At 56.1% G+C, this 57009-nt stretch carries 51 protein-coding genes (2 of these 51 only partly in view); 21 read left to right on the top strand and 30 right to left on the bottom strand.

Going from position 1 to position 57009, the window contains the following annotated elements:
- Window positions 1–1692 carry the 3' portion of an FG-GAP repeat domain-containing protein gene (locus tag B5D61_RS06390; protein WP_078812485.1) on the top strand. It extends 591 nt beyond the left edge of the window, so the window shows 1692 of its 2283 coding nt (coding positions 592–2283); the start codon falls outside the window, past its left edge; the stop codon is at window positions 1690–1692.
- A 22-nt stretch (window positions 1693–1714) separates the two neighbouring features.
- Here the strand turns inward: B5D61_RS06390 and B5D61_RS06395 are convergent, their stop codons facing one another.
- Both B5D61_RS06395 and B5D61_RS06400 read right to left on the bottom strand, forming a co-directional pair.
- Window positions 1715–2461: an HAD family hydrolase gene (locus B5D61_RS06395; RefSeq protein ID WP_078812486.1), complete on the bottom strand. Its 747-nt coding sequence runs from the start codon at window positions 2459–2461 to the stop codon at window positions 1715–1717.
- Window positions 2462–2514: 53 nt separating this feature from the next.
- A complete protein-coding gene (locus B5D61_RS06400; protein WP_078812487.1) occupies window positions 2515–3594 on the bottom strand; it encodes a mannose-1-phosphate guanylyltransferase in 1080 nt (359 codons plus the stop codon).
- An 82-nt stretch (window positions 3595–3676) separates the two neighbouring features.
- Between B5D61_RS06400 and B5D61_RS06405 the strand changes: the two genes are divergently transcribed.
- Window positions 3677–3997 (top strand): hypothetical protein, encoded by a 321-nt coding sequence (locus B5D61_RS06405; protein WP_078812488.1) that lies wholly within the window; start codon window positions 3677–3679, stop codon window positions 3995–3997.
- An 89-nt stretch (window positions 3998–4086) separates the two neighbouring features.
- Here B5D61_RS06405 and B5D61_RS06410 read toward each other — a convergent pair whose 3' ends face one another.
- From B5D61_RS06410 to B5D61_RS06430, 5 genes are all read right to left on the bottom strand, one after another.
- A complete protein-coding gene (locus B5D61_RS06410) occupies window positions 4087–5793 on the bottom strand; it encodes a GspE/PulE family protein (RefSeq protein ID WP_078812489.1) in 1707 nt (568 codons plus the stop codon).
- On the bottom strand, window positions 5793–6464 hold the full coding sequence (locus tag B5D61_RS06415) for a hypothetical protein (RefSeq protein WP_078812490.1): 672 nt from the start codon (window positions 6462–6464) through the stop codon (window positions 5793–5795). The genes B5D61_RS06410 and B5D61_RS06415 overlap by 1 nt, the downstream gene beginning before the upstream one ends.
- Before the next feature lie 102 nt (window positions 6465–6566).
- A complete protein-coding gene (locus tag B5D61_RS06420) occupies window positions 6567–7223 on the bottom strand; it encodes a class I SAM-dependent methyltransferase (protein ID WP_078812491.1) in 657 nt (218 codons plus the stop codon).
- On the bottom strand, window positions 7220–7990 hold the full coding sequence (locus B5D61_RS06425) for a glycosyltransferase family 2 protein (protein ID WP_078812492.1): 771 nt from the start codon (window positions 7988–7990) through the stop codon (window positions 7220–7222). Before B5D61_RS06425 ends, B5D61_RS06420 begins: the two co-directional genes overlap by 4 nt.
- Window positions 7987–8742, bottom strand: coding sequence for a lysophospholipid acyltransferase family protein (locus tag B5D61_RS06430; protein WP_078812493.1), 756 nt, complete (start codon window positions 8740–8742; stop codon window positions 7987–7989). The genes B5D61_RS06425 and B5D61_RS06430 overlap by 4 nt, the downstream gene beginning before the upstream one ends.
- A 110-nt stretch (window positions 8743–8852) precedes the next feature.
- Between B5D61_RS06430 and B5D61_RS06435 the strand changes: the two genes are divergently transcribed.
- Together B5D61_RS06435 and B5D61_RS06440 are read left to right on the top strand one after the other, a co-directional pair.
- Window positions 8853–9293, top strand: coding sequence for a 3-hydroxyacyl-ACP dehydratase FabZ family protein (locus tag B5D61_RS06435; protein ID WP_078812494.1), 441 nt, complete (start codon window positions 8853–8855; stop codon window positions 9291–9293).
- A gap of 72 nt (window positions 9294–9365) precedes the next feature.
- Window positions 9366–12332, top strand: a complete 2967-nt coding sequence (locus B5D61_RS06440) for a PSD1 and planctomycete cytochrome C domain-containing protein (protein WP_078812495.1) — start codon at window positions 9366–9368, stop codon at window positions 12330–12332.
- Between the two features lie 8 nt (window positions 12333–12340).
- Here the strand turns inward: B5D61_RS06440 and B5D61_RS06445 are convergent, their stop codons facing one another.
- Window positions 12341–12631: a type II toxin-antitoxin system RelE/ParE family toxin gene (locus tag B5D61_RS06445; protein WP_078812496.1), complete on the bottom strand. Its 291-nt coding sequence runs from the start codon at window positions 12629–12631 to the stop codon at window positions 12341–12343.
- Entirely contained in the window at window positions 12628–12858 is a 231-nt protein-coding gene (locus tag B5D61_RS06450; protein ID WP_078812497.1) for an addiction module protein, read from the bottom strand. The genes B5D61_RS06445 and B5D61_RS06450 overlap by 4 nt, the downstream gene beginning before the upstream one ends.
- Window positions 12859–12925: 67 nt before the next feature.
- Between B5D61_RS06450 and B5D61_RS06455 the strand changes: the two genes are divergently transcribed.
- From B5D61_RS06455 to B5D61_RS06475, 5 genes are all read left to right on the top strand, one after another.
- The gene (locus B5D61_RS06455; RefSeq protein WP_078812498.1) at window positions 12926–14350 is read left to right on the top strand and encodes a DUF1501 domain-containing protein; all 1425 of its coding nucleotides are present in this window, start codon (window positions 12926–12928) and stop codon (window positions 14348–14350) included.
- A gap of 186 nt (window positions 14351–14536) precedes the next feature.
- On the top strand, window positions 14537–15274 hold the full coding sequence (locus B5D61_RS06460; protein WP_078812575.1) for a TerC family protein: 738 nt from the start codon (window positions 14537–14539) through the stop codon (window positions 15272–15274).
- A 123-nt stretch (window positions 15275–15397) separates the two neighbouring features.
- The gene (locus B5D61_RS06465; RefSeq protein WP_139373101.1) at window positions 15398–16063 is read left to right on the top strand and encodes an SHD1 domain-containing protein; all 666 of its coding nucleotides are present in this window, start codon (window positions 15398–15400) and stop codon (window positions 16061–16063) included.
- Between the two features lie 304 nt (window positions 16064–16367).
- Window positions 16368–16796 carry an Hsp20/alpha crystallin family protein gene (locus tag B5D61_RS06470; protein WP_078812500.1) on the top strand — a complete coding sequence of 143 codons (429 nt, stop codon included), beginning with the start codon at window positions 16368–16370 and terminating at the stop codon, window positions 16794–16796.
- 80 nt (window positions 16797–16876) lie between these two features.
- The gene (locus B5D61_RS06475) at window positions 16877–17266 is read left to right on the top strand and encodes an Hsp20/alpha crystallin family protein (protein WP_078812501.1); all 390 of its coding nucleotides are present in this window, start codon (window positions 16877–16879) and stop codon (window positions 17264–17266) included.
- A gap of 78 nt (window positions 17267–17344) precedes the next feature.
- On the opposite strand, the gene B5D61_RS06480 is transcribed toward B5D61_RS06475, so the two are convergent.
- The 3 genes from B5D61_RS06480 to B5D61_RS06490 all read right to left on the bottom strand — a co-directional run bounded on the left by B5D61_RS06480 (window position 17345) and on the right by B5D61_RS06490 (window position 20800).
- The gene (locus B5D61_RS06480; RefSeq protein ID WP_078812502.1) at window positions 17345–18859 is read right to left on the bottom strand and encodes a PLP-dependent transferase; all 1515 of its coding nucleotides are present in this window, start codon (window positions 18857–18859) and stop codon (window positions 17345–17347) included.
- 79 nt (window positions 18860–18938) lie between these two features.
- Window positions 18939–19769, bottom strand: coding sequence for an alpha/beta hydrolase family protein (locus tag B5D61_RS06485; RefSeq protein WP_078812503.1), 831 nt, complete (start codon window positions 19767–19769; stop codon window positions 18939–18941).
- A 71-nt stretch (window positions 19770–19840) separates the two neighbouring features.
- A complete protein-coding gene (locus B5D61_RS06490; RefSeq protein ID WP_078812504.1) occupies window positions 19841–20800 on the bottom strand; it encodes an LpxL/LpxP family acyltransferase in 960 nt (319 codons plus the stop codon).
- A gap of 98 nt (window positions 20801–20898) precedes the next feature.
- Here B5D61_RS06490 and B5D61_RS06495 point away from each other — a divergent pair, with 98 nt between their 5' ends.
- Window positions 20899–22485: an NAD(P)/FAD-dependent oxidoreductase gene (locus B5D61_RS06495; RefSeq protein ID WP_078812505.1), complete on the top strand. Its 1587-nt coding sequence runs from the start codon at window positions 20899–20901 to the stop codon at window positions 22483–22485.
- Here the strand turns inward: B5D61_RS06495 and B5D61_RS06500 are convergent.
- From B5D61_RS06500 to B5D61_RS06525, 6 genes are all read right to left on the bottom strand, one after another.
- Window positions 22482–23129, bottom strand: a complete 648-nt coding sequence (locus B5D61_RS06500) for a hypothetical protein (RefSeq protein WP_078812506.1) — start codon at window positions 23127–23129, stop codon at window positions 22482–22484. The two genes, B5D61_RS06495 and B5D61_RS06500, sit on opposite strands and share 4 nt — an antisense overlap.
- Window positions 23130–23276: 147 nt before the next feature.
- Entirely contained in the window at window positions 23277–23645 is a 369-nt protein-coding gene (locus tag B5D61_RS06505; protein ID WP_078812507.1) for a hypothetical protein, read from the bottom strand.
- A 2-nt stretch (window positions 23646–23647) separates the two neighbouring features.
- Window positions 23648–23941: a hypothetical protein gene (locus B5D61_RS06510; protein WP_078812508.1), complete on the bottom strand. Its 294-nt coding sequence runs from the start codon at window positions 23939–23941 to the stop codon at window positions 23648–23650.
- Window positions 23938–24537 carry an RNA polymerase sigma factor gene (locus B5D61_RS06515; RefSeq protein ID WP_245846491.1) on the bottom strand — a complete coding sequence of 200 codons (600 nt, stop codon included), beginning with the start codon at window positions 24535–24537 and terminating at the stop codon, window positions 23938–23940. Before B5D61_RS06515 ends, B5D61_RS06510 begins: the two co-directional genes overlap by 4 nt.
- A gap of 80 nt (window positions 24538–24617) precedes the next feature.
- A complete protein-coding gene (locus B5D61_RS06520) occupies window positions 24618–25679 on the bottom strand; it encodes an HD domain-containing protein (protein WP_078812510.1) in 1062 nt (353 codons plus the stop codon).
- A gap of 54 nt (window positions 25680–25733) precedes the next feature.
- A complete protein-coding gene (locus B5D61_RS06525) occupies window positions 25734–27068 on the bottom strand; it encodes a dipeptidase (RefSeq protein WP_078812511.1) in 1335 nt (444 codons plus the stop codon).
- 121 nt (window positions 27069–27189) lie between these two features.
- Here B5D61_RS06525 and B5D61_RS06530 point away from each other — a divergent pair, with 121 nt between their 5' ends.
- On the top strand, window positions 27190–28248 hold the full coding sequence (locus B5D61_RS06530; protein ID WP_078812512.1) for a DUF5077 domain-containing protein: 1059 nt from the start codon (window positions 27190–27192) through the stop codon (window positions 28246–28248).
- A gap of 15 nt (window positions 28249–28263) precedes the next feature.
- Here B5D61_RS06530 and B5D61_RS06535 read toward each other — a convergent pair whose 3' ends face one another.
- Window positions 28264–29052, bottom strand: a complete 789-nt coding sequence (locus B5D61_RS06535; RefSeq protein ID WP_078812576.1) for a tRNA threonylcarbamoyladenosine dehydratase — start codon at window positions 29050–29052, stop codon at window positions 28264–28266.
- A gap of 115 nt (window positions 29053–29167) precedes the next feature.
- Between B5D61_RS06535 and B5D61_RS06540 the strand changes: the two genes are divergently transcribed.
- Both B5D61_RS06540 and B5D61_RS06545 read left to right on the top strand, forming a co-directional pair.
- Window positions 29168–29950 carry an MBL fold metallo-hydrolase gene (locus B5D61_RS06540; protein ID WP_078812513.1) on the top strand — a complete coding sequence of 261 codons (783 nt, stop codon included), beginning with the start codon at window positions 29168–29170 and terminating at the stop codon, window positions 29948–29950.
- 39 nt (window positions 29951–29989) lie between these two features.
- Complete coding sequence (locus tag B5D61_RS06545; protein ID WP_176159260.1) at window positions 29990–31582, top strand: TIGR03790 family protein; 1593 nt, start codon at window positions 29990–29992, stop codon at window positions 31580–31582.
- Here B5D61_RS06545 and B5D61_RS06550 read toward each other — a convergent pair.
- Genes B5D61_RS06550 through B5D61_RS06560 form a run of 3 tightly spaced genes read right to left on the bottom strand, consistent with a single transcriptional unit; the run spans window position 31564 to window position 35337 of the window.
- Window positions 31564–32334 carry a nucleotidyltransferase domain-containing protein gene (locus B5D61_RS06550; protein ID WP_078812577.1) on the bottom strand — a complete coding sequence of 257 codons (771 nt, stop codon included), beginning with the start codon at window positions 32332–32334 and terminating at the stop codon, window positions 31564–31566. The two genes, B5D61_RS06545 and B5D61_RS06550, sit on opposite strands and share 19 nt — an antisense overlap.
- Window positions 32335–32392: 58 nt before the next feature.
- The gene (locus B5D61_RS06555) at window positions 32393–33316 is read right to left on the bottom strand and encodes a nucleotidyltransferase domain-containing protein (protein WP_078812515.1); all 924 of its coding nucleotides are present in this window, start codon (window positions 33314–33316) and stop codon (window positions 32393–32395) included.
- A 50-nt stretch (window positions 33317–33366) separates the two neighbouring features.
- Window positions 33367–35337 carry a vWA domain-containing protein gene (locus tag B5D61_RS06560; RefSeq protein WP_078812516.1) on the bottom strand — a complete coding sequence of 657 codons (1971 nt, stop codon included), beginning with the start codon at window positions 35335–35337 and terminating at the stop codon, window positions 33367–33369.
- 153 nt (window positions 35338–35490) lie between these two features.
- Between B5D61_RS06560 and B5D61_RS06565 the strand changes: the two genes are divergently transcribed.
- The 4 genes from B5D61_RS06565 to B5D61_RS06580 all read left to right on the top strand — a co-directional run bounded on the left by B5D61_RS06565 (window position 35491) and on the right by B5D61_RS06580 (window position 40753).
- Window positions 35491–37563 (top strand): autotransporter domain-containing protein, encoded by a 2073-nt coding sequence (locus tag B5D61_RS06565; RefSeq protein ID WP_078812517.1) that lies wholly within the window; start codon window positions 35491–35493, stop codon window positions 37561–37563.
- A gap of 171 nt (window positions 37564–37734) precedes the next feature.
- On the top strand, window positions 37735–38472 hold the full coding sequence (locus tag B5D61_RS06570) for an RNA polymerase sigma factor (RefSeq protein WP_139373102.1): 738 nt from the start codon (window positions 37735–37737) through the stop codon (window positions 38470–38472).
- A gap of 47 nt (window positions 38473–38519) precedes the next feature.
- Window positions 38520–39752: a zinc metallochaperone GTPase ZigA gene (gene zigA / locus B5D61_RS06575; RefSeq protein ID WP_078812519.1), complete on the top strand. Its 1233-nt coding sequence runs from the start codon at window positions 38520–38522 to the stop codon at window positions 39750–39752.
- Window positions 39753–39754: 2 nt separating this feature from the next.
- Window positions 39755–40753, top strand: a complete 999-nt coding sequence (locus B5D61_RS06580) for a CobW family GTP-binding protein (RefSeq protein WP_078812520.1) — start codon at window positions 39755–39757, stop codon at window positions 40751–40753.
- 27 nt (window positions 40754–40780) lie between these two features.
- Here B5D61_RS06580 and B5D61_RS06585 read toward each other — a convergent pair whose 3' ends face one another.
- Complete coding sequence (locus B5D61_RS06585; RefSeq protein ID WP_245846486.1) at window positions 40781–42889, bottom strand: alpha/beta hydrolase family protein; 2109 nt, start codon at window positions 42887–42889, stop codon at window positions 40781–40783.
- Window positions 42890–42999: 110 nt separating this feature from the next.
- Entirely contained in the window at window positions 43000–44415 is a 1416-nt protein-coding gene (gene leuC / locus B5D61_RS06590; protein ID WP_078812521.1) for a 3-isopropylmalate dehydratase large subunit, read from the bottom strand.
- A 206-nt stretch (window positions 44416–44621) separates the two neighbouring features.
- Between leuC and B5D61_RS06595 the strand changes: the two genes are divergently transcribed.
- Entirely contained in the window at window positions 44622–45086 is a 465-nt protein-coding gene (locus B5D61_RS06595; RefSeq protein ID WP_078812522.1) for a PepSY-like domain-containing protein, read from the top strand.
- A gap of 64 nt (window positions 45087–45150) precedes the next feature.
- Here the strand turns inward: B5D61_RS06595 and nusG are convergent, their stop codons facing one another.
- The 3 genes from nusG to B5D61_RS06610 form a co-directional block, all read right to left on the bottom strand.
- Window positions 45151–45690 carry a transcription termination/antitermination protein NusG gene (gene nusG / locus B5D61_RS06600; RefSeq protein ID WP_078812523.1) on the bottom strand — a complete coding sequence of 180 codons (540 nt, stop codon included), beginning with the start codon at window positions 45688–45690 and terminating at the stop codon, window positions 45151–45153.
- Between the two features lie 45 nt (window positions 45691–45735).
- Window positions 45736–46284 (bottom strand): ankyrin repeat domain-containing protein, encoded by a 549-nt coding sequence (locus tag B5D61_RS06605; RefSeq protein WP_078812579.1) that lies wholly within the window; start codon window positions 46282–46284, stop codon window positions 45736–45738.
- Between the two features lie 101 nt (window positions 46285–46385).
- Window positions 46386–47831: a catalase gene (locus B5D61_RS06610; RefSeq protein ID WP_078812524.1), complete on the bottom strand. Its 1446-nt coding sequence runs from the start codon at window positions 47829–47831 to the stop codon at window positions 46386–46388.
- A 92-nt stretch (window positions 47832–47923) separates the two neighbouring features.
- Between B5D61_RS06610 and B5D61_RS06615 the strand changes: the two genes are divergently transcribed.
- Complete coding sequence (locus tag B5D61_RS06615) at window positions 47924–48841, top strand: LysR family transcriptional regulator (RefSeq protein ID WP_078812525.1); 918 nt, start codon at window positions 47924–47926, stop codon at window positions 48839–48841.
- Here B5D61_RS06615 and rnr read toward each other — a convergent pair.
- Window positions 48836–51283 carry a ribonuclease R gene (gene rnr, locus B5D61_RS06620; protein ID WP_078812526.1) on the bottom strand — a complete coding sequence of 816 codons (2448 nt, stop codon included), beginning with the start codon at window positions 51281–51283 and terminating at the stop codon, window positions 48836–48838. The genes B5D61_RS06615 and rnr overlap by 6 nt on opposite strands.
- Window positions 51284–51474: 191 nt before the next feature.
- On the opposite strand from rnr, the gene B5D61_RS06625 reads away from it, so the two are divergent.
- Together B5D61_RS06625 and B5D61_RS06630 are read left to right on the top strand one after the other, a co-directional pair.
- Window positions 51475–51711, top strand: a complete 237-nt coding sequence (locus B5D61_RS06625; protein ID WP_176159261.1) for a hypothetical protein — start codon at window positions 51475–51477, stop codon at window positions 51709–51711.
- A gap of 218 nt (window positions 51712–51929) precedes the next feature.
- Window positions 51930–54206 (top strand): bifunctional SulP family inorganic anion transporter/carbonic anhydrase, encoded by a 2277-nt coding sequence (locus tag B5D61_RS06630; RefSeq protein ID WP_078812528.1) that lies wholly within the window; start codon window positions 51930–51932, stop codon window positions 54204–54206.
- Between the two features lie 10 nt (window positions 54207–54216).
- On the opposite strand, the gene B5D61_RS06635 is transcribed toward B5D61_RS06630, so the two are convergent.
- Both B5D61_RS06635 and B5D61_RS06640 read right to left on the bottom strand, forming a co-directional pair.
- A complete protein-coding gene (locus B5D61_RS06635; protein WP_245846487.1) occupies window positions 54217–55662 on the bottom strand; it encodes a DUF1501 domain-containing protein in 1446 nt (481 codons plus the stop codon).
- Window positions 55663–55667: 5 nt separating this feature from the next.
- On the bottom strand, window positions 55668–57009 hold the 3' portion of the coding sequence (locus tag B5D61_RS06640; RefSeq protein WP_176159262.1) for a DUF1800 family protein. 3671 nt of this gene lie beyond the right edge of the window; the window shows 1342 of its 5013 coding nt (coding positions 3672–5013); the start codon falls outside the window, past its right edge — the gene reads right to left on this strand; its stop codon occupies window positions 55668–55670.

Below are 57009 nucleotides of genomic sequence, written 5' to 3' on the forward strand. Positions count from 1 at the left end.
AAAACCTATGTGCTGGGTCAAAGCGGCTGCGGAGGCCTGAGAGCGGCCGATCTGGATGGCGATGGCAAAAAGGATCTTTTTTACACCGCAGCAGACGCTGACGCCCTTCTTGTTAGGCTTCAGAAAGGTGGAGTTGGTTTTGGTGAAGAATGGCGGCTGGAAATGCCCGCCAGCCGCTGCTGGGTGCATCCCATCAAACTCGGTGATCAGACGGGACTCGCTTGGCTGCGACAAGACACCAACATGGCCGAAGTCGCTAAGTTAGCTCAAGGCATCGCCGAACCGGATTCAGATCGTGCGGCCACCATTCGGCATGCCATGCCTTCTGCGGACAGCAAGGGCGGGGCCACGGTGTATGGGGATCTCAATGGAGATAAGCTCTCCGATGTGGTCTTAGCCGAACCCAAAAACGCCCGGCTCTGGTTCTTCGCAGGGCTTCCAGGGGGCAGTTTCGCCGAAGGGCGTGAGTTCCCCGCTTTAAGTGGCATTGAGGGATTAACCCTCGCCGATGTCGATGCGGATGGTCAAGCTGAACTGATCATCCTTAGCCCGGCTGAAAAAAGCATCGGCCTGGCTCGCTGGCAAAAAGATCGTCTCACCTATCCAGAAGTCATTCATCAGGCTACCGACACCCTACTGGCTCTACAAGCAGGCAAGATTGGCGAGAGCTCCGAAACCGCAGTGCTGGCTCTGACCGAATCAAAGAGTAAGATCTCGCTGCTCAGCCTTCGGTGGTCTGACAAGGACAAAAAATTCCAAAACTCCACACAAGAACTCCCCAGCAGCCCAACCCGTCCAAACGCCCTCCGGGTCATCGATGCCAATCAAGATGGAAAGGGAGATCTGGCCATCTTCTCAGGCATTGCCTCCATGCAGATCCTGCTCAGCCAAAAGGATGCAAAAGCCCCTTTCAAGCGCGCAGAAGGACTGCCAGACAACCTCTTGAACAAGCTGTCCCCCCTAGCCATGACGACCGCCGACGTAGACGGAGATGGCAAAGCGGAGATCATTGTGGCCAAGGATCAATTGGCGCGTGCCCTACGGATTGGCTCTGATGGCAAAGCTGTCGCCGTCGAGCAATTCAACGCCCCAGAGGCCGGAGCCCAGATCACCAAGGTAATTCTGAAGCCTGAGAAAAGCGGTAAAGCCAAGGTGCTCCTCGTGGATGCCACCAACGGGCACCTCTACGAAATGACGCCTGGCGACGATGGAGTGTATCGCTCAGGCCACACCCACGCTCTCTCCAGCCTCACTCCCGAGGAATGCCACCTCATCTCGACTCAGGACGGCGAAGCAATTTTGATGATCGGTAAGACGAGTTTTGAAATCAACCCGCTCACGGGCCACACTCTGAAGCTGGAAACACTGACCACTTTCGATAGTGAATTGAAAGACACGACAGCCACAGACCTCCTCGTAGCGTCGTTCACCCAAGGCCCTACAGATGATTTGATCCTCGTGGATTCAGGCAAAAGCCGTGTGCTCGAATTGTTTCGTGCTGAAAGTGCCTCCCCTCCTGAATGGGTGAGCAGCTTGTATTTCCGCGTGTTCGAAACCGATCCTCAATACCGCGGCAAGACGGGCCTCACCAATGAACCCCACGACTACACGGCCGTAGATCTCAATGGGGACGGTCGCTTGGACATCGCCCTCCTCGTGCATGACCGATTACTTCTCTATGTGAGGAAGTAAGAAAAGTAGCTTACTCAGCCGCTTAACCGGGACCACGCTCCCGATGCAATCCGAAAATCTGACGAAAGGCTGAGAACATATCTCCCAGTTTGCCCCAGTAGGGGCGGCGGGGAGTTAGAATCGTGACATCGTGCTCTGGGAAATGTTTCTGCAAAGCACCACTGGGATGGACCAGAAGACGATTCCCACAAAATTCCAGCAAAGGAATATCCGCCGCACTGTCACTGTAGGCCCAGCAGTGGAAGCGCTGCTCATCACTCAGGGCCGCGACGCCCGGAATGGACGCCTTCATTGCCACAATTTTAGCTTCACGCTTATTGTTAGGCCCGATCAATTCTGGACGCAGAGGCACGTCGCTCCCGATATGAAACTTCGTGGAGACACAGTGATCGAATCCCAACACATCGGCGATTTCTTCCGCATAAAAATCAGGGCTGGCCGTATTGAGGACCAACTTCCGCCCCTGATGCTTATGGCGCAAGATTTCCGCCCGCAGTTCTGGATAGATCCAGGTGTCCACACAGTCATGGGCGAAATCCCGCGCCAGCCTGCGGAGATGCGCCCGCTTCATTCCCCACAGGTAGGATAGGAAAGCGCGTTTCGCCGTACCGGTGCTGACAACGCCCATGGCACGTCCCAATGCGTAAGGCACAAACCATGCGTGCAGAAGAATCCGCCAGGGATGACGATGCAGCACGAAGTTGCAAAACAAAGTCTGCGTGTCGAAGGGCAGCAAGGTGTGGTCGAGATCGAAAAAAGCGTAACGCATGGCTGGAAAAGACCTCACCGCAGCTTGCGGCAGGACGAGATCACTGGAGGTACTTAGCGCAGTTCTTTGGGCAGCTGATCCGCCAGCTTCTTGATGTTCTCCGCATGCGATCGACTGGCGACCAGCAAGGCGTCTCCTGCGGAAACCACGATCAAATCCTGCACACCCAGAAGAGCTACATGCTGGCCGGTTTGCGAAAAGACCAGGTTACCCGAGGCATCGAGCTGTGAGAGGGCGCAGTTGAAGTGGTTGTCATCGGCATCCCCCTTCAGATAGCGGCCGACCGAGGTCCAGTTCCCCACGTCATCCCAGTCAAAGGTCGCCTCCACATTCAGCACGCGTGAGGCACGCTCCATCAGGGCGTAGTCAATCGACAGCTTAGGCAGCTTGGCAAACTGACGTGCGACCGTCGCATTGAAATCCTTCGATCCGCGCAATTCAGAAACAAAGTCGGCCAATGCCGGACAATGACGGCTGAGTTCGCTGAAAATCGCCGGGATGGTCCAGATAAACATCCCTGCGTTCCAGGTGAAGTTACCTTGAGAAATGAAGTGCTCCGCCAAATCGGGGTTTGGCTTCTCCCGGAAACGAGCCACCTCGAAAACCGCCACATCACTGACTCCGAGAATGGATGCGCGCTTACCGCGCTCCACATAGCCGTAGCTTGGGCAGGGCCAGGTGGGCTTGATCCCGACCGTCACTAGGCTGCTGGCAGACTCGGCGGCCTTGGCTGAATTCAAAAGCACCTTCTGAAATTCCGGCACATTTTGGATGAGGTGATCAGCAGGGAGAACCATCATCGTAGCGCTTGGATCACGCGCCACGACCCAGCCGACCCCCAAGGCAATCGCCGGGGCAGTATCTCGCTTTTCCGGTTCTGCGATGATATTTTCAGAAGGCAGCTCCGGCAGGAGGGCACGCACCGCCGCTTCCTGCTGCTTGTTGGTCAAAATGAGGATGTTTTCCTTGGGGACGACGCCATTCAGGCGCTCCACCGTCATTTCGAGGAGGGTTTTGTCACCGAAAAGCTTCAGTAGCTGCTTGGGTAATGCATCCCGGCTGATGGGCCAAAAGCGCTGACCGCTTCCTCCAGCAAGAATAAGGGCATATCGAGAGGGTGTATGCTGACTCATGTGGTCCCAACATGAAGCAATCGCGCGAGTGAGCAAATTCCACTTTGGAGAATCTGATAGGCAGTGCTATGTTTACCTTGCTATGCCTGCTGAAACTGTTGCCGAAAGCCGCTACGAAAATTACGCCACTCTCATTGCGCCTGCCGCAGCGGGTTGCGCCCTCGGCATCCTTTTTGGCCGAGGCATGGGACGTAGCACTGCCAATATCGTCTCTCTGAGCCTTCTCGCCGCGAGCGCGGTCGTTGCCGCCCCTGTGATCAGTGATATCGTCCAGCGCACAGCCAATCGCCCAGGTTCAAGCCGTGGCAGCCGCCGCCGACTGGAAGGCATCCGCAATGGCGCTGTGCCTGATGAGGAACTGAAGGAATTCTTTGTGGATTCCCCAGGATCTCTCCTGCAGTAATCTCAAACTGAGAGACCAAGCCTCATTCAAGTCGATCAACCGGGTCCTTCTGACCCGGTTGTTTTTTGTCCTGAATCTAGTTCTGCGGCTTACTGCTCAGACTCCGCCACGGTCACGCTGATCACTTCCTCAATAGTGGTGTTACCCGCCAAAACCTTACGCACCCCATACTCGCGCATCGGGCGATACCCATCTTTGTAAGCCTGCTGCATCAACTGCGCACTGCTGGCCTTATGCGTCACCAATTCGCCCATGGCAGGCGTCAGACGCACGAGTTCATAGATGGACATACGTCCTCTGTAGCCCGTGTGGCGGCAGGCTTCACAGCCGCCCTCTCGGGCGCGATACACTTGGGTGCGGATCGGACCGGTGTATTTCAGTTCCCGCAGCTTAATCTCTGCATCCGGTTCGGGCTCCTTGCATTCGTTGCAAAGAAGACGCACCAAGCGTTGGGCAATAAACGCCCGCACTGAACTGGCCACCAAGAACGGCTCCACGCCCATGTCCACCAGACGCATGATCCCACCGATGGCATCGTTGGTGTGAAGCGTACTGAACACCAAGTGACCTGTCAGAGCGGCACGGATGGCGATCTCCGCCGTCTCAAGGTCACGCATTTCCCCCACCATCACCACGTTCGGGTCACCGCGGAGAATGCTGCGTAGCCCAGTGGCAAACGTCAGTTCAATCTCAGGCCTCACCGCAATCTGCACCACCCCAGGAAGCTTGTTTTCGACGGGATCCTCGATGGTGACAATACGCCGATGCTCCGTATTGAGCTGGCTTAGGAAGGTGTAGAGCGTCGTGGACTTACCGGAACCCGTGGGGCCGGTCACCAAGATGATGCCGTTGGGTTTTTTCAGCAAAACTTCGATCTCACCACGCAGGTCAGTCTCCATGCGCAAGCGATCGAGATTGAATTTCTCCTGGCCTAACAAACGCAGAGAAACGCTCTCCCCTTCCACACTTGGGATCGTCGCAACACGCACGTCAATGGATTGGCCACCGACTTGGAGGTTGATACGTCCGTCCTGAGGCAGCCGGCGCTCCGCGATGTCCAGCTTGGCCATGACTTTCAAACGAGCGATCACGGACTGCTGAAGCTGCTTGATGTTTTCCGGCACAGGTACCTCACGCAAGCGACCATCGATGCGGTAGCGCATGCGCAGTTTATCCTCCATCGGCTCCACGTGAATATCCGTGGCATGCTGCTCCAGAGCCTCGCGAATCACGGTGTTCACAAACTTCACGACCGAGGCTTCTTCGTCATCCGCATCGATGATGTTGGCCTCATCCCGCTGCTCGAGATCTGCACCATCCACATCACGGCCTTTGAGGATCTCCTCAAAGGTATCCGCGCCGACGCCGTAAAAGTCGCGCATGGCATTGAGCAGACGTTTACGAGAAGAGATCTGCCAGCGGACGGGCGCATCGACTTCGCGGGCCACCGCTTGCCGTCCGATCAGGTCGAAGGGATCGTAAGCGGCCACGATCAATTTTTTGGCTTGGCCTTCCTCCTCCTCAATTTTAAGCGGCAGAAGCCGATGCTTCAGCGCAATGCGTGGCGGCAGAAGCCTTTTCATCTCCGGCGCATCCGCACTGTCGGGGACTGGTATGTTAACATACCCGAGGCCGACGCGTGCAGCGAGCTGTGAGAGAAAAGCATCTTCATCAAGGGCTCCCATATCGAGAAGCTGATTGATGACGGATGAGCTAGGCGTGGCCACAGGCAATGGAATGCCCGAGCCGCCGGAGACCTCCATGCATTGGACGAGGGCTTGGCGGATGTTTTTCATCAGGGTTTAACGGGTTCCTGGCCTTGAAGTTCGACAGGGAACAAGCTGGCATCGATCACAGCGGCTTCAGCAGAGGAAATGGCGGGAGCTGGAAGGCTCCCCGTATCTGGCGTATAGCCATATTTCTCCAAGAGCTCGATCACATACGCGGTCACCGCATTCTGATTGGAAAAGGCCGCACTTGCATTGGCTGTCAGATCTTCACGCAATACCCCCGAGATCAGAGCACCACCGACCACTCCTAAAGAGCCATCGGGCGCAGGCCCGGTCGCGGATTCATCATCCGCCGCCAGTAAGCGACCGCTCAAAATTTCCGCCACGCGCCATGAGCGCGAACCGTCCTGACCACTCAAAAGCAAGGACCGATTCATGTGCCCGGAAGCCGTGTAGAATGCCTGCCCGCTGCCCGTCAGCGCAGCGGCAGCGAAGACCGCTTTTTTAACATTCGCATTCGCAGCGACGAAATACTTGCCACTGCTCTCAGCCACGGCATAAAAACGCCCGCCTTCCTCCGTGGTCAGGACGATGGAGGCTGGGCCACCCTGTGCAGGCACCACCACATACCCACCCGTGTAGAAGCTGAAATTAACAGAGTCTTCCTCGGGCGTGAAACGCAGTTCATACACGAGCCACTGGGCAGAAGCTCCGACGACCCCAACCAGCCAAATCATGGCGGCACAAAGGAGTGGTTGAAGACGGGATTTAGGCAACATGGGGAGGGTTTTCTAATCCACATCGACAACGTTGTCGAGACAGGCGTTGAATCACGCCTGTTACCGTTGTGCCACAATCAGGTGATTATTGAAGGGCGTCCCCCCCCAAAGAGGGCTGATTTCGACCTGCAAACCCGCCGATGTCAGGACTTCTTGGAACTGCTGGGCATCGGGATAACAGATCGGCGCGGCTTTCATCCAGAAGGTTACCTTGGCCAGATAATCTCCCGCCACGGTGATCTTGAAACGACGGGAATCATCCCGCAGACAGGTGCGGATGACCAGCTTCCCGCCAGGAGCCACTCGTGCCGCAGCATTCGCCAGAAGGCGATTTTGCTCATCCTGGGTGAAAAACTGGAGAATGTCCAAGATGACCACATTTCCGCTGAAGTCAGGTAAGCCCGTGCGTGCATCACCGGCGGAAAAGCGCATGCCCTGCTGGCCCGATTTGATCACCATCGCCTGAGCGCTCTCGATTTTTCGGGGATCATAATCAAAACCCGTGACGGCGGCCGCGTGGCCACAAGCTCGCAGGTAATGCGCCAGCAAACCAATGCCGCAACCGATGTCCAGGACGGGCAAGCCGCTCTGGCCAATCTCCCGCACCACGGCCTGATAAACCGGATCACTGGCGAGTTTGGAACGAGTGTAAAAGAAATCCCAGCGCCGGTCACACAGCGCAGCAATGTTTTCGAGTTGGGCCGGGGTAGGCGTCATGCAGAAAGGTTTCGGAGAGGGTTACCCCCGCGACCCACACGCATGAGCAGCAGAGGCAGGCGCCAAGCAAACCCAAAGAGCAGCCGCGCATGCATCCAGGTCAGCACGCTGTTGTCCCGGAAATAACGGAACTGCGATACACCCCCTTCTTCTTTGGTCAAATAACGAACCGTTGTTGGTACTGCCAGCATCGGCACTCCATGCCAGGCCAGACGCACGGCAATTTCCGTATCGTAATCAAACCGACGCGCCCAGGGAGTGCCTCGGAAAGCTTTCAACAAAGCCATAACTGGGTAAAGTCGCATACCAAACAAGGTGTCAGGGATACCCCAATTCAGCGTCTCCAGATTAGCCCACATGTTGGAAATTTTTCGCCCCTGCACCCTGAGCTGGGGAGCCTCGGGGCCAAAAACAGGGGTCCCCATCATCACCGCTTCGGGATGCTTTTCGGCGAGGGCCGTAAATCGCGGGATGTCATGCGTGGGGTGCTGGCCATCGGCATCCATCGTGAGCACATGGGTATAGCCTGCCTGCTGAGCCAACCGTGTGCCATGCAGCACAGCCGAACCTTTGCCGGAGTTTTTTTCCAGGACGATCACTTTGAGGCCAGGGTATTCCTGTTTGACCGGCTCCAGCAGAGCTTCACTGCCGTCGGTGCTGCCATCCATCACGACCCAGACATCGGGCCAATATTTCAGCACGTCCCGGACCGTCTGCGGCAGGATGCGTCCTGTATTGTAGCTGGGAATCAAGACCAGGATCTTCATGCGATCGCAGAGGGAGATTCCAGAGCCGTGAGATATCGCTGGCGCAGTTCCACCAGGAACTCCTGCGCATCACCTCCAGGGGGAAAAGTCACGGGCTCCCCCACCGTCATCTGGAGGCGGACTTTTTCGGTGGGTAGCTGCCAGAGTGGCCAGCCCTTGCTCAGATATCGGCTGTTGGTCTTCACAAACACAGGCCAGACCGGCACTCCGGCATTTTTGGCCACAATTGCTAGGCCCCCTTGAATGGGATTGAGCACGCCATTCTCTGGACGCGTGCGGGTGCCTTCAGGGAAAAATAATAGGCGGCTTCCACTTTTCAGGGTTTCAATGCATTGGCGCAGCATTCTATGAGCAGGTTCGTTTGGAATGAACCCGGCGGCTGTTGCTCCGCCAAACAAAATTGGATTGCACATTAAGGAGGCTTTCAACACGCAGGCCATTTGGTCAACTTCTGACAGGACAAACACCGCATCCCACAAAGCCGGGTGATTGGGAGCTACGATCATGCCACCTGATTGCGCACGTAATCTGTCGAACCCGACAAACTCGTATTCGACAATGCCGAAGAGGCCCAGCAGTCGCAAAAAACCACGAAAGGCCACCCTCAACGCCGCTTGTCCAATTACCCGACCCCGATCTTTCAGCGAGAGTAGCGGCAGAATCAGGCATAGGCCTAAAAAAGCTGTGCCCCCAGCGAGCCAATAGACCAGACACGCAATCCAAGCGATGATCAGGCGGAAGCGGTCCAACATGCAGTTAAAAGGAAAGGCGGGGATCAGGCAGGGACTCCGTCACCGTGTCAGTGAAGTTGATGTTTCAAGATTGGCACAATCCGTAAGCATGGGTTATGAGGGCGCCGATTATGTTGCAGCCAGACACGCTTGTCCAAGCTCTTTCCTCACTCCCTCACGGACCAGAGTTTCGCTTTCTAGATGAAATGGTTACACTGGAACCGGGAGTTTCTGCCACAGCCCGCTGGACCCTCAAGGGTAGCGAGGCTTTTCTGGCTGGTCATTTCCCGGGTAATCCTCTGCTTCCCGGCGTCATCATGATCGAGTCTTTAGCCCAGCTCGGAGGCGTCTTGGCCCAGAGCGATCGAGGCGACAAGCCGCTCAAAAACGTCCGACTGACAGCCGTGCGTCAGTTCAAGATTCTGGGCAGCATTCCTCCAGGTGAGACCCTGACGATCCATTCCAAGCTGGATGGTGTCATGCCCGGCCTCGTCCAGGTGAGCGGCGAGATCACTACCGGCGATAATACTCGACTGGCCGTCGGTAGCATCATTCTCAGTGGCGAGGAGTAATCCTCAAGACATGGATGATCCTGCGTTCTGAGTAGGATGCTGGCTTCAAAGACGTTATCATGAGCTACCCTCATGTTTCGTCTGCCAGCCTTCTTTGCCCTTGCCCTGCCTGCGACGCTCTCCGCCGCATCGCTCGACTTTCAGCGTGATGTCCGGCCCATCCTATCTAACCACTGTTACCATTGCCATGGTCCCGATGAACAGGGGAGGAAAGGCAAGCTGCGCCTCGACATCCGTGAAGACGCCCTGAAAGCAGGGAAGTCGGGTGAACTGGCCATCGTCCCAGGCAAAGTGGATGCGAGTGAAGTCATCCACCGCATCACGACTTCAGACGAGACGGACATCATGCCTCCTCCCGAGGCTAAAAAACCTCTCACCGACGCTCAAAAAGACATCCTCGAACGCTGGGTGGCTGAAGGGGCCGAATACACACCGCACTGGGCGTTCAAGAAACCCGAAGCCGCTCCGGTTCCTCCTGGCGAACATCCGGTGGATCACTTTATTCAGCAGAAGCTGAAGGAGAATGGCCTCGCTCTCTCCACCACTGCATCCCCCGAGACGCTGATTCGTCGTGTTTATCTCGATTTGACCGGTTTGCCCCCCAGCCCTGAGGAGATCCTGGCCTTCAGCCAAGCCCCAGATCCCGCTAAGGCTTACGAGCAAATCGTGGATCGCCTCCTCGCCACACCTGCTTATGGGGAGCGTTGGGCTAGACGCTGGCTGGATCTCGCTCGTTATGCCGATACCAACGGCTACGAAAAAGATCGGGAGCGCAGCATCTGGCCCTATCGAGACTGGGTCATCAAGGCCCTCAATGCGGACATGCCATTCGATGAATTTACCATCGAGCAGCTTGCGGGAGACATGCTACCTCAGGCCACTCTCGACCAGTGCATCGCGACTGGATTTCACCGTAACACCATGTTGAACGAAGAGGGTGGCATTGACCCCCTGGAATTTCGTTTCCACGCCATGACCGATCGTGTGGCCACGACAGGTGCCACATGGCTGGGGCTCACCCTTCAGTGCGTGCAGTGCCACACGCACAAGTTCGATCCCATCACGCACACGGAATACTACGGCGTCATGGCCTTTCTCAACAATGCGGATGAACCTGATCTGGACCTCCCCGACCCTACTGCCGAGACCGAACATGCGGCGAACCTGCAAAAAGCCTCCGCTCTACTCAAAGCCCTGCCCGACAAGTGGCCCAACGCGACAGCGGAGCACAATGCACGCACCGCTTTCAAGCAATGGCTCGCTCAAGAAAAGGAACGCGCGGTGAAATGGCACCCTCTCAAGCCGACTCAGGCCAAGACCAACCTCCCGCTGCTGACCATTCAAACCGACAACTCCGTGCTAGGTTCGGGTGACATCTCCAAGTCCGATACTTACGACCTCACCTTTGCCCCCGCCCCTCATCCCATTCGAGCGATTCGCTTGGAAGCTCTCCCGCACGACAGCCTTCCTGCACACGGCCCCGGCCTCTGCTACTATGAAGGTCCGAAAGGAGATTTCTTCATGGGAGAATTCAAAGTCACCGCCAATGGCCAACCGGTGAAGATCGCTTCGGCGACAGAAAGCTATGCCAAAAACAACTTCGGCAAAAATCCCGCCAATGCCATCCAGGCTGTGGACGGTGACCCCCAAACGGGATGGAGCTGCGCTGGGCGTTATGGCGAACGGCATGAAGCGGTCTTTGTCTTGAAAGAACCCGTCCCCGCTGGAGCGGAAATCCAGATCCAAATGCTCTTTGGGCGTCACTATGCTTGCTCGCTCGGGCACTTTCGCATCTCCGGCACAGAACAGGCCTCGGCCGCAGCGGTGGACCTCGAAGATAAACTTCAAGCACTGCTACAAAAAACCAGCCTCACACAAGCGGAAGAGCAACCCCTGTGGGAACACTTCTTGTTAACCGCTCCAGAGCTGGCCCAAGCCTCCAAAACCATTCTGCAGCTGCGCAAAGCGCCAGCTTCACCCATCACCCTCGTGATGCGTGAGCGCCCCGCGGATCAACCACGAGCAACCCACCGTCACCATCGTGGCGAGTTCACCCAGCCCAAGGAGCCGGTGGAACCCGTCACCCTTTCCATCCTGCACCCTTTTCCCAAAGACAAACCCAAGACTCGTTTGGAGTTCGCCCGATGGCTGGTTTCCCCCGAAAATCCACTGACACCCCGTGTGATCGTCAATCGCCAATGGGCGACCTTTTTCGGGCGTGGTTTGGTGAAAACCGTGGATGACTTCGGTTATCAAGGTGCCCTCCCCTCGCATCCCGAATTGCTCGATTGGCTCGCGGTTAACTTTATCCAGCAAGGCTGGTCGATGAAAAAGCTGCATCGTTTGATCGTCACCAGTGCCACCTACAAACAAGCCTCCGAGCAGCCCGCAGAAGCGATTGGAAAAGATCCCGAAAACATCCTTCTGTCCCACTTCCCCAGGGTTCGCTTGGAAGCTGAGATCATTCGTGACGCCATGCTTCAAGCCTCGGGTTTGTTAAATCCCAAGTTAGGCGGCCCCAGTGTTTACCCCCCGCAGCCGGATAGCGTCACCGAAGTCGCCTACGGCAAATTCAAATGGACTCCAAGCACGGGGACAGATCGTTACCGCCGCAGCCTTTATACATTCAGCAAGCGCACCGCTCCGTTTGCCCTCTATACCACCTTCGATGCACCCACGGGTGAATCCTGCCTGGTCAAACGCGAGACATCCAATTCCGCCCTGCAGGCCTTGACCACCCTGAATGATGTTATCTTCACGGAAGGAGCCCAAGCGCTGGGACGAAGGCTGGCAGACCTTCATCGCGACGATACCTCGACGATTCGTCAGCTTTATTTGCTCGTCCTCTCCCGCCAGCCCAGCCCCGATGAGTTACAACTCACCCAGGCTTTCCTCACACAACAACGCGAGCGTCTAACCTCGGGCGAACTCAAGGCGGCCGAGATCACAGGGCAACCTGAGGGCACCGCTGCCGCAGCCGCTTGGGCTCTGACCGCCCGCGCCTTGTTCAACCTCGACGAATTCATCACCAAAGGCTGATGCCCCCATCACAACAAATCTTCCCATCGTTGTGGATCTCGCCGCAAATCTGCGACGGCGACGATGGCAATATGGTCAGATCGAATCTCGTAGAGAAGCCCAAACGGAAAGCGTTTTGTCCGGCAACGTCGAATTTTAGCCGACAGAGAGGTCCAGCCCTCCGGCCACTGACGGATGAGCTCCATACAAACTTCGATTTCTCGAAGAAAATCCTCACCCAGTCCCGGCTGAGCCGCTTCGTAATAATCGAACGCCTCCGTCAATTCGAGCCGAGCCGATGCGGCAAAACGAATTTTCATGCCTTCAGGCGGCTGCGTAATCCTTGGAGGACTTCCACTTCATCAAAGGTCTCGAGTTGCCCGCTAGAGATCGCAGCGGACCGACTCTCCGCTTCGGCAACCCAGGCCGCTTGTCGGCTACTGACAGCATCATCCGTAGCTAATGACTCCCAAAGGCTATCCAAAAGCCGCGCCCGCTCGACAGGCTCCAAAGCCAAAGCTGCTTGGGTAACGGTCTCGAAACTCATAGGGCAAAAGTTCCCGGCCTTCTTTCATCCGTCAATAGCGCATTCTTGATTCAAAGATCCCTCTGCCATGCTTCCTTCATCCACCTTTTACTCCAGGCGGCACTTCCTGCGTGACTGCACTTACGGTTTGGGCAAGGTCGCCGCGGCCGGACTCTTGACAGACACCTTTGCTCAGGCAGTCGAGGGGAAGGATAACCCGATGGCACCACGCGGTCCTCACTTCCCTGCGAAAGCCAACCGGGTGATTCATCTTTTCATGGCCGGAGCACCGAGCCAATTGGAGACATTCGACCCCAAACCCATGCTCACGAAGTATGAGGGTAAACCCATCCCGCCCGAGGTTATCGGCGGGCAACGCTACGCTTTCATCCGCCCCGATGCTGCGGCACTGGGTCCTCGATTTAAATTTGCCCAGCATGGACAGAGCGGAGCCTGGGTGTCTGAAGCCATGCCGCACATCGCGAGGGTTGTGGATGACTTGTGCTTCATCCGCTCGGTCAAGACCGATCAATTTAACCATGCACCTGCCCAATTATTTTTTCAGACCGGGTTCGGTCAGCCTGGCCGCCCCTGCATCGGTTCCTGGGCACTCTACGGATTGGGCGCTGAAACTCAGAATCTCCCAGCTTTCGTGGTCATGTCCACAGGCTCCGGCTTGAGTGGCGGCACGGCTCTGATGTCCAGCGGCTTTCTCCCCACCCTCTACAACGGCGTTCGCTTCCGCAACAGTGGTGATCCGATCCTGAACGTCTCTAGCCCGAATGGCATCGATTCCCGAGCCCAGCGAGACACCCTGGATCTCATCAGCACGCTGAATCAAAAACGGTTAGGCACCGTCGGCGACCCGGAGATTGCCACACGAATTGCCTCTTATGAAATGGCGTTTCGAATGCAAACCAGCGCCCCCGAACTGACGGATCTCAAGAGCGAAAGTCAAGAGACCCTGGAAATGTATGGTTGTGATCCTGAGAAACCTAGCTTTGCCCGAGCCTGCCTACTTGCACGTCGCATGGTCGAGCGCGGAGTCCGCTTCATCAATATTTACCATGAAGGCTGGGATGCTCACTCCAATGTCGAGGGCAACATCCGAAAAAACAGCCAAGAGACCGATCAAGCCAGCGCGGCTTTGATCAAAGACCTCAAACAACGAGGACTCCTGGAGGATACCCTCGTCGTGTGGGGCGGAGAGTTCGGCCGCACCCCCATGGTCGAAACCAATCCCGCTCTCGGGCGTGCTTTAGGCCGCGATCATCATCCTCAAGCCTTTACCATCTGGATGGCCGGCGGAGGCGTGAAGGGTGGGCAAACGATCGGTGCCACGGATGAACTTGGGTTTAACGTCATCGAAGATCCCGTGCATGTACATGATGTTCAAGCCACCCTGCTGCACCTCATGGGATTCGATCATGAACGCCTGACCTTTCATACCCAGGGACGTGACTACCGCCTGACGGATGTCCATGGGCATGTGGTGAAAAAGGTGTTGGCATAGGCTCTTCAGCAGGAGTGAGTTCGGCACGAGTCACGATTCCACAAAACAGGGTCGTTACAGAAAACATGTTTCTTTCCACTCCCTCTTCCTATCGTTGTCCTTGGCATAACCTACGCTAGCATCCGCCCCTCGTTTCCATCCGTCTTTATGGACCTCTCCCCTCTCCTCGCCGCCAACGTGTTCGATATGTCCTGGGTCGCAACCCCAGAAGCCTGGATTGCCCTCCTAACACTGACGGTGATGGAGATCGTGCTGGGGATTGATAACATCGTGTTCATTTCCATCCTGGTGGATAAGCTCCCCGTCGCAGAGCGTCCTCGGGCTCGCTTTTTGGGTCTGGCCTTTGCCATGGTTACGCGCATTCTTTTGCTGCTCTCCATCACTTGGGTCATGCAGCTCAAAGAACCGCTCTTTGCGGTGTTCGCTCACGAGATCTCGGGTAAAGACCTGATCCTGATCCTCGGCGGTCTATTCCTGCTGTGGAAGAGCACCAAAGAAATCCATCACAAGGTAGAAGGCGATGCCGAGGAAGTTCACGCCAGCGGTATTGGCAAGGCTGCACTTAGTTCTATCCTGCTTCAGATTGCCATTCTGGATATCGTGTTCTCTCTAGATTCCGTTATCACCGCCGTCGGCATGGTGGACCACATCATGGTCATGATCATCGCAGTGATGATCGCCGTCGGTTTCATGATGATCTTTGCCGGAACGGTCAGCGACTTCATCAGCCGCCATCCGACGGTGAAGGTGCTGGCGCTCTCGTTCTTGCTTCTAATTGGCACCACCCTCATCGCCGAAGGTTTCCACGTCCATTTCCAGAAAGGCTATGTCTATTTCGCCATGGCCTTTTCGATCTTCGTCGAGTTCCTGAACATCCGCATGAAAGCCAAAGCTGAAAAACGTAAGCAGGCTTCCGCTCATTGAAGGGAAGGCTCATCGGCCCCTCAATTTGTCCGATGAGCCCAGGGCAGCTTCCAAGAAATTTTTAACGCCTACGTCAGAATTAAGCTTGAAAGAGGTGGGGATTTTCATGGTTTAATCCCGGCTGTGAAACTCGCTTCCAGGCTCTTTCCCTTGCTGCTGTTGATGGCCATCGCCCAAGCGCTTGGCGATGAGCCCCGAGTTTTCACCGATCAAGCAGGCCGCTCAATCACGGCGGAGGTCGTTTCGGTGCAGGACGGCCATGTCACCTTGAAACGGGCTGACGGGCAGAGCTTCACCATCCCGATAGACACGCTCTCTGAAGCCGATGTAAAGTTTCTAAAAGCTCGATCTTCCCCCGAAATCCCACGACAAGGCCCTACCCCGGCGCCGCTTAATTCGGTTGTCATCGAATCCCTGATTGATGGCCCATCCGAACTGCGGGTGAAGAAAGACGGCATCTACTGGGTCAATGGTCCGAATGCCAAGCCGGGTCGGCACATGGGACAGGAAGAACCCACCTATGTCGATGGAAAGTCCTGGCGGCCCAATTGGAAAGAACCACGTCAAGACCGTGGAGTCGATCGCACCGCGACCAAGAGTGTTGATGGTATTGACCCGCTGAAAACGGAGTTCAAACTCCTCAATGTCACGGTCAACCGTGGCGGTTATGGCATCGAGAAACGCGACCCTATCAAGGTCAGCATCGTTGAAGACGAGCTCGCCATCATGATCCCAGACTCTCAAGGCGGCTCCATGTGGTATCGCTTCGCGTTGGTGAAGAAGGAATAAGAAATTCCTCAGTTTACAACGACGGCCCTTGTAGCGGCACTGCGGCACGTTGACTCGATCTCAAATGCGCGGATGGGCTACGCCTAAATTCAAAGCGCCCTTTTGACACTTTGGTTGAGAAAGATCGACTCGAATTGTGCCACTCATTCACTTTCTAAACTTGTGCATAAAAATTCATTATTCTTGTAATCAGTTGGTTATAAACACATTAGACTCATGACATCGCTCTTGGCATATTCAATGCACTTCCAAAGAGCTGTCTGAACGAGACATCTATTCATCCAACTTAAAACCATCTAAAGCTATGAAACTCACACGTTACACCCCCTCCTTTGATCTCGGCCGCGTGGCTGATTTTGACCAGTGGCTGCGTCATCCCTTTGCAAGCTTTCCTGCCGTGGGCCAGCTCTTCGGCGAGTTTCTCCCTGGCAATGCAGGCCGTCTGGCCACGGATGTCTATGAGGATACAGACAACTACTACGCCCGCTTTGAACTTCCCGGCGTGAAGAAAGAAGACGTGAAAGTCGAGGTCCATGACCGCCTCTTGACCGTCTCTGCTGAACGCCGCGAAAAAGAGGGCGACAAGGAAGAATCCTTCAGCCTCAGCCGCTCGGTTTCTGTGCCTGAAGGTGTCCGAGGCGATGCCATCTCGGCCAAGCTTGAAGACGGCATTCTCACCGTGACTTTGCCGAAACAGGAGCAGCGCAAACCGAAACAGATCGAAGTCCAATAACCCCCTTCTTGGAGCGCGGGTTTAACCGACTCGCCTCCACCCTCCCCTCTTTCAAAACCAACCTTTCTCTAAAGCTCATTATGAACTCCACTTGCTGCACCCCTTCTCAGAAAACCCAGTCCGCTCCAGGCGCAGGCGTCACCGAAACCCTCCAAAAACCTCTCTACGATGTGAAAGGCAGCCCCGAGGCCTATGAGGTGCGCGTCCAGATGCCCGGTGTTCCCAAAGGCAATGTCAAAATTGATCTTGAGGAGAACGTCTTGAGCATCCGTGGCGAACGCCAATCGGCCACACCTGAGGGCTGGAAGTCCCTACATCGGGAAATCTCTACCCAGAGCTATCTGCTCCGCTTGAAACTCAATACCCCCGTGGATGAAGACAAGCTCACCGCCAACCTTCAGGATGGTGTGCTGACACTGAACCTTCCGGTGAAAGAAGCCGCCAAGCCTCGCCGAATCGCGGTGGAATAATCCCAGGCCGCATTCACCTCACAACCCCAATCCCTCAAGCAACGCAGCACCTTTCGGGGTGCTGCGTTTTGTATGGGCTCAGAGTTCGGCCTTTGCGGCCAAGGCCAAAGCTTCATCAAACCGAGCTACAAGGTCTTGAATGTCCTCCAAGCCAGCGGAAACGCGGATCAGATAACGTGGGACCCCGCAGCTTTCGGCCCAGTCCAATTCCTCATAGTGGGCCAAGAGAGTATAAGGGCAGACCAAGGTGAAGTTGGTGCCTAGACTTGGGCCTTTGCACACGCGCAGCGCGTCATAAAAGGGCTCGCTGGTTCTGGCGGCATCTTTGAGTAAAAAGGAAAAGAGACAGCCATAGCCCCCATTCTCACGACGCAGGGTTTCATAGCCCACACCGCCATCCGTTTTGGCATGCCACACACGCTCGACAAGTGGATGATCACGCAGATGATCCGCCAAGGCCTCGGCGTTGCGGCTCATGGTCTGGGCGCGTTGAACAAAGTCTCGTGAATTCGCCTCGAGGGCAACGGCATCAGCATGCCAAAGGTCGTGATCCGCATGCTCTTTCAGAAAAGCTGAGAAAGCGGCATGATGCGGAGATGCCCGATTCAGAATGACACTGCCAGCCAACACATCCCCAATGCCGGAAAAGCTTTTGGTGAGACTGCTGGTGACGATGTCCGCCGCACGACAGGCATCGGCATTCACCGAGGTGGAAACGGTATCGTCAATGATCAACGGCACCTCGGGTTGGACATCGTGGCGGATTTTGAGCAGCCGGGGCAGATCTACACAGCGCAGCAGGGGGTTGCTCGGAGCTTCGCAGAACAGACCTGCGATCTTTTCACCAGCCAATAGCCCCTTCAGTTGTTCATACTCAGTTTCATCGACCAGCGGCAAGAAATGAGCTCCGCGGCCAAACATCTGCTGGAGTTTCAGCACATCCACATAGGGAAAATCGAGCTGAATGGTCTTTCGTTCAGGAAACAGCGTGGTCAGCATCCGATGAACCGCGAAATTAGCCGCCATGCCGGAGGGGAAAAGAAAGACGTCTTCGGCCTTCTGTCCGGCCAAATCCGCTAAGCGCTGCCGAATCAAGGCACTGGCTGCACGCCCTTCCTCTACGGTGACTGTAGGCTCGTCGATGGTCCGACCGAGGATGTGGCACGCCTGGCGGGTGCTCACCACCTCCCCACAAAAGCGCCAGAAACGACGGGCTTTCAGGTAGGCCTCAGCGGGAAAGAGGGCCACACCATGTTTCTCGTCCGTCCATTCCAAGGCGCGCCCGGAAAAACCTTCCCGTGCGATGAACTCCACGCAGCGTTGAGCATGAACCAAGCGCGGAAAAACGATGGCGCGCTCGCCCTCTGCCGCCAATTCCAGTTCCGCCAGGCCAAAAGCCTCCGAGATGGCAGGGGGACAGCAAAACCGTGGGTAACCGGAGCGAAACTTGGAGACCACCTCGGGATCACCCTCCTCATACCCCACCACATGCTTCCAAAGCGGTAAGGATACACTGACGCCAAAATCGTGGTCAGGCAGTGGAGAGCCCAAAGAATCGGCTTCCCACAGAGGATGGCTTAACAGGTCGGTCATGGCGGGGATGCCAGTCTTAACTCAGCCACGTGCCCTCTCAACTCCAATCCCTCAGGAAGAAGGGGCCAGACCCGCCCTTTTATTTACCCGTGTCTAAAAACTGAATCACCTTTTTCAGCCACCGATCATCTGGCAAACCATGACCTTGCCCCGGGATCTGGAACACGCGCGCTCCTTTGAATCCCTGTTGCTGAAACCCCTGCTCATACACCGCCAGCGTGTTGTCGAGATTGGAGTCCTTATCACCGGTCACGAGGGCAAAACGGCTATGCTGTTGGGCGATGACGGCGATTTCCATGGCGGGCACATAGCGGAGCGGGTAGGCCATACCCTCCTTACCCTGGGTGTCTCGGAAGAAATTGACGCCCATAAAGCATGCCGCCCCCGTGAACATATCGGCATAAGCGACTCCGATCATCGACGCGATGCGTGCTCCGCCGGAGTGCCCGGCGATGTATACGCGAGCTGGATTGATCTGAAACATCTGCCGCAGGTGGTGGTTGGCATCCACCGCCAGGCGAATCCGATCCGGGGTCTCGCGATTGTTACCAGCATCGACAGCACTGACGAAAATCAGTTTCTCATCAGCCAAGACCTTTTCCCACTCCGCTCCAAATGAGGCTTTCCCGCCAGGGCTGATCCAGATGAAGAGCCCGTGGGGATCGTTGTCCTTGTAGCCTTTGGGCACCAGGACCTCGAAGGTTTCCTGGCTTAAATCGTAGGGTGCAGGAGCTTCCAGATCCGAGAGGCGCATCTGGTATTGCTCATTGCTGTTCTGTGGGATGGAACCCTGAAAATGGATCTCGCTACGTACCCCAGGTTTGATCTGAGAGCGGTCCGCCGCCGTCACCGAGGAACTAAGGGCGAGCCAACTGGCACTGAGAAGAAAAAGGGCGGACAGACGACGCATAGTCTCATCACAACGGATCAGACGGGAATATCCAAGGAAGAAAGTTGAGGCTGCTTGAAATGCGATTCGGATTAAGCCTCTTCGGAGTCGGTGTTGGCCTTTTGCTTCACTAGCTTTTCGAAGACGAACCACTGGTCCCAATGCTCGTGGACAAACCGATGCATGATGGGCAGCCACACTTTCCCCAGGTCATCCGCCCGCACCTTCGTCTTACCCTCGTAAAAACAGGGACCGCACACGATGCGATACTTCAAAAAGCTCAGCCTTTGCAAAAAGATGGGGTAGCAAGGCACCCGGGAGATCTCGGCGAGAACCAGGGGGCCACGGGGGATCAGGAAGGTCACCCCCTCATCCTCCATCTCGATGGGAGAGATGCCCGTCACCACACGGTCACCTTGCACAGCCACAGCTTCCCCCGCCATGAGGATGCGGCACAGCTCGAGGCCCAGGTGGCTATCCACCTCGTTGTAATGCACTTTGAGAAAGGGGTTTTCCTGCTCGGCCCGTTTGAGCTCCGCCTTGCGCAACTCTTGCAGCTCATCGGTCTGCTCAGGCGCGCGCACCATGTGCATGGTGCGGCCAAATTTTTGGGCGAACAGAGTAGCTCCGATATCGTAATTGCCACTGTGAATGGTAAAGACCAGAACTCCTCCAGGATGGGCTTTCATTTCCTCGAAGTGCTCCAGCCCGGCAATGTCCCACCGGACTTCTCGGCCAAAGTGCATGTGCCAGAGGCGATCCAGATAGGTGAGGGCAAATTGATGGAACACTTGGTAGCCGGCCAGCCAATTGCGCAATGGACTGAAATCTGGGCGCAACCCCTGCAAGTTTTCCAGCACCGCCTGCCGCTGGGGCCGCGCCAGAAGATAAATGACCCACACAACAAAGGAATTCAGCAGCAGGCACAGACGGACCGGCAAGAAGCGCATGAGTTTCAACAAAAAGCGCGTCCAGAATGCACCATGCAGTCCAGTATTCCGCCGAGGCGGTGCTTGCGGTGGAGGCTCTTTAGCGGTTTCTTCTGCGGGCATGTGACGGCATGGAATGTGCCTCCGTAACCCACTTGGACCGACCTGACACCTGTTCTTTCATCCCCATTTTTGCCTAGACCTGCCCATTCGTCAAAAACATGAACAGCTCACCTTCCTCCACGATGCCTCCTGCGGACTATGATGTGATCATCATGGGCGGAGCCTTTAGCGGGGCATCTGCGGCGCTGCTGCTCAAGCGTGACCATCCTCAACTCCGCGTCTTGGTGGTTGAGCGTGTGGAGCAATTCAATCGCAAGGTCGGCGAGAGCACCTCTGAGGTGGGAGGCTGCTTCCTCACCCGTGTCTTGCACCTGGGAAGTTATCTCAGCGCCAACCACTACCAAAAGCATGGCCTGCGCATGTGGTTCTGTAAATCTACGCAGGACAAGGTGGAAGACTGCACGGAACTCGGGCCGAAGTATCAAAGCCGCCTGCCCACCTTCCAACTGGATCGCGCCCTACTGGATGAGCACGTGCTGGAACTGGCCAGCGAAGCTGGCGCAGATCTAATGCGGCCCGCTACCCTGCGTGAGATCACCCTGGCGGAGGGTGATGAGCATCACCGCGTGACGGTCCATCTGGGCAAAGAGGAAACCCATAGCTTCACCGCCCGCTGGATCATCGATGCCTCGGGCAAAGCCGCCGTGCTGGCGAAAAAGCTGAGCCTGCACCGTCCGCTCGGGGACGAGCACCCCACCTCCGCCCTCTGGTGCCGCTACCGCAACGTCAATTCTCTCGACAGTCATAAGAGCCGCACGGAGCACCCTAAGCTGATGATGCGAGCTAAAGCCTCCCGGGCGAGCGCTACCAATCACCTCATGGGCCACGGCTGGTGGGTCTGGCTCATCCCACTGGCTAATGGCGACTACAGCGTGGGCATCGTCTGGGATCGCAGTATCTTCACCCTTCCTGAAGGCCCCTCCCTGACGGCGAGGCTGCATGCGCATATCCTTCAGCACCCCATTGGCCGCTTGATGTTTGAAAACGCTGAGCCGGTGGAGGACGACACCTTTTATTACAAGGGCCTGCCCTATCACACGGAACAGATGGTGGGAAACCGCTGGGCCATGGTGGGGGATGCCGCAGGCTTCATCGATCCGCTCTACAGCCAGGGGCTGGACTACTGTGGGCACACGGTTTTCGCCGTCACCCAGATGATCGGCAATGCCTTCATGGGCAAAGATATCTCCGAGGCCATGAACTACCTTCAGACGGCCTACAAGCGCAGCTACCGCCTGTGGTTTGAGTCTCTCTACAAGGGCAAATACGAATACCTGGGAGATGCCGAGCTGGTGCGCATCTCCTTCATCATGGACTTGGGCACCTACTTCGTCGGGCCTGTGCGCCTCGTGTATGACAACCCCGAGTATGAGTTCGCCCACCTGCCCTACGATGGCCCAGCGGGGACGTTCTTTGCCAAATTCATGGCCCTCTACAATCGCCGCCTGAATTCCATGGCGAAGAGACGTTTGGCTAAAGGCACCTATGGCGCCTGGAATAATGGCATGGACCTGACCCTCGGCCAGAGTTACACTCCCGATCTCACCGCTTTCCGCTTCCTGCGCTGGGGCATCCGCCTCTGGCTAATGGCGGAGCTTCGCACCCTCTTTGGTAAAGCACCAAAAACCATGCCTGCCGAGGACGGGATGCCCATTGAGGACAAGGCCATGCCGACGACCGCTTAGCGTGAGGTGCTCTTGAGCAAATCGGAGAGCGGCACCACTTCGCCTTCGGGCGCTTCAGGATCGAATTCACCTCGCGCCCGGCGTTTCTCTTCCTCAGCATTTTCCTTGGCTGCTGCTTCAGCCCGCTTCTTCGCTTCCATCTTCTCTTTGCGCGTGGAAGGTGTCATTTCCAGGAACGTCGAAGCGGAGCTGGATTCATGGATCTTTGGATACTTCTCTTCCAAGATGGTGACTAACTCAGGAGCTAACCCCCGCCACACCGTGAAGATCCCGTCGGAGACGGGACGATTGATCTGCACATGATCCACCGGGACGCCGTTGACCATGGTCATGAGCATTTCGCCCGAACGCAAACGCGTGACCAAATCCAAAGACTGTGTGCCTTTGAAATCCAGCTTCAGAGCTACCCCATAGGTGCCATCCTCCGCCGGGAAGGGATGGATGGCCGTTACACTTTGCGTGCTGAATTCAGGAATGATTTTGAAGATCATCGTGCGCCCTTCGACGTTCCTGCGAAAAATAGTCTTTGGCGAATCCATGTCCGTTCCTTGGGAATGGACCGTGATAACCACCTTATCCTTGTCTTTAGATTGGCAGGAAGGAAGCACAGCGGCCAAGAGGGCAATGAGAAACAGACGATGCATATGGGCGCAGGAAATCAGAAAGCGCTCGTCTTTGCAACTCCTACCAGGAATCGCTGAGGCATCCTTTCGAACTTGATCGCGTTCGGAGCCTCGGCTTCAGCCGGGGCAGACCTTCCTCGCTCATCTCCGGCGCGTAGCCTTTACCCGTCACTTATCGAGATTGGCAGGCGGTTTGGGCCGGATTTTCTCGAAGGTCTCCTTTTGCTCCGGTTTCAGTCCCTTCTGAATATCCGCCGCCGCTTGGTCCACGATGCTCCAGACATTGCGGATGCCTTCCTCTCGCAGCGTGCTCAGCTCCGCCACGGCCTGATCGGTCACGGCTTCAAATTGCTGCCGCTGCGCCTCGTCAGGGTGAAGCTTCTCCAGATGCTTCATGGCGGCCTGCTTCCAAAAAGCGGGGGTTTCCTTCTTTTTTTGCACGGCTTTGGAAACGATCAGGCCCAGCATGAAGCCCGCCCCTCCACTCATGAGGATGAGGACGATAATGAGACAGCCGGTTTTACGACGGAGAGACATAATCATGGCCAAAGAAGATCGGACCCTAAACTGACGCCCACCTGAGGCAGTTCCAGGCTGGGTTGCGTCCAGTCAGATAAAACCAGTCCAGCGCTCAGAACCAATAAGGCGAAGGCGGCCCAGGCGGCCCGCATCCCCAGGCGAATAAAAATATCTTCCCAGGTTTCCAGCGGTCTTTCGCGCAAGCGTGCCGCCACCCGCGTGGCGAGTCCCCAGGGCACCTGAGGAGCCTCTTGGCCAGGCATTTGCCTCGCCTGCTCGGTCAGAGTCTGCCAACGTTGGTCGAAGTTTTTCATGCGTCTTGGAATTCACTTTTCATGCTTTGCCGAGCTAGAGCACGCAATTTATGCCGGGCGCGCATGGCTCTCATTTTGACCATCGCGCGCGTCCATCCGGTCAGTTCGGCGATCTCTTGGGTCGAACGCTCTTCCAGGTCCAGCAGCGTGATCACCAGTCGGTCGGGAGGGGATAGCCTGGCCAGTAATTCGTGGACGATCCGATGCGCATCGGCCGCCGAAGAACGCGGTGGTGCTTCGGCCTCGCGGTTCGTCAAGTAATCCAGCCACTCGGTTTCTCCCGGCTGAAAATCCGCCCAGCGCCACTCGGGCCGAGCTTTTTCTGCACGCAACGCATCCAGACAGGTCCGCACGACGAGCCTGCTCACCCAGTGCTCGAAAGGAATCCCCGAGCGCTCTTGATAGGCATCCAGCTTTTGAAACAACTTCACGAAACAGTCCTGCACCAGATCCTCCTCGCTCTCTCGCCGCGGCAAATGGTTGTGCACCCACCGCCAGACCCAAGGATGCAGATGGGCAATCAAGGCCTCCGCCGCGATGGGATCGCCATCGCGCACACGCTGGAGACAGGCCTGCACATCGAAAGCTTCGGGCATCACGAGGCGAGGAATTTATGAGGAAAAGCAGCCACACTGCGAGAACAACGTGAACGACCTCGCTGTGGTAACAGCTTATTTTAATCCGAGTCGGGCAAGCCCGTTATCTTCGGCAAAGGCGCGAGAACATTCACGGGCCAAGGGCGAAAACGCTCGATGATGCCGGGAGCTAATTCTTTGCTCGTTTCATACCCGCGCCGCAGCATCTCCATCTTCGCATCGATGTTGTCCACGTGATGCAAGATGACGGCCTCCGGGGTCTTCGGAAGCACCGGAGAGCCAAATTCATACTGTCCATGATGAGAAGCGATCAAGTGCAGCAGATGCATGCGCACCAGATCACTCGCCGGCTCCAGCATAGTCCAGCTTGCCGCCTCAGAACGCTCCATCATGTCCCGCCAGAGCTTATTGACGAGTTCCAGGCCTAACGAAATGTGCCCCAGCATTTCACCATGCAGTTGATAAGGCTGGCTGAACCCCATTTCAGGGTAGGTGTTTTCCCAGAGCTTGCCACAGTCGTGAAACAAAACACCTGCGGTTAGCAGGTCGGTATTCAAGCTGGGATAAGTGCCTGCTACGGCTGCAGCACAGCGCATCATCTGGGCCACGTGCTCCACGAGGCCTCCGCGGCGAGCGTGATGATTCTCCCGAGCGGCTGCGGTGCGGCGAAATCGCTCCCCATGTTTCTCCAAAAAGAGACTGCACACCGTCTTCAAACGGGGATCCCGGATGGCTTCCACCTGCTCAACGATCTTGGCATAATCCACCCGCTGACGTTCAGCCAACTCTGCGTCTCCACTGAGCAGGGTCTGCTTTTCCTCCTCGGTCAAAAAGCGCAGGCGCGGCTGCCGTGGTTCGATGCCAAACTTGCCAGTATCCACCCACTGCGCAGCTAACTCCAAGAAACAGCCACGCTGGAGCTGAGCGGCATCGTGAAACAGCGGGTTGTTATCAAACACCCGCCACACCAGGGAATCTCCCGCATCCAAGAGCCTCACCTCGAGAAAAGGAGCGCCCCCCGAGGTCTGTTTCTCCACCCGACTATCCACCTGCAAATGCACCCGATAAGGTTGCGGTGAAGGGGCAATAACCTGCCGCAGTTGCGTCAGCGTCACGAGATCAAGATCAGCGGCGTCATCCATGCGGCAGTGGAAGCCGACTCCATGCCTGGATGCAAGAGCGAAGTCCCCGGAAACTTAAACCGCGTTCGCCTTCAGCACACGCAGCATGTTCCCACCCAGCACACCACGAATGGTCTCGTCACGGTGCCCCCGCAGGATCATGCCCAGGGTAAACAGCGGCCAATTCGTCCACGCGATGCTCTGCTCGGCTTGCGGAGTCGCCCGATAGTCATCTTTGGGCCAAAGATGCTCCCAACGATCCCCTGCCCCTCCTAGAGGCGAGGAGCCATCGGGCCGTCGCAAGATCTTCGCACGTTCTTCTTTCTCAAAGCGCGATGTGTAAGAGATGTCACAGCCGATGGCCGCATGCTCAGGACCGAAGGTTTGGATGAGATGATCCAAATGATTCATCAGAGCGACGATATCGCCTGATCCACCCAAGAAACGCGGAATGCAGCACAGGCCCACGAGTCCGCCCGTCTCGCAAATGGCCTTGATGGTGGAGTCCGGCTTGCCTCGGAAATGCTCATACACCGCTGCACACGTGGTATGGCTGGCCACCATCGGTTTCGACGAGGCACGGGCCGCATCCTCGGCGGTCTTCCAGCCGCTATGCGCCACATCCACAATCACGCCGAGCTTATTCATCTCCGCCACGACACTGCGGCCGAAGTCACTCAGCCCGCCATCATGCGGTTCCCCGGCCCCATCGCCGATGGGATTCCGGCGGTTGTAAGTCAGGTGCATCATGCGGATGCCCAGTTCATGGAAGATGCGGATGAAGCGCCTTTCATCGCGCGTGCTTTCCCAACCTTGAGTTAAAGGCACGCCATTCCCTGTGAAGCATAAACCCACATGGCCAGCTTTTTTCAGCGCCTCAATTTCTTCCGCTGTCGTGACTTTCGAGAGGGCAGGTTTCAGGCCATCCGTAGCCCGCGTGAAATGCGCCAGACGTTTGATCAGCCGCATCGGATCATTGCCCTCTTCTCCGGCGTTCTGAAAGATGCAGGTCACTCCTGCCGCATGGAAGGCGTGGAAAAATTCCTCCCGTTCCCGTGCATTCTCCACCCCGCGGCTCATGGTCTGAGACTCCCGCAGATCACTGAGTTCATCGCGGCTAGCCCCTTCACGAATGGCCGCATTGATCGCCTCCGCATCCACGGCAAATCGGGGAGCGAAGCCATAAGACTCGAAAACCACAGACTGAAAGTGCAGTTCCCAGGCGTGCTCGATCTGGGCCTGAGTCGGCTTCAATATTCCCAAAGCGATCTCGCGCGGCCGATCCATGCTGGGATTTCCCGTTCTCCACAGGTCCTTTTGTTCCTGTCCTTTCACAGAGATGTGGAATCCTGCAGCAAGAGCTGAGGCTAAGGGAAGCTGAGAGAGCAGTGAACGGCGGGAAAGAGGCATGGCAGACTTCTACGCCGACTAGCCTCGTAGGCTTTCTTCGCCCGTCTGACCCACAGATACCTTCCCTTTTCTCTCTCAAGGCGTTAATCTGGCTAAAGAATACCCAGTTCATCCGTTGCACATGAACACCCAGCACCGGCCTTTTGACTCCATGATCCGCCAGCCCTTTGCCCTTTTCGCCATCCCTGTGGCACTCACTTTGAGCGCCTGTGGCCCCAAACCAGAGGCTAAAACCTCGGCGACTCCCGCCCCCACTGCCGAAAGGAAGGCCGAAGAATCAACCCCTCAAGCTGCGGCTGCACCCACCCATCCAGCCCCTGCCGCAGCCGAGGCACCGGCTCCTGAGCCGAAATTCTCCGAGGCACCGGTGGATATCGGTGGCTTTGGCAGTTCCGAACCTGCGGAGCGCAAGGACATGCCCTCTCGGGGAGTGATCACACTCGGGCCTGACTCTTGGCAGCATAGCAATGGTGCCCATTGGGAAACCTACACAGGCACCAGTTTCAAAGCCAAGCGCTGGGGCCGTTACAAGGTCCGCCTCACTTACATCCTCAACCGCAGTGCTCTGGGTATGCAATTTCGCATGGCGGATCTCGTGGTGAAAAAGTCCCTGCTCAATGCCACCTCTCCACGCAAAACCTACTTGGGCGATATTTACATTTCACAGCCCGGGGATGTGCCCTTTGCCTTGCTGACCCCGCCCACTGAAAACGCGGGTTTTGAAATCGTCGAGATCGCTTTGATTCCCACATGTGAAGGCGAAGTCCCTCAGCAGGAGGCTGATGGCAGCATCGTGCTCAATGCCAAGGACGCCATCACGTGGTCTGAAAACATGCGGTATGAACCCAAGCCCGAGAAAAACTGCCTCGGCTTCTGGACCTCTGAAGATGACATGGCCGAGTGGGAATTCATCGTGAATAAGCCCGGCCGCTATAAAGTGACCGTCAGTCATGGTTGCGGCGGAGGTAATCACGGCAGCCAAGTGGAGCTCAAGCTCTCCGATCAAACACTCAAATTCACCACACAGGACACGGGCGGCTTCCAAAACTGGAAAGAAGTCTCCTTGGGCGAGATCGAAATCAAAGGCTCTGGCAAACAGCGCCTCATGATCGACCCCGTCAACAAGGTCAAATCCGCTGTGCTAGACGTCCAAAAGGTGGTTCTGACCCCGGTGAGCTAAAGCGGGTTCCCCACCCTAATCCACGAGGATCCTCACCACCTCAGCCGCCAGGGTGAATCCAAAGGTTCCGGTGACAAACGTCGCGGCACCGAATCCTGCTGAACAATCGAGCCGCAAGCCCGCCTCTGCGCCTGTTTCTCGTTGAGTCGAGCAGGTGCCGTCAGACTGCGGGTAAATGGCTTTTTCAGAAGAGAATACACAGGGCACATCCCAATGCATCGGCCGTCCCTCGGGGCTTTTGGGAAAACCGTGCGCCTCACGCAAACGCCGCCGCACCTGTTGGAGCAGAGGATCGCTACCTGCCTGTCCCAGATCAGCCGCCTTCACCTGCGTCGCATCTCGCCGACCTCCGGCGCTTCCCGAGACTACCACCGGTAGGTTCAAAGCGCGTGCTTTGGCGATGATCAGAGCCTTCACATTCGTGCTATCGACGGCATCCACCAGGCAATCGAATCCGGGAGCCAAAAGACGGTCAGCCGTGCTCTCCAAGAAGAACTCAGGGATGGCCTGCACCTGACACTCAGGATTGATCTCCTTCACCCGCCGAGCCAACACCTCCACCTTCGGGTGACCGATTGTCGGTGCCGTGGCGGGCAGTTGGCGATTGGTATTGGTGATGCAGACATCATCCATGTCCATCAGTGTCAGAGAGCCGATCCCGCTGCGGGCCAGGGCCTCGACGGTCCACGAGCCCACTCCCCCGACCCCAATCACCGCCACCCGGGCCTGATGCAGACGTGGCAGTGCCTGCATGCCATACAGCCTGCCCATGCCGCCAAAACGCTGAAGATAACTCTCTGTCATGCTTGTGTCTCCTCCTCTATAGCGCATACGCTGACCTCGGCAAAAAGAGACGAATGTCATGGTTTGAGTTTTCCCGGCACGGCCCTGGCTGTATCTTTCCCATTTCAAGACTGACATGGCGGATTTCACCCTCACCTTTCTCGGCACCGGCACCTCTGTAGGCATCCCGATGATCGGTTGTGATTGCGAAACCTGCCGGAGCACGGATCCCCGTGACAAACGCCTCCGCTCCAGCCTCTGGATCCGCACGCCGGAAATGAGCTGGCTCGTCGATACCGGCCCGGATTTACGCACCCAATGTCTGCGTGCAGGTATCCGAGAGGTGGATGCGGCGATCTTCACCCACCCGCACATGGATCACCTGACCGGGTTTGATGAACTCCGCCGTTTCACCATCCCTGCGGAGCAATTCATGCCCATCTACGCCATGCCCTCCTGCCTCGCCGTCTTAGAGCGCATGTTCGACTATGCCTTCAACGGAGAAAACCGTTATCGGGGGTATTTGAAACCCTTCCCCAAACCCATTCACGGCCCCTTTCATCTGGGTGAAACCCTGGTCACTCCTCTCCCCGTTCAACACGGTAAAGTGGAAACCGTGGGCTACCTCTTCACCCGACACGAACGCAAACTCTGCGCTTACATCCCGGATGCCAAAACCATCCTCCCAGAGTCTCTGGCGCTGATGGAAGGCGTAGATACGCTCATTGTCGATGCCTTACGTTACACGGAACATCCCACCCACATGAACTTTCAGGAAGCCCTCGCCATTCAGGCCCATCTCCAGCCACGGCAGACCTGGTTCACCCATCTTCAATGCGAGATCATGCACAGCCGGGATGAACCGCTCCTCCCGCCGGGTGTCAATCTGGCGTATGACGGATTGGAATTGGAGTGGTAACTTGTGCTCTACCTGTGCCGGATGAGGAATGATTGTTCAGTGAAATGCGCCTCCTGCTTTAACCTCAGCGGGGTTGAGTGGTTTCGGCTTCTGGCTCTTCTCGTGGTGGGCATCTGGCATCCGCTCCTGGCCCAAGATCCCCCGCCAGCGCTCGACCTCAGCGGCGAAGTGGCCGTCGTTTACAATCCCGATTTCGCTCAATCTCGCGAACTTGCCGAATATTATGCTCACAAACGTGGCATCTCAGCGGACCGCTTGATCGCCCTGCCCTGCCCGCTCGAAGATGCCATGACGCGGCAGCAGTATGATGAACTCATCCGCAAGCCTTTGTTCGAAGCCTTTGTCCGCAAAGGCTGGTGGAGACTCGGAGAGCAGGAGATTCACGATCCCGTCAGTGGCCGCACCCTGCCTGCCATGACCGTGGCAGAGTCTGCCGTCCGGGTCGTGGTCCTGATGCGTGGCATTCCCTTCCAGATCCAACGCAGCACCCAAAACCCCAAAAACACCCAGGAAGATGAGGCCAGCGTCGATAGCGAGCTTAGTTTGTTAGGCCTACCCCGCCAACCGATCGCTGGGGCGCTTCGCAATCCTTATTTCAAGCAAGACATGCGCTTCCAGATGTATCAGGGGACCCCGGGTTTACTGCTCGTCGGTCGGCTGGATGGCCCCGACGCCGATACGGTGAAACGGATGATCGATGACTCTCTTCTGGCAGAAACCGAAGGGTTACGAGGACGTGCCGTCATCGACTTGGCTCAAAAGACCGGCGCTTATCAGGAAGGCGAAGACTGGCTCATCCGCAGCACTTTGCTTTTCCGAGAAAAAGGCATCCCCGTCTATGTGGATAAAAGCGAAGCCGTGATTCCCGAACACTGGCCCCTACCGGATACCGCCTTTTACTTTGGCTGGTACACCACGAATGCCAGCGGGGCTCTCGCCAGTCCTTCCTTCCGTTTTCAACCTGGGGCCATCGCCTGCCATCTGCATTCCTTCAGCGGAGCGGCTCTACGTTCACCCGACCGCCATTGGGTCGGTCCCTTGCTGAAACAAGGTGCCGCAGCCGCCCTGGGCAATGTGTTTGAGCCTTACCTCAGCCTCACCGTTCACTTCGATGTTCTCAATCAACGCCTGCTGGAAGGCTACACTCTCGCCGAAGCCGCCTGGAACGCCACCCCCGTGCTGTCTTGGATGAATGTCGTTTGCGGGGATCCGCTCTACCGTCCTTATGCTCGCGGCCCTGGTGCTGTGATGGGGGAGGGAAGAGATCGCGACTACGCCCTCTATCAAGGCACCGCCCTGCGTTATCCCGGCAATGACAGCCGTGCTCTGAAGCAAGCTCTGACAGAACTCGCCGAAAGCCGTAACAAGCCTCATCTCCTGGAACTTACTGCGCTCCTCTCCGCCAGCGAAGGCAAAGAGGCCGAAGCCATCGAGCTGCTCGAGCATGCTCTCAGCCTCTACGTCATCGCTGGCGATAAAGCCCGGGCTCAGCTCTACCAAGCCATTCTCTATCAGGAAGAAAACCGGCCCGCCGATGCGAAAGCCGCGCTGAAAAAACTGCTCACCGATCCCGACCAAACCAAGCTGCCTGCCGCTCAAGCTGCCAGTGTGATCTATGACAAGATCCCTTGAGTCTTGCGGACACGGATGAGCAGGTCGTTTAACGATTGCCGAGCACTTTCTTCGGGTGCTTCACGGAGTGAGCTGGCCTGATGGGCCGCCTCTAACTCTGCCCGCAAACGCTCAAACTCACTCCGGTAAAAAGCTAAATCTGTGTCGGTAAGAGTGGCCTGTTCTGGACCGTTTAGCTTGCGAGCAATTAAATCTGGGAGATACGACAGACGAAAGCTCTCATTCAAAGTCACGAGATTGGCTTCAACCTCACCCGTGCGCATCATCCAGCTGCCTGTCAGCAGCACTCGATAGACATAAAGCAGCGGCTTCACGCGAGGCGGTTGCTCCTTCAAAAACAGTTCCCACTGCGTGTGCACAAAACCAAGATAATGATGCGAGTGGTGTCGGGTGATGCATCCCTTCGCGATGTCCTTAAGCTCTTGATGCTCGGGAGTCGTGTGAACGATTAAGGGTGAATAGAGCTGCTCCAACACATACCCATTCTTTTTGAGCAACAGGCTGAAGAACTTCTTCACATCGTGAGATACGATATCCATTTCCAGCCCCTCAATGATGCGACTGTCCTCAACGGTTTCATCTTTCACCTCCAGCCCCAACACCCGCTCCAGAGGGAGAATGTGAGCTCCTCGAAGATCGAAATCCGAATCGGGTGAAGGAAAGCCATAGAGGTGCGCACCGCTAATTGTCGCAAACAAAAGTGGATAAGGCTGTGCCGATGTGATGCGCAGGAGACGTGGGTCGTCAGTCATGAGGGTAGGCTCCGAAAAAGGATCATTCCCGATCAGGGATTCGGAAATCATCCATGATCTATCTGGAAATTCCAGTCCACCTTGCCTGGATCAATAGCCGATTCGCGGCTTCGTAATCGGGCCTTTCGGGTAACTTTGTCTCGGCCAACGCCAATTCAAAATCTCGATGCAATTCTTGCCGCCAGGCGTCAATTTCTTCCCAGGTGAACTCACCCCGTTTGACGGCTAAAAGTTGATCTCGACGATCCCCAACGTGCACGGGGACATAGCCCTCTCGCAAAGTCGCCGCGCCGGTCATTAACAAGCGCAGAAGGTGCATGGCATGCTTCCAACGAACCTGCCCTTGGTTACGTCGATCCTGTTCGATCTTTTTGAACTGGCTTAAGGCATATCCGTTGAACGTCTGAAAGATCATCTGCGACAGAAAATGGTCACGCACAGATAACAGGGCCTCGGCCACCTGACTGCATTTTTCGACCAGTGGCGAATACAGGCACTCCAAGATGTTGGGATTAGCCTTCAGTGCCATGGTGAGAAACTTCTGAAATTCCCAATAACAACTTTGGGTAGCATTGTCCTCGAATTGCTCAGGCGCGCCATAGAGGGACCAATGCAATTCCGCAGGAGCCAAGTAAATGCCGCGAAGGTCTGTATCTGAGGACTCGGTTTCCAAACCATAGGCACGTGACCCCACCACACAGCGGTAGATGATATGCTGCTCCAATGAGAAGTCAGCGAGGGCCGGATCCGCGCCATCGAGGCGATCTTTGAAGTGCTTCAAAACTTCCAGGTCCTCCATCGACAAGGCCGCCTCAAATCCATCGGGGAAACGGATCAGATAGGCTTCACCAACCACACAAGGCGTGCGAGTCACAATCCCAACCGCCCCACGCGGATGCACCAGCGCATGATTGCTTCCATGCACAGCCACCTTGGTGATCACCTGAGTGCCAGCATGAATGTTATGGGTTTGGTGGGACATGATCGAAGAGCTTTGTTTATAAGCTCCTCGATAAGATTAAACAACTCTGCTCACTTCACTCTGATCGGCTGCCGAGCGATGACTTGGCTCTCTTGGGTAACATAGCGCAGTTCATACTCTCCAGGTTCTTCGGGTGCCGTGATATCGACGGTCGCACCCGCCCCTGGAACTTCGTGATAGCTCAAGTAAGCACTGTCTTCAGCTCCCGGTTTGGTGATCGTGACATAGTCCCCCTCTCCTTGTGGCCCCGTCCATTCGATCGGAATCGCTGCATTCGCGGCGACTTCGGACGGCCCTTTGACCGTGGCTTTCATGTCCGTGAGCTTGATTGGACGACGGAAGAGAACCTTGCCTTGTTGCTCGTCGTTGATGCGGATTTCCATATCGCCCGCTTTGCGCGGAGCCTGGAGCTGCATGGGATTCCCTCCATCGAGCCTGATGTATCGGTTATAAGCTCCTTCTCCCTCTCTTTTATCCACAATGGTGATGTAAAGGTGCGCTAAAGCCGGAGCCTTCCAGATGATTTTCACGAGGGTGCCTGCCATGGCGGATTCGGGTGCCTCCAAAGCCAGGGAAGCGGCTTCCACCTTGAAGGCCTTGCGCGCAAAGGGACGGTGGGAGGCATCGTTGGCATAACGCATTTCATACTCTCCTGGCTCTGCCGGAGCGTTGATCTGAACCCTTTCGGCATCGACCGAGGGACGAACGTAAGACTCATAAGCACCATCCGCAGCACCTGCCTTAACCCATCCGATCCAATCGTTGTTCTGAACGGGGGCTTTGTATTTGACAGTGATCGGGCTGCTAGCCGACACCGTGGCTGGTAATTCGAGACCCACCACCGGTGCTTTGACTTCAAAGGGCTTTGATCGACCACAAATGACTTGGCGATAATCCTTACCCCTGACGGTAAAACGCGCTTCATACATTCCAGGATTCTCTGGCGCGATGACAGACATGGTGTTTTCCTTGCCGATCGCGTCTCTCAGATTTGGCTCTGCCGAATCAGGGGCTCCCACCGGGGCGATGATGATGTACTGTTCTCCCACACCATTGGCACCAGAGAAAATAACGGTGAATTCCTGCACCAAAGAAATCTCTTCATTCGGCACTTCAACCGTCACCTTCGGCATCTCGGTCACATCCAAAACAAAGGTGTTATCGGCTCCCACGGCCACGCCTAGATCTGTGAACACGCGTCCTGAAGGTGAAACAGTGGCTGAATAAAGGCCCGGTGCTAATTCACCCACCCAAGTTCCAGGTTCTTCACTTTTGGTTAGCTGAAAAACCGCTTTGTCGGTCCGCAAAAGAGAGAGATCTCCTTCCGACCAAGGCTCCCCATTTTTTGTCACCCGCACGGTCACTTTTTCCTTCTTCACCACAGGTGCGGCAGGCGCTGCCATCGTGGCAGAAGTGGCGTTTTTCAAAGCTTCCGCCAGCTTCACCACACTGTCGGCGTTTTCAATCGGAGCCAGTACGGCAAATCGCTCCGCCACCACTTTAGGCAATCCGATGCCGATGATCCTGACGTCCGCATCAATGCCATCTGCTTTGAGGCGGGCTAAGGCGGCAGTGACATCGCCTCCGCACGATTCCTCGCCATCGGTAAAAACGATCACCTGTTTTTTACCCGGCTTGGTAAAATCGTCTGCCGCCGCATTCAGGGAGATCGCCAGAGGAGTCGCACCAATGGCACGCGCATCCTTCACCAAGCGCAGCATCTCCGCCCGTTGAAAGCCCTCCATAGGCACCACAAGAACGGTGTCTTCGCAAGCTCCGGGCTCACGATGCGAAACCTTGGAACCGTAAAGCCGCAGGCCAATGTGAAGATCTTCCTTCTCCGGTGCGGTGGCAATGAACTCGCTCAGCACCTGTTTAGCCGCATCGATGCGGTAACGACCATCGGAGAGCTTATTCCACATGGAGCCTGAGCAATCCAAAATCAGCTCCACCGACGTCGGTTCGGCGTTGAGTGTCAATGAGGTCAAGCAAAAGCAAGCGGTAAGAAAAGCAGTGCGCATAAGAGGTTCTCAAAAATGATTCCCTCCATGGTCAAAAAAGTTTCACCCTAGATTCATAAAACATTGGTTATCAATGAATTAAAATTTTGTGACCTCATCATTTATTTTCCGTAATGAAGGTGATGCAATTTGCATCGCTTCACCTCGTCTCCCATGAAACATTACCTCCCTGCTATCCTCTGCGCTGCCGTCATCGGTGGTGCACTCGGCGTGCCTCTGCCCGGTCACGCTCAAACCACGCAACCCCCGATTGTCGGTTTCCTCTTCGATGCGCAGGCCATCAGCGGCAATGGCCAAGTCGTATTGGGACAGGAGAAAGGCGGCTCTTTACTTTGGACCTGGAGTGAGGGAACCAACTGGTTGGAAGTCGATACGCCCCTGGAAGAGGCTTATCTTTACGCCAATGGCCTCAGCAAGACAGGGCGATTCATCGTGGGCGACGTTTATGATTATGACAACAGCATCGGTTTAGGTTTTTGGATGGACTCTACCACTGGGGAAGCCGTGCTTTTGCAGGCGACAGGAGCTTATTGGACTGGGGCGACGGACGTGAATGATGCTGGCGATACCGTCGTGGGTTACGCCGACTTTAACGGCGTCGATTCAGGGCCTTGGTTTAGCCAGGCGCTGTGGTGGCATGGCGATTTTGAAGATCCCACAGTGCTGATGCCCTTGGATGAAGAGTTATCTTCCGCACGTGCCTTAGCTGTGGATGGCGCGGGCGAGCGGGCAGTGGGCTATGCATTCGACAACGGCATTGTTAGCACTCAGCAAGCGGTTTATTGGGAACTCACTGGAGACGAACCCACCGCAGTGGCCATTGGCGATGTGGGTGAAGGAGGTTACAGCGTTGCCAACGACATCAGCCGAAATGGAAAATACATCGTCGGTAGCGTGCGCACCGAAGACGGAATGCGTGGCTTCACTTTCACGGATGAAGGTGGAATGATCGAAATTCCTCTCATCAGCGATGCCATCTTTTACAATGGCACCGCCAATGCGGTGAGCAACAATGGCTTCGTTGTCGGCAGTAACGCCCCAGAACGTGACGATACCTCCGCTCCCGCCACAGACACAGCTTATATTTACGACGAAGTGCATGGCACACGTAGCTTGAGAACATGGCTGCAGGACAGCGGTGTAGAAGTCGGTGAATGGAATTTTGCTTCGGCGACAGGCATCAGCGAAGATGGCAAAGTGGTGGTTGGCAATACGGGGCTGCGCTACCGAGGCCCCTCGGCCAGCGATGCTGACCCTGAAGAATATGTCGGTTTCATTGCCCGAGTGGGTAGTGGTGCGATCATCCCAGAAGATTTCGTCAGCACCCTGGGTGCTGGCCAAGCTCCAACGGGCGCGGCTTTTAACCTGCTGAATCTGACGATGCATGGGGCTCACCACATTCCTCTTCAAATGATGGGGGCAAATCGCCATGCCTGGATGACAGGTGACTTTGCCCGCTATGACGACAGTGACGTCAACTCCGGCCTCGCCGAAGTGGGTGGTGCTGTGGATTTCTTTAATCAGCAACTTGTGGCTGGCCTTGGCATCGGTCAGAGCTGGATCGCTCAAGATCTCGCCCAGAATGGCGATGTGGATATGGATGGCACGTATGTGCTGGGCGAGCTCAGCTTTAAACCCACGAAGCTGCCTGTGGTCTTCACCATCACCGGTGCCATCGGTAACTGGGAGGCCGACATCGACCGTCATTACACCAATGCCGGCCTCGAAGACAGCTCTGAGGGCAGCACCGATGTACTCTCCAGCACCCTGCGCTTCCGCGTGGATTGGCTGGACATCGTGAAAGTGGGCGGCTTTGGCATCACGCCAAAGATCGAATACACCGTCAACCACACCAATGCCGATGCCTACACCGAGTCCGGTGGTGGTTTCCCGGTGTCTTATGACGAACAGAGCCACACCGCTCAGGAAGTGCGTTACGGTCTCACTGCGGCTCGCCAGTTGCTGCAAAACAAAGCCCTCCTGCGTCTGCGCGTGGAAGGCGTGCATCGTTTTGATCAAACCGGCCCCAGCACCGGGGGCCAGGTCATCGGCCTGTTTGATTTCAATCTTCCTGGCCAACAGATCCAGCAAGATTGGGCGCTCTTCGGCATCGACTTCGCCTATGCGATCAATGAGAAAGTCACTCTCAATACCAGCGTCTCCACCTCCACCAGTGGTGAAGATCCAGTGTTTGGCGGCAGTGTTGGTATCCAAGTGAAGTTCTAGACCGGATCAGACACGCTTCGAGAGGGCCAGGGATGTGCATCCTTGGCCCTTTTTTGCCGACTTATTTAAATTTCGAAAAAATAAGATGACTCTTTATGTTCGCATAAATAAAGAGTGATTTACAAGACCGCTCTCTCCACTCCCTCGGAGTTCGGTTTTTTGAAGTCTGTCATGGATTCTTCCTCCCCTCTCCCCCCTAAGTCGGGGTTTCCTGAGACGCAGTGGGCGACGATCTGTCTCGCCGCCCACGGCAGCGAGGAACAAAGGCGAGAAGCGCTACAAGCACTCTGCCTCACCTACCGGTTACCGCTTTACACCTTCCTGCGCAGCCTTGGCCGCGGCCACGAGGTGGCGGAGGATACGGTGCAGGAGTTTTACCTGCGGCTGACCAATGGACGCCTGCTCAGCCTCGCGACCCCTGAAAAAGGACGGTTCAGGACCCTCCTCCTGAAGGCCATCAAAAACCTCGACCAAGATCTACAGCGGGGAGATCAGGCTCAGAAGCGCGGTGGAGACATGGAAATGATGTCGCTGGATCATCCTGCTGTTTTAGAACGGCTCCAGGATGAACTCATTCAGCATCTCTCTCCCGAAAAAGTCTTTGATCGGGCGTGGGCCAATGTCTTGATCGACCGCACACGAGTCCGACTCCAGCAGCACTACACGACCTTGGGCAAAGTAGCTCTGTTTGCGGAACTTTTTCCGCGCATTGCAGGGGACAAATCTGCCACAGACTTTCTAGCTGACACCGCCACTCGGCTGGAGATGTCAGAAGCCGCCGTGAAAACAGCCTTTTGGCGAATGCGCCAACTTTACGGCGAAATCTTCCGGGATGAAGTGCGGCAGACGGTGGTCAGCCAAGAAGACATTGAAGATGAAGTGCGGCGATTGATGGCCAGTTTCAGTTAATTTTGTTGCAAATCGTTTGCGTTATAATAATGCAATATAATTGCATTATGAAACTAAGCGTACCCGCTCCTCCGCTCCCCGTCACCGTCCTATCTGGCTTTCTAGGTGCAGGCAAAACGACCCTCCTCAACCACATCCTCCGCAATCGCGATGGCCGTAAAGTCGCCGTCATCGTCAATGACATGAGCGAGGTGAATGTGGACGCTCAACTGGTGAAAGCGGGCGATGCCAAGCTCAGCCGGACTGAAGAAAAAATGGTCGAGATGAGCAATGGCTGCATCTGCTGCACCCTGCGCGAAGACCTGATGCTCGAAGTGACCAAACTCGCGCAAGAAGGTCACTTTGACGCCCTCATCATCGAATCCACAGGCGTCTCCGAACCCATGCCTGTCGCCGAGACATTCACGTTCCAAGATGAAAACGGGCGTTCTCTCTCCGACATCGCACAACTCGATACGATGGTCACGGTGGTGGATGCCCGAAACTTCCTCAACGACTACCATAGCACCGACGATCTTCAGGATCGTGGCCAAGCTCTGGGTGAAGAAGATGGCCGCGCCCTTGCCCATCTTCTGACCGATCAAATCGAGTTCGCCAATGTGATCCTCATCAACAAAACGGACTGCGTAAAGACTGAGGAAGTGACGGAAGTGCAAGGGATCATCCGCGCATTGAATCCCCGCGCAAAAGTTTACTGCACGAATCAATCTCAGATTGAGCTGAACAAGGTTCTCCAAACAGGCCTCTTCCAGATGAGTGAGGCGGAGCAAGCCGAGGGCTGGCTGGATTCTCTCCAAGGTCATACTCCTGAAACGGAAGAATACGGCATCAGCAGCTTCGTTTACCGTTCCCACCGCCCCTTCCATCCCCAGCGATTTCAAGAGTACCTCAAGGCCTCTTGGGAAGGTGTAGTCAGGGCAAAGGGCCTCTTCTGGCTCGCCACGCGCATGGAGTTGGCCGGATTCATCTCCCTAGCAGGTGTCCTGCGAGATACACGGGCCTTAGGCTACTTCTGGTCCGCCGTGGATAAGCGCGAGTGGCCCACGGACAAGGCGAGCCTCCAGGAGATCCAAGCCTATTGGCAAGAACCCTATGGAGACCGTCGCCAGGAGATCGTCATCATTGGCCGCCAGATGGATCAAGCCACCTTGAGGGCTCAATTCGATGCCTGCCTACTGACCGATGAGGAGTTCTCGAAAGGTCCCAATGCGTGGCAAAAAATGGCCGATCCGTTTCCCTCCTGGCAGTCCCAGCAAGACATCGAAGAAGCGCAAGCCTAACCATGAATCGCATTCCTTTGGTTTTGATCGCCGGTTTCCTCGGTGCGGGTAAGACGACCTTTCTACGACAGCTGATGGCTGCCCTCCAAGAGCGTGGCGTCGGCTATAGTATCGTGGTCAATGATTTCGCCAACGCCGAAGTGGACGCTTCACGATTACGCACGCCAGGCATTGAAGTACGTGCTCTGGATGGCTCCTGCGTGTGTTGCAGTTCCCTCAATGAGTTTTTACAGACACTGGGCAGCATCGAAGTTCCATCCCGTGGCGTCTTGCTGGTGGAGGCGAATGGAGCATCGGATCTGATGTCGCTCATCGCCGCATTGACGGTGCGTCATGAGACGCAGCGCTTCACCTCGCCCATCCAGATCACCTTGGTGGATGCACAGCGTTGGCAGCAGCGCGGAGCACACAATGAGCTGGAGCGAGAACAGGTGCAGACCGCCACACATTGGCGGCTCACTCATGCCGAAGAGCTCCATCCAGAAAAGCGAGAATCCATCACCACTCAGGTCCAGACCCTGAGTCCGCGCGTGCTGTCCGCTGACGCCCAATCCTTGGCCGACTACCTCCAACTGGTCTCTGCCACCTGCCGGTTCACATCCAACAAGCCACCCGCTCCAACACTCGCAGGCCCAGTCCATCTCCACACCCATCATCACGAAAATGAGCGTGCCTTTACCGCTGTCAAAGTGGATGTTCCCTTCATCGTCAAACGCCGGGATCTGGAGGCCACTTTGAGAAGCCTCCCCGATGAGGTGATCCGAGTGAAAGGACTCTGCCGTTTGGCCGAGTTACCAAGCATCCCGATGTCATTTCAACATGTCCGTCCCCAAGCCGAAACATGGTTTCTACCCATGCTCGGGGCCTTGAGCATCATCCCCACCGGAGTCGTCATTGGCGTGCAGACTCCAGTCGCAGCAGTTCATGCCTGCTTTGAGGCCCTGCCCTCTGCGGAATTGCTGCCGGACTTCAATCCAGATGAGGGCTGGGCGGCAGCGTGATCGCGTTCCTTGGAGAATGTCTCAGTGTTACAGGCTCATTCCATCCTTGGAACTCCAAGGATGTGAGGAAACCAAGCCCTTCGACTTCAGCTCTTGATAACACTCTGGTACATCCCAGCGTCCTAACACCCCTGGAAGCATCACCGCATACGGCCACTGATATTCCGCATCCACAGCGATCTCTTGGAATGACGAGAGCGCGTTCTTGAGGGTCACCTGTTTGACATCGGTTGCAAATAAAGCTGCCAAAGCCGCCGTCAAAGCCCCCCATCCACGACCCGCCAAATGAACCTCCTGATGCCCTGCTGCGCGCAAGGCTTGAATGACGCGAAGAACATCGAAGACTCGCTGGCCTAACAAAGGACGATCCAACATGAGGCCATGAGCTGCGTAGAAATAATGGCTTCCGTAGGGCTTAAGGAATTGGTCGGCTCCGCACGTGTTGGGTTGAGACTCTCCAATACCGCGAACATCGCAGGCATAGAAGGCGGCATCCGGTTCCTTTTGGATCAACTCTTGCACTAGAGGTTCCTGGCGGATCTCGATGTCGGCCGAATGATGAGAGATGTACAAAATGGCGCGTTTGGCAGACCCCGGCATGCGCGAAGTGAGTGCCTCCTCTTGAAGTCGTGTGACCAAGGCGCGAATTCCGGACTCCGTTTCGACCGTGTAAGTGCAGTAGGCTTGAGACGGATACTTGCGGCTCCCCACACTGCGCAGGATGCCATAATCGGGAGCACTCTCGGGTAAATCAGGCAGGCGTAGTATCTCACGCACGGCTTGTTTCAAAGCCTGACCGGATAAGGGTTTGCGTTTCGCTGCTAGTGCCTCGGCTTTCTCCTTGGTGAAATCCATCAAGGTGCGAGATCCCAGCTTGGCCACTTGGCCATCAGGAGTGCATTGCAGCACCTCGTCTTTCTCAATCATCAGAGCAGGTTCCGCTGCGACTTCGGGATAGCCCACCGCAGCATTGAAAAAGCGATACATCGCTTCGCGATTTGACTGTGAATAGCCATGCGGATCTGGCCCCACATGCAATCGAATGTTCTCCAGTTTGCCTAACAAAGTGTAAAGTTTCTTCAGCCGCTCATAGGCTTCAGCAGATCCACGAGCATCAAAGAAATCCTTTTCCTGGGCCATGATGATCACTGGTTTCGGAGCCATGGCCGCGAGGAAGTCGCAATGGTCCAAACCCAGTGCAAGCACCTGTGACGGGCATTGCTCGGTATCTGCAGGAAGCTCATTTTCTACATTCCGCCGGAAGGTGGTGATGAAGCACGAAGGCGCGCCCATGGTGAACCGAGGCTCCAAACCGCAAAGCCAGGTGGTTTGGGTGCCTCCACCGGAGTTGCCCGTCACACCAAGATGCCGAGTGTCCACTTCCTCGCGCGTCAGCAAGTAATCCAGCGCCCGGATCCCATCCCAAGCAAACCACGTGCCGAGAAATTCGCCCACGAGAGTCTGGGCATTGCCCATCTGAATATGCTCCGAAACGCCTCCGCCCAAACGTGATTTCAGGCTTCCGTCCTTGAGGTATTGAAATCGCTCTCCCTGACCGACGGGATCAATGATGAAACAGATGTGGCCCAGTCTCGCCAAGCCTTGCGCAAAGCTCTGGTAAGCCTCGGCGGCCTTTCCATTGATCGAGTGTCCACAGACGCCCACCGTCGCAGGTACCTTGCCCGCGCGACCTGTCGGTAGATAAAGATTGCCTGTGACCAAATAGCCGGGGCGGCTTTCAAAGAGGATGTTTTCAATGCGATATCCCTCGCGCTCTACAGTACCCGTAACCCGTGCATTCAACGGGGTCTTTTCCGGCAGGGGGCCAAAGGCCTGTCGAATGCGTTCCTGGACCGACTTCACATAAGCTTCGGCATCAGCCTTCGTCTTGAGGGCGTCACGCCGGGCGTTGCCGAGGTCTTCAGCCGCCTCCACTTGATCCAGCAACCATTCCTGCATCATGCGCGGAAAGCGATTCAGCGGCTCCAAGTCGGGGATAGGTGCCGCCGATGGTTTCGTAGCCGTAGCGGTCTTGGACCCTGCTTGCTGTCCCATCACCGGGAGGCTGAGCAAGCTCAGACCTGTGGTTTGCATAAACTGACGCCGGGCGGTGATGACAGGAGCAGGATGAGACATAGGAAGAAAAAATACCCCTCCATGAACCTGCTTCTTTCCTGGCTTTGAGCCAAAGAAAACGGGGTTCCAAGAACATTGGAACCCCGCGAACTAAAAGCTGTATTTATGTGTTATCCAGCGATGGAGAACACCTCGCGAGCGTCCGCAATGCTACCGGTCAAAGCCGCTGCAGCGACCATCACCGGAGACATCAACACGGTGCGCCCCGTGGTAGAACCCTGACGGCCTTTGAAGTTACGGTTGCTGGAGGAAGCGCAAAGCTGATCACCCACGAGTTTGTCGGGGTTCATGGCCAAGCACATGGAGCAACCCGCACCGCGCCATTCGAAACCGGCTTCGGAGAAGATTTTGTCCAGACCTTCCTGACGAGCCATGGCATCGACAATCTGGGAACCTGGAACAGCGATCGCCTTGACGCTGGGGTTCACCTTCTTGCCCTTGATGAATTTGGCCACTTCACGGAAGTCACTCAGACGACCGTTGGTGCAGGAGCCGATGAAGGCCACATCCACCTTAGTGCCTTTGATCGGCTGACCCGCAGGCAGTTTCATGTAATCCAGAGCTTCCTGAATGGACACGCGACCTGGCTCCGTTGCCGCGCTTTCGGGTGTAGGAACGGTTTCCGTCACGGCGATGGCTTGGTCAGGGCTGACACCCCAGGTCACTGTCGGAGGCACGTCCTCAGCGCGGATGTTCACGACATCATCATAGACGACATCTTTATCCGAAGCCACCGCGCGCCACTTGGCCACAGTCGCATCCCATTCTTCACCCTTCGGTGAGTAAGGACGGCCTTTCAGGTATTCAAAAGTGGTATCATCTGGGTTCACGTAACCGCAGCGCGCACCGCCTTCGATGGCCATGTTGCAGACGGTCATGCGCTCTTCCATGGTGAACTCGTCAAAGACATTGCCACCGTATTCGTAGGCAAAACCGACACCACCACCGGCACCCAGCAGGCGGATGATGTGCAGCGCCACGTCCTTGGCATAGACGCCTGGGCGGAGCTTACCTTCGACGTTGATGCGGCGGACTTTCATCTTGCTCAGCGCCATGGTCTGCGTGGCCAAGATATCGCGCACCTGGGTGGTGCCGATGCCGAAAGCGATGGCACCGAAGGCGCCGTGAGTAGCGGTATGGGAGTCACCACAGGCGATGGTGGTGCCTGGCTGGGTGATGCCCTGCTCGGGGCCCACCACGTGGACGATGCCCTGCTTACCACTGGCGAGGCTGAAGTAGGTCACGCCAAACTCCTTGGCGTTCTTGTTCAGCTCCTGGATCATGGCCTCAGCGAGAGGGTCGGCGAAAGGAGACACCTGGCTGTCGGTCGGCACGATGTGGTCCACCGTTGCAAAGGTGCGGTGCGGATAAGCCACCTTCAGCCCCAGATCACGCAGCATGCCGAAGGCCTGGGGGCTCGTTACTTCATGCACCAAATGGGTATCAATGAGAAGCTGCGTCTGTCCGTTCGCAAGAGTTCCGACGGCGTGAGATTCCCAGACTTTTTCGAAGAGTGTTTTGCCCATGGTGGTTTGAAGGATACGTTCCGGGCTGCCGGGTGGTGGCAAACCGGGGGCAGACAGACTAACACGATTTTTTCACTGTGCAATTCGGGGCCGAAAAAACTGCCCTCCCTGGAGCTCAGAATCCCCAAAAACCGGGATTTTGTCGCAAATTGCCCGGGACCAACTCAGGGCCAGGGGTCGAATTTCACTGAACCCCCAAAGTTCTTATGAAACTCAAATCTCTTGTTCTATCCGCCCTTTCGGCCGCTCTGCTGACTCCTGCCCTTGCGGAGGATATCTCCATGGCTGCCGTTCCACCCATCGTTCAAGCGACCATCCAGCAATACCAGCGCGGTGGTAAAGTCGATGAGATCGAATCTCGCACCGCCGAAGGTCAGACCTGGTATGAAGCCACCGTCGAACTGCAAAACGACCGCGAATTGCAGATTCACGTTCGCGCCGACGGATCGCTGATCAAAACCAGCGAGGAAATCACCTCCGAAGAAATCCCGGTAACGGTGCGTGCTGCCGTCATTCAGTCTGCTCCGCAGGGTAAGATCGACGAAGTGCATCGCGTGCTCGTCGATGGACAGGCCCTAATCTACAAGGTCAAAGTGGACCGTGCCGAAGGCGATGATCTCAATCTGACCATCGCTGAAAACGGAGCCGTGCTCAAACTGGTGGAAGATTAATTTCTCCTTCCGCCGCTTGCCGAGGTCCAGTGCTGGTGACCACTCCAGCCTGGACCAAGGCCGGTCACGATCCGGCCAAAATTTCTCGAGGAGTCTGCTCTGGGAGAACCTTTGAGCTTTCCACTTCGATCAAGCTCTGCCGACCAAGGAACTCCATCAGGATTTTCACCCGATCCTGACCGTCATGGATACTGTTGACGATACCTTTCAGCCCACGCATGGGCCCTTCTGTGAGTTCGACGGTGTCCCCTACGTGGAGGCCCGCTTTCACCTCCTTTACCTCCAGGTGATCCATCTCGCTACGGACGCTTTCAATGACGCTGTCCGGCACAGAGACCATCTGGCCGCCAAAATCGACAATGCGAATGACGTTCTGCGAATGCTTGACAGCGCGTTGAGAGTTGAGGGGAATGAACCGAGCGAAGAAGTAACTGGGGAACAAAGCTTCGACGAACCACACCTTCCCACGACGTGTGCTACGCTGGAAGCGAATGCGCGGACAAAAAGTCTCTACACCCGGCAGCCCCCGCATAAGGGCAGCAGCTAAATGTTCGCATTTAGGCTTGGTGTGGATGACATACCAAGCGGGTTCGTCAGGACGCATGAAAAAGGATGAGTCAGGGTGCAACGGCTGCCCCGCCGAGGCAACCTAAACATGGGCGGGCTTCGGAGAGCGAAACCTGGACCGTAGCCAGACGATGGGACTCACGAGGACTCGTAAAATCCGCATCGCGACAGCGATCTGGCCCAGGGAAAAACCACGCACTCGAGCCTGACGATCGGCACCAGATTGCTCCAATACTTGGGCGACGGCTTCCCGACCAAACATGCGAGCGAACATCAGGGGTGTCATGCCGTTACCATTGTCAGCATCCACATCCGCACCTGCTCCGATGAGCATCTTCGCGATTTCCGCATGTCCTTTGAAAGCCACACCGCCCAGAGGGGTCTGCTGGCGATCATTCCGTTGATCCACCCGTGCCCCGTTTTCCAAAAGCAGATGCACGGTTTGTTCATGCCCATGATAGGCCGCCAGCATGAGAAGGGTGTTCTGTTTATGATCCGCCAAATTGACCGGCATCCCAGCTTGCAGCATGGGTTCCAGAGCCGCCGCATCTCCATGGCGGGCGAAGTCCAAGGCCATCGCCTGGAGTTCAGCGTAGCGCTGTTCTTCTTCAGGGGTGATATCGGTTTTCATAAACAAACTGATCGCTAGAGAAACACTGGGTGGATGCACCCGCGTGGCGCATCCACCCAGCTGATGCATCTTCTGCATCACTCCGGGGGGGTTGGAGAAACTTAGGAGACCCAATCGATGCCAACGGCCTTGGCCACACCTGCCGCATAGGCGGGATCGGCTTTGTGGAAATGCCCCAGCTGGCGACGGATGATCTCGTCAGGCACGCCTGCCATGGCTTCGGCAATATTGCTGAAAAGTTGCTGCTTCTGGTCATCGCTCATCAGGCGGAAAAGATTGCCTGGCTGCGTGTAATCATCGTTGCCCTCACGATGGTTGTAGCGATCTGCATCGCCTGAAACCTTCAGCGGCGGCTCAGCAAATCGCGAGTCCTCCTTCGATCCCCCCATCGTGTTAGGCTCATAGTAAGCGTTGCTGCTGCTCGGCGTCATGAAGTTCATGGCACCATCCATGTGATAGGTATTCACGGCGGAGCGTGGTCGGTTTACGGGTAGAGCCTCATACCAGGTGCCTACGCGATAGCGATGGGCATCCGCATACGAGAAGATACGGGCCTGAAGCATCTTGTCCGGAGAGAAGCCGATACCTGGAACAATGTTGGAAGGGCTGAACGCCGATTGTTCGATCTCCTGGAAGTAGTTCTCGGGATTGCGGTTCAGCTCCAACACACCGACATCAATGAGCGGATAGTCCTTGTAAGGCCAGACCTTTGTCAGATCGAAAGGATTGATGTGATAAGTCTCGGCCTCCACTTCAGGCATGACCTGGATTTTGAAATCCCATTGTGGGAAGTCACCGCGCTCGATGGCTTCAAACAGATCCTTCTGAGATGATTCGCGATCTTTAGCGATCACCGATTCCGCTTCGCGATTGGTCATGTTCTTGATGCCTTGGCGTGTCTTGAAATGGAACTTCACCCAGAAACGCTCATTGTTAGCGTTGATGAAACTGTAGGTATGGGAGCCGAACCCATGCGTATGACGATAGCTCAGAGGCAGACCGCGATCCGACATCAGGATGGTCACTTGATGCAGACTCTCCGGCGACAGTGACCAGAAATCCCACATGGCGGTGGCGCTGCGCATGTTCGTCTTGGGATGGCGCTTTTGGGTGTGGATGAAGTCTGGGAACTTCAACGGATCACGGACGAAGAAGACGGGGGTGTTGTTGCCCACCATGTCCCAATTGCCTTCTTCCGTGTAAAACTTCAGCGCCCAGCCACGCACATCCCGCTCAGCATCAGCGGCTCCCCGCTCACCGGCCACGGTGGAGAACCGGAGCAGGCAGTCCGTCTTCTTGTCGATCTCGGAAAAGACCTTGGCCTTGCTGTATTTCGTGATGTCATGCGTGATGGTCAGGGTGCCATAGGCTCCCGAGCCTTTCGCATGCACGACACGTTCTGGGATACGCTCACGGTTCTGGTGGGCCAGCTTTTCGATGAGCTGATAGTCCTGCAACAGAACGGGACCACGGGTACCTGCGGTCATGGAGTTTTGGTTATCGGCAATCGGGTTGCCGCCAGTGGTGGTCATCAGTGGAGTGCTCATGGAGGGGGTGGTGACGGCCAGAGTTTGCGGGCACCCGATCCATAGAACAAATATATTGTTCGAATGCTATACATAGTTTATGGCTATGACTCATGGAACTCCGCCAGCTTCGTTATCTCTGCTCTGTCGTGGATGAGGGCACCTTTACGGCAGCAGCGGCAGCGTGTTCCATTGCGCAACCTTCTCTGAGTCAGCAGATCCTCAATCTTGAGCAAGAGCTCGGTCAGACCTTGCTGATTCGCCATTCCCGCCGCGTTGAATTAACGGAAGCCGGGCAAGCTGTCGTCAAACGAGCACGCCTCATCCTTGCGGAGTCGGACTCCCTTCGCTCTGATATGGAGCGGCGCGCCGGCTTGGTTGAAGGCACTGTGACCGTCGGCGCCATTCCCACCGTCGCTCCCTACCTTTTGCCCGAACCCATCCGGCGTTTTCATCAAAAACATCCTGGCGTGAAAATCCAGGTGCGAGAAGGACGCACCAGCCGAGTGCTTCAAGAACTTGCCAGTGGTCGGATCGACTTCGCCATCGTCAGCGATGTCACGGCCCTGGATCAAGACCGGTTATCGCTCCATATCGAAGAGCTCTTCCATGAGCGCCTCATGCTTGCAGCGCCGGAAAACCATCCACTCACAGCCCACGAGGCTGCAGTGGCCATCAAGGATGTGCCCAAGCATCAATTCATCTTGCTCAGTGAAGGTCACTGCCTAGCTGACCAAACGCTGAGTGTATGCAGGCTGCGCCGCACGGAGGACCATTTGGAATGCGAGCAGCTTGAAACGCTCCTCGCCATGGTCCGCACCGGTCTTGGCATCGCAGTTGTGCCTGAGATGGCCGTCCTCCACAGCACGGGACAAGGCATCGTCCTACGCCCGTTCAAGAATCCCGAACCCAAGCGGACCATCGGCATTGCCAAACGCCGCGCGGGGTCACTCAGCCCCGCCGCCAGCGCCTTCCTAACCGAATTCACCGCACCTGCTCACCCAAAGACAGGGCGGAAGACCGGGTCATGAACGTTTGGCTTTTTTCTTCTTCGCACCCTCAGGGCGTGCATTGGGAATCGCTTTCGTTTTGCCCTTCGATTTCGGACGATGGTCATACCATTTCTTTTTGCCCTCTCCGGCATCTACCCGGGCAGAATCCGTCTTGTTAGGCTGCGGTGGGCGCTGCGCACCTTTACTTTTGTGACGCGGCTTCTCATCTTCAACTCGGGCGGAGTCCTGGGAGGCTAAAACTTTGACGTCTTTCTTCCCCGGTTTGCCCGAACGTGATTCACCTTTGGCTCCATCACGTGGATCAAATTTCTTCTTGTTAGGTCGATCTTCTCGCTCACCTCTAACGGGCCGCTCGCGGGTGAGCTCAAAGTCCACCTGCTTCTTGAACCGATCGATTCGATAGATCTGCACCGTCACACGGTCCCCTAGCTTGATGACTCGGCGAGTGTGCCTTCCGACGAGGTGATTCCGCACCGGCTCCAGGATGTAAAAATCATCCTGGATGGAAGAGAGCGGCACGACTCCGCTGAGGCCCAAGTCCTGGACATCCACAAAGAAACCAAAGTTACGCGTGTCTGTCACCAGAGCCGGATAGGCCACCTTGTCACCGGACTCGAGTTGCGCTTCGAGATAGGCATAGAGTTTCACCTCCTTGCTATCCCGTTCTGCATCCGCCGAGTTCTTTTCCGTATCGGTGATGTGTTCTGCGATCTGCTTCATGGCCGGAATCGGCATGTCCGCGTGATCGAAGAGCACCCGATGGACAACAAGGTCCGCATAACGACGAATCGGCGAGGTAAAATGCGTGTAGCGTGTCTTGGCCAACCCGTAATGCCCCAAGGGCTCCACGGCATAGCGAGCGCGCATCAGTGAACGCAGGAAGCCAATCTTCAAGGCCGCGCCAATCGGCAAGCTTGAAAGGCGTGCCAGCAGCTTTTGAACCTCTTTGCGATTCGTCAGATCCCCACACTGAATGCGGTGACTCAAAACATCATCCCGATATTCCTCCAGCTTCTTTTCTTTGGGTGCTTCATGAACACGATACACGGCGGGGCGATTCCGTTTCATCAGGTTGGACGCCACGGCCTCATTGGCGAGCAGCATGTATTCCTCGATGAGCTGGTGAGATACATCGTTTTCCATGCGCTCGATCCGCAATACTTTTCCATGGTCGTCCAAGCGGATCTTGTTCTCGGGGAAGTCGAGATCCAAAGAGCCGTTGTCAAAACGCGCCTTGCGGATCAGTTGAGCCACATGATGAGCATCATGCAGCATGGACTCGATTTCATTTTTCGCTTTCCCTTCGATGACCCGCAGCGCCTCTTGATAGGTGAACCGGCGTTTGGAATGGATCACGGCCGAGTAAAACTTGGCGTTCATCACCGAGCCATCCTTGGCCAAAAGAAACTCCACACATTTGGTTAAGCGATCCAACCCCGGCTTGAGAGAACACAACTCATTGCTCAGAGCCTCGGGTAGCATGGGGATCACCCGATCCACCAGGTAGGTCGAATTGCCCCGCTTTTTAGCTTCGACATCCAGAGGGCTTCCAGGGCGCACATAATGGGAGACATCGGCAATGTGAACCCATAACTTCCACTTGCCTCCGCCAGCGGGTTGAATGCAAATGGCGTCATCGAAATCGCGGGCATCATCGGGGTCGATGGTGATGACGTTGTGGCTTCGGCAGTCCACCCGGTCAGTGCATTCTTCCGCACTGGGTTGGTTATCAGGCCGGGATTTCGCAATCGTCTGGGCTTGGGCCAAGACTTCCTTGGGGAAATGCAGAGGCAGAGCGTAATGTCGCAGCACGGAGAGCATATCCACGCCCTCCGCATCCGGCGCGCCGAGCACCTCGATCACCTCACCTTCCGGCGGTGTGTGGCGGTTTTCCCAAGAGGTCAGTTCGACGACCACCTTGTCCCCAGGATAAGCTTCCCGGCCCACATCGCGCGGTGGAGGCACCATGATGTTTTGGGAGATACGCGGATCATCGGGAATGACATAGAGAAACTGCCGCGAGCGTTGGAGCGTGCCGACGAACTGCTGGCGCTTGCGCTGGAGGATACGGACCACCGTGCCTGAGTTTGTCTCAGGGGAAGCATTTCGCAGTCCTGTCGGGCGGATGTTGCGCCGGACCAGCACTCGATCTCCGTGCATGGCGGTGGAGGTGCCACTTTCACTGATGCTGATTTCGCCAATGCCCGCCTCATCCGGCTGCACAAAACCGCGCCCACCGCGGGTGATCTGGATCACGCCAGGGATGAGATCGGCCTCACGGGCCTGAATGTAGCGGTTGCCCTTCGTCCGGACGATGAGTCCTTGCTCAACGAGGTCGGCCAACACGGCTTGGAGTTCTTGCTGACGAGAAGGCTTGAGTTTCAGCAGGTCGATCAGCTCAGGTACATTCGAAGGCGTGTAATCCGCCTGCCCGAGCAATTTCAGAATTTTCGATTCCATAAAAAGGAGACTGCACAGAAATCACCTCCTACGTCATCCCATTTATTTGATTGGGCACTGCGTCTGGAGAGTTCAATTCTGCGTTTATTATTTGAGGTATAGTACGTTTTATCATTCGCATGAACCCGAGGAGCATTCACATCCAGTTTCAGGGTAGGCGCGGTCTCCCAGCCGTTCTGCCGCTGATTCTCATGGCCGTCCTCGCCATTGGGCTCATTGCTTTAGTCATTTTCGTCGGCCTAACTTTCGCTGTAGTCGGCGTCGGAGTTTACGCCTGCGCAGCTCTGTATTATGCAGTGCGCCGCAAGCTCGGTGGAAGTCATCGTCCATCTGGACTGAATGATCAAGTGCAACCTACAGAATCTCCGGTAGGAGCCAAGGTGATCGAGATCGATGCTGTCCGAGTGGATCGTGATGACCCCCGTTAGCCCTTGGGCCGTCTTCACAGGATCTGCACGAGCCGGTCGCTAAAAAACCGAACAAAAACCACGGTTCCTGCGTCAGTGAGGACCGTTAAGCTCTTCCACTCGCTGCACAAAAAGTGCATTTAGACGAACGAGAAGAGCGGGAGGTGCGTATAATGCTGGCTAAACGCCTAATTTGGCTGTATAGGTCCATACCATTAACAAAACGCGTAAGAAAAACAATGACAGTTAATCCCCTCTCTCCCAAAACGGTGCCTCGCGACCTCACGGCTGGCTTGGTTGTTTTCTTGGTGGCCTTGCCTCTGTGCCTCGGTGTGGCTTTAGCGTCGAACGCTCCTCTCTTTTCAGGCATCGTCACGGGCATTGTCGGCGGTATCTTGGTGGGCATTCTGAGCGGGTCTCAGACCAGCGTGAGTGGCCCTGCCGCAGGTCTGACCGCAGTCGTGGCGGCACAAATTGCCTCTCTGGGCAGCTTTGAAGCTTTTCTGGCGGCGGTCGTGATTGCGGGTGTTTTCCAGATCATCTTGGGCGTCTGCCGCGCCGGCTTTATTGCCGCCTTCTTCCCCTCCAGCGTGATCAAGGGCCTACTGGCCGCGATCGGGGTGATCCTGATTTTGAAACAAATCCCCCACGTGGTGGGGCATGATGCCGACCCGATGGGCAACAAGGCCTTCATGCAGGCCGATAACGAGAACACCTTCAGCGAACTGGCCGAAGCATGGTTCGACATTCAGCCTGGAGCAGCCCTCATCGGTCTGTTTTCCCTGATCCTTCTGGTGGGCTGGGATAAGATCAAATTCCTCAAAAAATCCCCCGTGCCAGCGCCTCTGGTCGTGGTCGTCGCGGGTGTCGCGATTAGCCTTTTCCTCCGCAAACTAGGCGGCAATTGGGCCATCGAGCCGAGCCACTTGGTCCAAGTGCCTGTGGCAGGTTCTCCCAATGAATTCCTCGGTCTGGTGCTGTTTCCCGATTTCAGTGTGCTGAGTAACCCGGCGGTTTACATGGCTGCCGTCACCATCGCCATCGTGGCTTCCCTGGAAACGCTTCTGAACTTGGAAGCCGTGGATAAACTCGACCCGGAACAACGCAGCAGCCCACCGAATCGCGAACTCTTGGCACAGGGTGTGGGTAACGTGGTGGCCGGGATGATCGGTGGTCTGCCCATGACAAGCGTGATCGTGCGTAGCTCGGTGAACATCAACGCAGGTGTGAAAACCAAGCTCAGCGCCATCTGGCACGGGGTGCTTCTGCTCGGCTGCGTGATGCTGGTTCCGACCTGGCTGAATGAGATCCCGCTGTCTGCCCTGGCAGCGATCCTTCTGATCACCGGTTTGAAACTCGCCAGCCCTAAGCTGGTCAAGCAGATGTGGAAAGAAGGCAAAAACCAGTTTCTGCCTTTCGCCATTACCGTCGTGGCCATCGTGCTCACGGACTTGCTGATCGGTATCCTGATCGGATTGGCTGTCTCCATCGGCTTCATTCTGCACAGCAACATGCGTCGTCCTCTGCGCAAGGTGATGGAAAAACACGCCACCGGAGATGTCCTGCGCATCGAGTTGGCCAATCAGGTGAGTTTCTTCAGCCGCGCTTCTTTGGATGAAACGCTCCGCTCCCTCCCGGCAGGAGGTCATGTACTGATTGATGCTAGCAACACCGATTATATCGATCCCGATATCCTGGACTTGATCACGGACTTCAAAAACACCACAGCCTCCGTTCATGGTGTGGAAGTCAGCCTTATGGGTTTCAAAGACCGTTACCCGCAGCTCGAAGATCGCATCCAATACGTGGACTTCAGCAGTCGAGACGTACAAAGCGCTCTCACCCCACAGCGGGTGCTGGAAATCTTCCAAGAGGGCAATCAACGCTTCCTCAATGGCACGCGTCTCTCACGCGATCTCGGTCGCCAAGTGGATGCCACTTCGACAGGTCAGTTTCCGATGGCTGTGGTGCTGAGTTGCATTGACTCCCGCACCCCTGCGGAGTTGGTCTTCGACCTCGGTCTGGGGGACATTTTCAGCGTTCGGATCGCTGGCAACATCGCTCGTGACAAGGTGCTCGGCAGCATGGAATACAGTTGCGCCGTCGCGGGTGCCAAGCTCATCCTCGTCATGGGCCACACCTCCTGCGGAGCCGTCAACGCCGCGGTGGACCTCATTTGCAGTCACAAGACCGCCGCTGAAGCCACCGGTTGCGTGAACTTGGATTCCCTCATCTCCGAGATCCAACAATCGGTGGATATGGGCACCTGCAAGCAAGCAGACCAATGGCTGCCTGGGGAAAAAGCCGCTTATGCCAACGAGGTCTCACGCCGTAACGTCCTGCGCACCATGCGCATGATCCGCGAGCGTAGCTCCACCCTGGATGGTCTCGTCCGTGAGGGTAAGATCGCCATCGTGGGTGCCATGTATGACATCACCACGGGTAAAGTCTCCTTCTTCCAGACGGAGAACTCAAACAAGGACCCTCTGCCTATCGCCGTCGTCTCAATGGTTTAACGGCCTGAGTTTAGATCCAGGAGCCTGCCCGGAGGAACCCGATGGGCAGGCTACTTGACTGAACATTGTAAAAGTTGCCGATGTTAGGCAGCACCTGGGCCATGTCTGAAGCAGGCACGCCGAACCAGCGAAGCATTTCGGCAAACAAGGAATCGACCGAGGTCGTCGGGATGGTGCGGCCCCCATATCCCGTATCATCTGAGCTCTCCAACGTGAGATCGGGGAAGGTGCCATAAATACGCCCGCCCTGCACCGGGCCACCCATTACCAAGGCATTAGCTCCCCAAGCGTGATCCGTACCGCGTCCATTGCTGCGAAGCGTCCGGCCGAAGTCTGAAGCGCTGTAGGTGATGACGCTATCCTGAAGCGCCAAGTGGTCCAAGGCCCTTTGGAATCCTGCCAGGGCTCCATCCAGCAGAACGAGCATTTCAGCCTGCGTCTCCAGAAGCTCTCCATGGTGATCCCAGCCACCAAAACTGAGGAACAACGTCTGACGCTTGAGGCCCAGGGCTTGGCGAAGCGCAATCATCTTCGCCGCCGCGAGAAATTGCTGTCCTACCCAATTGCCTGCGGGAAAAAACCCACGTATCGAGCTGTCATCATAGTCATTGAATTGCTGGAGAAAGAACTCCTGCAGCTCGATGCTTTCTTTCGTCAGTTGCGCAAAGGATTGCTGAATCAGATTGGCATAACTCTGCTCAATGATACTGCGATGAGCCGCGTTCTTGAGGCGCATAGGATGCTGAGCCTCACTGATATCACTCCCCGTGAAAGTCAGTGCCCCACGATCCGTCACCACAAACTGAGTGGTGCTATTGCCCACCTGCCAGAGATTGTTGCCCGCGAGGGAGATATTCATCGAAATGCTGTTCGCATTGGCGACACCGTGCAAGACATCCGCAGCGCGGCCTGCCCAGCCGCTGAGTTGAGTCATGCCCTGTGGCACCGAGGTCTGCCATTGATCGATCTGGTCACTGTGAGAATACAACGCCCTCGGAAGCGGCACCGTCTCCGCCAGATACTCGGCTTTCGTCACAGGCTGGATCAATGTCCCCACATTGGAGATGAAAGCTGCCCGTCGTAGAGCGCCATCCCCCCCGAGACCATTGAAGAGCTCCTGCAAACCCGAACAACTGGGATGAATGCCATAAAGCTGACCGTCACCTCCATCTTGATTCAGCGCTCGGAGATCGTTCACTCCTAATGCCAGATTTCCCCGCGTGGTCGAGTAGATCGCATGGCGACCGCTATCACGCGGGACTAACCAATTGTAAGAATCATTCCCCCCATGAAGAAAAATGCACACCAGTGTCCGATAGTCCGTCGGCGCGTCTTGGGCTGCCGCATTGCCGGCCAATTTGAGGTTTAACAAAGTATTCATCATCGACACTCCGCTGAGCGCGGCACAGCCGGATTGACCGATGAAACGACGGCGTGAAACAAGTGAAGTATTCATAGACATCATTTCATCACAGCACCTTCAGGACAAACGAGCGCGAGGTAAGCCGCCACTTGAGCCCGAGCAGCCGTCTGTTCGGCGGGTATCTCACTCACTTTTTCCAAAATCAAAGCGCGAGTGCCAGGGCGCATGCGGCCTGCACAAAACAGGAGATTCAAATGATCCACCAAGGCTTCAGGACGTCCCGCCAAAGCCTCCTCACGCGATAAATCTAGCGGGAACCGATAAGTCTCCCAAAGCGAAAATCCCTCCATCAAAATCTGCCACAGCCGATTGGGAAAAGCGATGGAACTGAAGCTATCGGTAATCTGAAAAACGGGTGCCGAAAGCTGCTTTTGCGTCAGCAGACCCGGCGCTTTGTAATCAGGTCGATAAAAGTTAAAGACGCTCGGAGAGTAGGTCGGCTCCTGACGACTGGCATTGAAGAAATCTCCCCAGTCCCACCAAAGTAAATCAGGCACGTCCTTCATGCCAAAAGCCCGAGCTAAAGCCATGGCGCGAATCACTGGCTCTTTCAGGCGCCCATAGGAAGCTGCTTCGGTAAAACGTGGATCACGCGCCTCGTCATCGAGCAGGATGGCCTTCAGCACCGCCTTCAGATCACCACGCACGCCATTTCCGTTGTCGGCAAAAACGGCCGAAACTCGCGCCACGTAAGCGGGTGATGGGTTGTCCGTCACCATAAACTGAATGAGCTGCCGACTGATGAACACAGGAGTATTTGCGTGCTCGAAGAGATGACGCACTGCATCCCTCACGTCACGCAAAGCATTGTCATCTGTAGCCGCCCGCGCGGGGAGCACGCAGCCGCCTAACAACACCTTTTTACCAAAATCGTGATACTCACCGCGCACAGTCATGGGAGTGGTGAAATCCGGTTCCGTCCAGCCACCGCCACCCCAATTGTGTCCACCAAACCAAAAGCCTGTCATGACTCGGGCTAACTGAGTGATCTCAGCATTCGAATACGTGGGAATCGGATGACCTTCGACATCGAGTTTGCGCGTGCCATTCGGATTCAATTCCCAAAGTCCGATGCTGAAGAGCTGCATCAGCTCCCGAGCGAAGTTTTCGTCGGGATACCGGTTGATGGCAGGATCCGCCTTTTGATTGCCAACATGGCTCAAATAGCGCCCCATCACAGGATGTAGCGTCACCTCCATGAGCACGTCGTAGTAATTACCAAGAGCGTTGCGGACAAAGATGTCATAATAATCCGCCATGCCCAGGCAGCGGTTTTCCAAGTTGGCATCGCGTCGTGAGGTCACCAGGATCTGACTGAGCGCAAAGGCCATCCTTTGACGAAGCTGGTCCTCACCCTGGATGGATGCTCGAGCGAAGGTC

This window comes from Prosthecobacter debontii, from assembly GCF_900167535.1.
Taxonomy (GTDB): Bacteria; Verrucomicrobiota; Verrucomicrobiia; order Verrucomicrobiales; family Verrucomicrobiaceae; genus Prosthecobacter; species Prosthecobacter debontii.

What these genes read in the sequence shown, in the direction of transcription:
- B5D61_RS06475 (WP_078812501.1), top strand. Translation starts at nt 16,877, where the DNA reads ATGAACTCCACTTGCTGCACCCCTTCTCAGAAAACCCAGTCCGCTCCA.
- B5D61_RS06400 (WP_078812487.1), bottom strand. Translation starts at nt 3,594, where the DNA reads ATGAGTCAGCATACACCCTCTCGATATGCCCTTATTCTTGCTGGAGGA.
- B5D61_RS06630 (WP_078812528.1), top strand. Translation starts at nt 51,930, where the DNA reads ATGACAGTTAATCCCCTCTCTCCCAAAACGGTGCCTCGCGACCTCACG.
- B5D61_RS06405 (WP_078812488.1), top strand. Translation starts at nt 3,677, where the DNA reads ATGCCTGCTGAAACTGTTGCCGAAAGCCGCTACGAAAATTACGCCACT.
- B5D61_RS06540 (WP_078812513.1), top strand. Translation starts at nt 29,168, where the DNA reads ATGGCGGATTTCACCCTCACCTTTCTCGGCACCGGCACCTCTGTAGGC.
- B5D61_RS06450 (WP_078812497.1), bottom strand. Translation starts at nt 12,858, where the DNA reads ATGAGTTTCGAGACCGTTACCCAAGCAGCTTTGGCTTTGGAGCCTGTC.
- B5D61_RS06555 (WP_078812515.1), bottom strand. Translation starts at nt 33,316, where the DNA reads ATGTCCCACCAAACCCATAACATTCATGCTGGCACTCAGGTGATCACC.
- B5D61_RS06445 (WP_078812496.1), bottom strand. Translation starts at nt 12,631, where the DNA reads ATGAAAATTCGTTTTGCCGCATCGGCTCGGCTCGAATTGACGGAGGCG.
- B5D61_RS06510 (WP_078812508.1), bottom strand. Translation starts at nt 23,941, where the DNA reads ATGAAAAACTTCGACCAACGTTGGCAGACTCTGACCGAGCAGGCGAGG.
- B5D61_RS06585 (WP_245846486.1), bottom strand. Translation starts at nt 42,889, where the DNA reads ATGTCTCATCCTGCTCCTGTCATCACCGCCCGGCGTCAGTTTATGCAA.
- B5D61_RS06455 (WP_078812498.1), top strand. Translation starts at nt 12,926, where the DNA reads ATGCTTCCTTCATCCACCTTTTACTCCAGGCGGCACTTCCTGCGTGAC.
- B5D61_RS06495 (WP_078812505.1), top strand. Translation starts at nt 20,899, where the DNA reads ATGAACAGCTCACCTTCCTCCACGATGCCTCCTGCGGACTATGATGTG.
- B5D61_RS06505 (WP_078812507.1), bottom strand. Translation starts at nt 23,645, where the DNA reads ATGTCTCTCCGTCGTAAAACCGGCTGTCTCATTATCGTCCTCATCCTC.
- nusG (WP_078812523.1), bottom strand. Translation starts at nt 45,690, where the DNA reads ATGCGTCCTGACGAACCCGCTTGGTATGTCATCCACACCAAGCCTAAA.
- B5D61_RS06470 (WP_078812500.1), top strand. Translation starts at nt 16,368, where the DNA reads ATGAAACTCACACGTTACACCCCCTCCTTTGATCTCGGCCGCGTGGCT.
- B5D61_RS06605 (WP_078812579.1), bottom strand. Translation starts at nt 46,284, where the DNA reads ATGAAAACCGATATCACCCCTGAAGAAGAACAGCGCTACGCTGAACTC.
- B5D61_RS06395 (WP_078812486.1), bottom strand. Translation starts at nt 2,461, where the DNA reads ATGCGTTACGCTTTTTTCGATCTCGACCACACCTTGCTGCCCTTCGAC.
- B5D61_RS06520 (WP_078812510.1), bottom strand. Translation starts at nt 25,679, where the DNA reads ATGGATGACGCCGCTGATCTTGATCTCGTGACGCTGACGCAACTGCGG.
- B5D61_RS06550 (WP_078812577.1), bottom strand. Translation starts at nt 32,334, where the DNA reads ATGACTGACGACCCACGTCTCCTGCGCATCACATCGGCACAGCCTTAT.
- B5D61_RS06615 (WP_078812525.1), top strand. Translation starts at nt 47,924, where the DNA reads ATGGAACTCCGCCAGCTTCGTTATCTCTGCTCTGTCGTGGATGAGGGC.
- B5D61_RS06490 (WP_078812504.1), bottom strand. Translation starts at nt 20,800, where the DNA reads ATGCCCGCAGAAGAAACCGCTAAAGAGCCTCCACCGCAAGCACCGCCT.
- B5D61_RS06500 (WP_078812506.1), bottom strand. Translation starts at nt 23,129, where the DNA reads ATGCATCGTCTGTTTCTCATTGCCCTCTTGGCCGCTGTGCTTCCTTCC.
- rnr (WP_078812526.1), bottom strand. Translation starts at nt 51,283, where the DNA reads ATGGAATCGAAAATTCTGAAATTGCTCGGGCAGGCGGATTACACGCCT.
- zigA (WP_078812519.1), top strand. Translation starts at nt 38,520, where the DNA reads ATGAAACTAAGCGTACCCGCTCCTCCGCTCCCCGTCACCGTCCTATCT.
- B5D61_RS06530 (WP_078812512.1), top strand. Translation starts at nt 27,190, where the DNA reads ATGAACACCCAGCACCGGCCTTTTGACTCCATGATCCGCCAGCCCTTT.
- B5D61_RS06570 (WP_139373102.1), top strand. Translation starts at nt 37,735, where the DNA reads ATGGATTCTTCCTCCCCTCTCCCCCCTAAGTCGGGGTTTCCTGAGACG.
- B5D61_RS06535 (WP_078812576.1), bottom strand. Translation starts at nt 29,052, where the DNA reads ATGACAGAGAGTTATCTTCAGCGTTTTGGCGGCATGGGCAGGCTGTAT.
- B5D61_RS06480 (WP_078812502.1), bottom strand. Translation starts at nt 18,859, where the DNA reads ATGACCGACCTGTTAAGCCATCCTCTGTGGGAAGCCGATTCTTTGGGC.
- B5D61_RS06610 (WP_078812524.1), bottom strand. Translation starts at nt 47,831, where the DNA reads ATGAGCACTCCACTGATGACCACCACTGGCGGCAACCCGATTGCCGAT.
- B5D61_RS06440 (WP_078812495.1), top strand. Translation starts at nt 9,366, where the DNA reads ATGTTTCGTCTGCCAGCCTTCTTTGCCCTTGCCCTGCCTGCGACGCTC.
- B5D61_RS06415 (WP_078812490.1), bottom strand. Translation starts at nt 6,464, where the DNA reads ATGATTTGGCTGGTTGGGGTCGTCGGAGCTTCTGCCCAGTGGCTCGTG.
- B5D61_RS06595 (WP_078812522.1), top strand. Translation starts at nt 44,622, where the DNA reads ATGAAACTCAAATCTCTTGTTCTATCCGCCCTTTCGGCCGCTCTGCTG.
- B5D61_RS06580 (WP_078812520.1), top strand. Translation starts at nt 39,755, where the DNA reads ATGAATCGCATTCCTTTGGTTTTGATCGCCGGTTTCCTCGGTGCGGGT.
- B5D61_RS06420 (WP_078812491.1), bottom strand. Translation starts at nt 7,223, where the DNA reads ATGACGCCTACCCCGGCCCAACTCGAAAACATTGCTGCGCTGTGTGAC.
- leuC (WP_078812521.1), bottom strand. Translation starts at nt 44,415, where the DNA reads ATGGGCAAAACACTCTTCGAAAAAGTCTGGGAATCTCACGCCGTCGGA.
- B5D61_RS06435 (WP_078812494.1), top strand. Translation starts at nt 8,853, where the DNA reads ATGTTGCAGCCAGACACGCTTGTCCAAGCTCTTTCCTCACTCCCTCAC.
- B5D61_RS06460 (WP_078812575.1), top strand. Translation starts at nt 14,537, where the DNA reads ATGTCCTGGGTCGCAACCCCAGAAGCCTGGATTGCCCTCCTAACACTG.
- B5D61_RS06485 (WP_078812503.1), bottom strand. Translation starts at nt 19,769, where the DNA reads ATGCGTCGTCTGTCCGCCCTTTTTCTTCTCAGTGCCAGTTGGCTCGCC.
- B5D61_RS06565 (WP_078812517.1), top strand. Translation starts at nt 35,491, where the DNA reads ATGAAACATTACCTCCCTGCTATCCTCTGCGCTGCCGTCATCGGTGGT.
- B5D61_RS06625 (WP_176159261.1), top strand. Translation starts at nt 51,475, where the DNA reads ATGGCCGTCCTCGCCATTGGGCTCATTGCTTTAGTCATTTTCGTCGGC.
- B5D61_RS06525 (WP_078812511.1), bottom strand. Translation starts at nt 27,068, where the DNA reads ATGCCTCTTTCCCGCCGTTCACTGCTCTCTCAGCTTCCCTTAGCCTCA.
- B5D61_RS06560 (WP_078812516.1), bottom strand. Translation starts at nt 35,337, where the DNA reads ATGCGCACTGCTTTTCTTACCGCTTGCTTTTGCTTGACCTCATTGACA.
- B5D61_RS06425 (WP_078812492.1), bottom strand. Translation starts at nt 7,990, where the DNA reads ATGAAGATCCTGGTCTTGATTCCCAGCTACAATACAGGACGCATCCTG.
- B5D61_RS06635 (WP_245846487.1), bottom strand. Translation starts at nt 55,662, where the DNA reads ATGAATACTTCACTTGTTTCACGCCGTCGTTTCATCGGTCAATCCGGC.
- B5D61_RS06410 (WP_078812489.1), bottom strand. Translation starts at nt 5,793, where the DNA reads ATGAAAAACATCCGCCAAGCCCTCGTCCAATGCATGGAGGTCTCCGGC.
- B5D61_RS06515 (WP_245846491.1), bottom strand. Translation starts at nt 24,537, where the DNA reads ATGCCCGAAGCTTTCGATGTGCAGGCCTGTCTCCAGCGTGTGCGCGAT.
- B5D61_RS06430 (WP_078812493.1), bottom strand. Translation starts at nt 8,742, where the DNA reads ATGTTGGACCGCTTCCGCCTGATCATCGCTTGGATTGCGTGTCTGGTC.